This is a genomic window from Luteibacter sp. P4_D7_3 (assembly GCF_056401735.1).
The window spans coordinates 1-57,261 of record NZ_JBFUIT010000004.1 but is presented as its reverse complement, the minus strand read 5'-3'; the positions used below and the strand labels follow the sequence as shown (position 1 = coordinate 57,261).

Sequence of the window (57,261 nt, the reverse complement as noted above, 5' to 3'; positions counted from 1 at the left end):
GACCCAGACACCGTGGCCTTGCGCGGCCACCAGTGCGAAGTCCGTCGCTCCCGGCGACAGCGGCGCGGGAAGAAGACGGCTGACGCGAAAACGGTCGAGCCCTCGACTGCCGCCGACCCAGATGTTGCCCTCACGATCCTGGATGACCGCCGTGAGGTAGTCGGAGCTGAGCCCGTCGCGCTCGACGAACCGCTGTGCCGCCGTGCCGCTTGCCTCGATCTGTTCGCGCGGCAGGTCGACCACACGCGGCACGCGACGAATGCCGTCGCCGAGCGTGGGCATCCACAGGGCGCCATCGCGATCGAACAACAGGCCCGCCGATGAGAGATTAAGGCTCGGGCCATGGTCTTCCGGCAAGGACGCGCTGACCCAGGCCGGTCGCACGCCGCCATCGGCCTCCGCGACCCAGATCGAGCCGTCCGGCGCTTCAGCGATGCGATTGATCCGACCGACCGAACGCGTCGCCAGCTCGAAACGCGTGCCGCCCCGGGGCAGCCAGGCGAGCGCCTGGTCGGTGGCGACCCAGAGGCGTCCTTCGCGGTCGACCGACAGGTTGCGCGCACGATTACCGGGTAAACCCATCGACGCGCCGACGAGGGACCAGTGTTGCCCGTCGAGACGCGCAAGGCCATTGAATGTCGCTGCCCAGATGCGCCCGTCCGGCGTGCCGCCGATAGCGTAGATGGTGGCCGTGGGCAATCCTGAGGACGCGGCGTAGTGGGTCGCGCGGTCGCCTTCGATGWAACTGGCCACGCCATAGCGAAACCCGACCCACAGCCCACCGGAGGGTGGCGCGTAAAGGGACGCGACGGTGGAGGCAAGGAAGTCGCCGCCTTCGCGCGGCCGGTAACGCTCGAAGGTCACACCGTCGAAGCGGTAGAGACCCGTCTGGGTGCCCAGCCAGAGATAGCCATCGCTGGTCTGCGCCAGCGCCGTGACCTGGCCAGGCGCGCCTTCGCGGACGGTCCAGGCCGTGTGATAGAACTGGTCGATCGCGCGATCGCGACTGTCGGCTGCGCGAACACCGGGCACGGCGAGGCTCCAGCCGACGACCAGCCATAACCACACAGCCACCCCGCGAGCCAAGCGCACCCGTTCACCCCCACGCCCTTCAAGGGCCAACGATAACGCGTGGCAGCTTCACTGCGTTAGACCGACGTCGCGCAGGAAGGCCAGCGAATCGGCGAGGACACGCGCCGCCGCCGGCGAGCGTTCGGGTGACGCAAGCACATGCGCTGCATGATCGTAAGCCACCGTCCGACGTTGTGACGCCGGCGTACCCAGCCAGCCAAACGCAAGCCGCATGGCGCTCACCGAGTTAAGCGTGTCGCGATCCCCCTCGCCGCCATCCCACATGCCGAAGAAGACGGGGCAGACGACGTCCTGCAGGACTTCCGGTCGCATGCGCTCGATAAACAGACGGGCGATGGCCCGGTAGCCGTCGGTATGCACCATCGACGACCAGTAGCGCCGCTGAAAAGGGGTGCGCTCCCCGGGGGGTGCCACGGATCCCTGAAGCGTCACTGCGGCACGCAGTTGCGCGGGATCGTGGACACGAATGCCGGGCGACCAGGCAACAACACCCGCCACGACATCTGGCCGGCTCGCTGCCAGGTCTAGTGCCAGCGAGCCGCCCATGGACGTACCGACGAGAAGTACGCGCTCGCCCAGCTGGAGACCGATGTCCAGCGCATGCCGGACGTCGGCACGCCAGCGCTCCGGCGACGCACCGGCCATGGCGTCCGGCGCATCGCTGCCGTGATCGCGCAGGCGGGCGAGGTAGAGGTGAGCGCCCACGGCTTGGGCGATCTCACGGTGGGCCGGCGCCCCTTCGCCCTGGCTCGCCGTGAATCCGTGTAGGTAGACGACGGCGAGTGGACGCCGACCATGCGGCGCTTCGCCATGAAAAACGATGCGTGCCTCGTTATCGGGTTTGATCGCCATCGCCGCCAACTCGCCCTGCCCGACCTCGCGAGCCAGGCCGTCGAGTTCGGTCACGCGCCGGCGTCCGCGGCGGTGCGTGCACCCTGGCGTTGGGCATCGATAAAACGATGCACCGAACGACCGAGGGCATCCAGCTCGACCACGGCGGCGCGCATGTCGCCACCGGCATCGATCAGCACGGAGAGATCGTCGCAGACCCTCGATGCGCCGGGTACGCCGAGGTTGCCCAACACGTTGCGCAGGGCATGGATGCACTCCGCGGCCGTGGCGATATCACGCGAGAGCACCGCGTTGCGCAAGGTGTCGAGATGGGTCTCCGCCGCTTGCGAACACAGGTCGATGAAGCCGATGTATTCCTCGACGCTGGTAAGCGCGCGCATCTCATTCAGCGGCGTAGCCACCGCACCACGCTCCGTCGGCTCGTCCAGCAGCGGCTGTTGCCAACCGCGCGCGGTTTCTTCCATGCGCCGCTCGGCCGCGATGGACTCGATCACGTCGAGGAGGCGCTGCGCGGCAATCGGCTTGGTCAAGTAAGCCCGTGCGCCAGCCTTGAAGGCGATGCGCACCGCGTCGTGGCTGGAATCGGCGCTGAGCATGACGATGGGCGGCACGCTTGCGGTGCGCCGGATCACGTCGATGCGGCCGAGCACGTCCCAGCCGGAACTCCCGGGCATGTGCAGGTCCATGAAGATCAGGTCGAAACCGTCAGCACGCAGGCACGCCAACGCCTCGTCGCCGTTCGCACTGAAGACCGCCCGGTGCCCCGCGCGCTCGAGGATGCGCCCGACGATCTCACGATTGGCCGCGTTGTCATCCACCACCAGGCAGCGTTGCGATTCCACGCGCGCACGGTGCTCGTCGAGCAGCTCGACCAGCGGGGTGTCCGCCACGCTGCGCGCGCCCGCGGCGGCACGCGGCAGCGGGAAGCGCCAGGTAAAGACTGCCCCTCCCATCGGGTTGTCGGTGACGTCGAGGCCACCCTGCATCTGCTCGGAGACATTGCGCACGATATACAGCCCCAGGCCAACGCCCTCCTGCCGCCTGCTCTCGCCGGCGCTGAGCTGATGAAACGGGTCGAAGATGCGTTGCTTGTCGGCATCGGCGATGCCGATGCCCGTGTCCGAAACACTGCAGGTGATCGTAGGGTCGCGGCCACCGACGCCCTCATGGAGATCCACGTGCACGTTCACCGAACCACCCGGCGGCGTGAACTTCAGGGCGTTGGACGCCAGGTTGGAGAGCACCTGCTCGATGCGCCCCGGATCGCCATTGAAGACACCCTCCACCGACGCGTCGCGGGCGAGGCTGAAAGCAATGCGCTTCTCCGCGGCAAGGGGGCGGCAAACCGCGCCCACCGTCGCCAGTACTTCGTCGAAGGCGAACGCCTGGTGGCGTAGCGTGAAACTGCCACCGGCGAACGAGGCCACGTCGAGCACCGCATTGACGCGATGCAAGAGGGCATTGGCGTTGGTCGACAACAAGGCGACAAGGCGGCGCTGGTCGTCGCTCATCACCGCGGTGTCGATCAGGGAGGCCGAGTGGATCACCGTGCTCAAGGGCGTCCGCATCTCATGACTCATCATGGAGATGAAGCGATGCTGGGCCTCCCGTGACGCAATGGCCTCGGCCGATACCTCGCGCAGCGCGTCCATCATCCGGTAGAGCGTCATGGGCAGGACGATGACCAGGGCCAACGCGTAGAGCGCATAGGCGGGCCGGCCGAACCAGTACCCGTCCGGCGCGCTGACAAGAAGAATCGCTACCGAGGCGACGACGCCGCTGGCGAAAGCCCGTCGGCTATACCGCACGCCGACCGCGACCGAGAGGAACGGCAGGACGGCGGTCACCGTGATCACCAGCATGAAGGCCGCCTTGAGCAACAACGCGACCATGGCGAAGTTGGCCACACTGCCTATCACGTCGACGGTGCCGCTCTGCCCTTCCTGACGCGCACGGATGAAAAGCATCCACAGCGCGCTCACCGCGAACAGGGCAAGCGCGACGGGGAAGGCACGATGGGCTTCGAGCGCCATCGTCGTGGGGCCGTGCAGCCAAGCGGCGGTCCAGATGACCACGAAGCCGAGGATGACCGTGCGCATGAGCGATACGCGGTACTCGCGGAAGCTCGCCACGATCCGGTCGATGCGGGGATTACGCAGCCGTTCGGCAACCTCGCTCAGCATTACCGGCTCGGGGCGATTCACGCTGCCGCCATCGATCTTCATTACCGCCCGGTCCGCCCCCTCCCCTGATAGCTGCCTAGTCTAGGACTTGGGCGGGTGGTGGCAAGTGCGGGTTGCAGGGTGCGGGCATGCGTAAACGCTTACATTGGCGTTTGGACGCGAATTAACCGATTTCAGCCAGCGCGGGGGCCGGGTTTCGCCCGTTTCGTTGCCGCCAACTCGACCCACGTAGGGGCATGGTCGCTGGCCTTGGGCAGGTCACGCACCCAGCGGTCCACATTGGCATCCTTCAACCGGGCGGCTAGATCCTTCGACAGGAGCAGGTGGTCGATGCGCAGGCCCCGGTCACGGGGCCAGTGCTGGCGAAAATAGTCCCAGAAGGTGTAGATGCGCTCGTCGGGGTGCCTCTGGCGCAGGGCGTCGGTCCAGCCCTGGGCCAGGAGGCGGGCATAGGCCTCCCTGCTCTCCGGCTGGAGCAGGGCATCGCGGCGCCAGCCCTTGGGGTCGTAGATATCCTCGTCCGTGGGCACGACGTTGTAGTCACCCGCCAATACCACGGGGTGACCGCTTTTCATCAAGGCCGAAGCGTGGCGCAGGAAGCGTTCGAACCACGCCAGCTTGTAATCGAACTTCGGGCCTGGCTGCGGGTTTCCGTTGGGCAGATAGAGGCAGCCCACCAGCACCCCATGCGCCGCCGCCTCGAGGTATCGGCTCTGCGTGTCCTTCGGGTCGCCGGGCAAGCCGCGCCGGCTCTCGACCGGGTCCACCCCCTTCGCCAGGATAGCCACCCCGTTCCAGGAGGTCTGGCCCGCCCAGAGGGCGCCGTAGCCGGCGTTGTTGATCGCGTCGACCGGAAAGGCCGCGTCCGTCGACTTCAGCTCCTGCAGGCAGGCAATGTCCGGCGCCTCCCGCTCCAGCCAGGCAAGCAGATGGTCGAGGCGCGAGCGGATCCCGTTGACGTTGAAGGTGGCGATCTTCATGGGGCGCAATGTCGGGCACCCCCGGTCGACGCCCGGTGATGGCGGCGCTCGACTTTTCTGGCACGGGATTTGCCACGATCCAAGACCGAGGACATTTTGTAAAGGTGAATTACCAAACCACCCGTTTTTTTCGGTTTTCTTTACGGGCCTCGAAGAGCCGCCCCGCCTTGGTTCCATGCCATGTCCTATAAGTACAAAAAACCACCCAAATACCCATAGTTACACCGTTTTCTGCTGCGCCGCGCCATTCCGTTTAGACGGCTGGACGGCCATCCAAACGCCCGTTCGAAGCTCTGGACATCTCGAGGCGCCTGCTGTAAACCGTCAGACCAGTTCATTTGGATCGAGACAAATGAACGTTTCAGCGATGGAGTGCGGGGAGGGGTCTTCGGGGCTCCGTTCACGGCGATAGGCGGGGGCCCGTCGCCGCAGTCCCGTGCTGCCGTCATTTCGGGGCATACATTTCGGGGAAGGCATGAAAAACCAGTTTCTTTTTCGCAGGAGCGCACTCGCACTGGCGGTATGTACGTGCCTGGGCGGCGTTTCGAGCGTCTATGCGCAGTCCACTACCGGCAGCCTCAACGGCAGCGTTCCGACCGGCGGCAATGAGACCGTCGTGGTCGAAAGCGGGACAGGCTTCCGCCGCGAGTTCGCGGTGGACGCACGCGGCCGCTACGCCGCCAACCAGCTCCCGCTGGGCACCTATACGGTGACCCTCATGCGCGACGGTGCCGTTGCCGATTCACGCAAGGACGTCACGCTTCGCGTCGGCGCCAGCACTGATGTCTCCTTCAACGCGCCGGCGGCACAAGGTTCCGCGACGCAAACCGACGCGACCAGCCTCGCTGGCGTGACCGTAAGCGGTACCGTCCTGCCGAGCATCGACGTCACCTCGGTCGACTCGCGCACCGTCATCACCTCCGAGCAGCTCGCCAAGCTGCCCTTGGGTCGCAGCGCGGAAGCCATCGCGCAGCTCGCTCCCGGCGTCGTCAACAACGGCGGCGGCTTCAAGAGCGACAACGGTAATTCGGTCGTCAGCTTCGGCGGTGCCGCCGCCAACGAGAACGCGTATTACATCAACGGTTTCAACACCACCGATCCGCTCAATGCTATGGGTGGCCTGCAGCTGCCCTATGGCGCGATCGACCAGCAGGAGGCTTACACGGGTGGCTACAGCGCCCAGTACGGCCGTTCCGACGGTGGCGTGATCAGCCAGGTCGGCAAGCGCGGTACGAACGAATGGCACTTCGGCGCTCAGGTGCTCTGGGAGCCGGAGTGGGCGCGCGCCTCGGGCCCGAACCTGCATTACAGCAACACGCCGGCCTCGGCCCCGGCAGGTGACCTGTACCAGCCGAAGAGCCAGGACACACAGTGGACCACGACCACCAGCATTTACGCCGGTGGCCCGCTGATCAAGGACAAGCTGTTCTTCTTCGTCGCCGGCGAATTCGAGAAGGAGAGCCAGCGCAACGTCAACGAAGTCGGCAACACCACGCCCGCATCTGACAACACTTACAAGAACCCGCGCTGGTACAGCAAGCTCGACTGGAACATCACCGACAGCAACATCCTCGAACTCACCAGCGTGGGCGACAAGCACGAGGGCTCGGGTACGCGTTACAAATACGATTACGCGAACCTTGCGCGCACCACGACCATCGGTCCGGTAGACGACACGAAGACCGGCGGCGACCTGTGGGTGGCCAAGTACACCGGCTACATCACCGACAATCTCACCGTGAGCGCCACCTACGGCAAGATGTCCAGCAAGAACTACGACCAGGCCGGCGATTACGACCCGACCCTCGCACGCGTGGATAGCTCGACCCAGCAGAATCCCGCGCTGAACGGTGGCAAGCCTATCCAGAACAGCCAGGTCGCTGACATCAGCTTGCCGGGCCGTGGCAACAAGACCAACAACCTGCGCTTCGATGTCGCCTACACGGCCGGCGATCACACGATCTCCGTCGGTATCGACAACGTGAAGTCGCAGATCCTGGACTTCGGCACCAACAGCCCCGGTCCGGGCTATACCTGGACGTATGGCGTGCAGAAGGACCCGACCGTCGCCATCGACAACACACCGGGCCAGAACTTCGTGCCGGCGCCGGCCCTGTTCCCGAATGGCCAGAGCGGTTACTGGGTCAACAAGGCCGTCGTCGCGAACGCGGTGAACGTGCGCTCCGACCAGAAGGCGCAGTACATCGAAGACAAATGGCAGGTCAGCGATCGCTGGCTGGTCTCCATTGGCCTGCGCAACGACCAGTTCACCGACTACAACCAGAATGGCGAGGCCTTCATCAAGCAGACCTCACCACAGTGGGCTCCGCGCCTGGGTGCCGCGTGGGACGTCAACGGTGACGGCAGCTTCAAGGTCTACGCCAACGCGGGCCGCTATTACCTCGGCCTGCCCCTCAACCCCGCTACCGGCGCTGCCGCTGGCTACACGGCAACCCAGCAGTACTTCACGTACTCCGGCATCGACCCGGTGACCGGTGCGCCGACGGGTCTCACGCAGTTCAGCAATGTCGTATCGGGCAACAACTCGTACGGTATTGCTCCTGACCCGCGCACGGTTGCCGGCAAGGGCCTGAAGGCCGAGAACCAGGACGAGTACATCGTAGGCTTCGACAAGACGCTCACCGAGAACTGGACGTACGGCGCCAAGCTGACGGTCCGCAAGCTGAACTCGGTCATCGATGACTTCTGCGATATTGGCCTGGTAACCGACAAGGCTGCCGCGCTCGGCTATACCGTGGGTTCGACCAACAGCTGCTACCTGGTGAACGGTGGTCAGGCCAACACCTTTACCGTTCTCGATACGAGCGGGAATGCGCAGGAAGTGCCGCTCAGCCGCGAAGAGATGGGCATGCCGAAGCCGAAGCGTCGCTACTACGCCGCGGAGCTTTACATGACGCATGAGTTCGACGGCGTCTGGTACGGCAAGTTCGACTATGTGTTCTCGCGCTCGTACGGCGATACCGAGGGCCAGTCCCGCACCGATACGCGTCAGAACGGTGCCGCCGGCAGCGTCGACTGGGACAACCAGTACGTCATGGCCAATTCCAATGGCGAGCTCGGCAACGACCATCCCCATGTGTTCAAGGCCTACGGCTACTGGCAGATCGCTCCTGAGTGGCAGGCGTCAGGCAACTTCACGGCCGCCAGCGGCGGCCCGCAGAATTGCCTCGGCTACTACGGCGACGGCGTCACCAACCCGGATCCGGCGCACTACGGCAGCTCGTACCACTCGTGCGATGGCAAGCCGTCGCCTCCGGGTTCCGCGGGTCGTCTGCCCTGGACCTTCCAGCTGGATCTCGGCGTCACGTACCGTCCGGAGTGGGCGGCGTCGAAGCTGGCGTTCTCTGCGAATGTGTTCAACGTGCTGAACGAGCAGCGTGCGACGTTCCGTTACCCGACCGAGTACAGCTCGCCTGGTACGCCGCATCCGTACTACGGCGTTGCACTGATCACCCAGGACCCGCGTTACGCGCGCCTGGCTGTGTCGTACGACTTCTAAGAACGCTGAAACCCTTTTACATCCCTGTGTAACTCTTGCGCCCCCTTCGGACTCCGGCTCCTCCCCAGCCGGTTTCCGAAGCCGGGCGCTCTTTTTTTAGAAGGAGCAGCTAGCGAACCTCACCCGAAGCAGCCACCACCATTTCGATGTAACCAAGGATCTCCGCCACGCTGAGCTCGAAGACCCCCGCATCGCCATTGTCATAGGCCTGGCGCCAGACGGCGTAGCCGCTCTCCCAGGCCGTGTCCTCGTCGGATGCCGTGGTCAGCTCGCGCAGGCTCTTGTCCAGCGTGGTGCGCAGCACCGCAGCATGGTGCATCGCAGGCTGGGCGCCCCCCGGCACCCGGTGGTTGCGCAGCTTCACGCCAAGGATGGAGATGTGGAACACCTCCCCGTCGTCCGGCTCGATGCCCACCTTTCGGATGACAACGCGCGAGCCTTCCTCACCGGGGCGGTGGTCGTAGGTCCAGACCTGGCCCTCAGCGTAGTCGGGCTTCGTCATCGGTAGCACCTTGTTCCAGCGGGGATTTGCATCTTAAAGGTTGGGTCCCCCCGAGGATATGGATTATCCTTGACAGAACGACGCGCGAGGCAGCGCGGCCTCGAGGGCCGCTTCCCCAGCTGATCCCCGGCTTCCGCGCCTGTGCGGCGGTTCCGTCACTACGACTTCGAGGTTCGAACAGACCATGGTGGCATTGGCGACCGAGCACGTGATCGACGTGCACCACTGGAACGACACGCTTTTCAGCTTCCGCACCACGCGCGATCCCGGTTTTCGCTTCGAAAGCGGGCATTTCGTGATGATCGGCCTGGAAGTGGAAGGCCGCCCGCTGATGCGGGCGTACTCGATCGCCAGTGCGCATTACGAAGAGCACCTGGAGTTTTTCAGCATCAAGGTGCAGGACGGCCCGTTGACCTCCCGGCTGCAGCACCTGAAGCCCGGCGACCCGATCATCGTCAGCCGCAAGCCCACCGGCACGCTGGTCCTTAACGACCTCAAGCCGGGCAAGCGGCTGTACCTGTTGGGCACGGGCACGGGCCTGGCGCCCTTCCTCTCGATCATCCGCGACCCGGAAACCTACGAACGCTTCGACACCATCGTGCTCGCGCACGGCGTTCGCCACGTGAACGACCTGGCTTACTCGGAATACATCGAGAAGGTGCTGCCCGAGCACGAGTATCTGGGCCCACTGGTGCGCGAGAAGCTCCTCTACTACCCCACGGTCACGCGTGAAGAGTTCCGCAACCGTGGTCGCATCACGGATGCGATTGCCGATGGCGAGATGGCACGGAGCCTTGGCCTGCCGCAGATCAATCCTGCCGAAGACCGCGTGATGCTCTGCGGCAGTCCTTCGATGCTGGACGATATCTGCGTGCTGCTGGACGGCGAGGGTTTTCAGGCGTCGCCGCGTACGCGGGAGCCGGGGGACTATGTGATCGAGCGGGCGTTTGTGGAGAAGTAAGCTGGCCCGCTGCCGCGGGATCGCCGCTGAAGCGGCTCCCACATGGCCTGATCTACATGACCTGATCTACATGGCCTGATCTGCATGGCCCGATCTACATGGCCCGATCTACATGGCCCGATCAGCGGCGGATGCGGCCCTGGCCCTCGTTGTCCCAGTAGCCGAAGATGCGCCGTGCGATGAGCTTGTAGAGGCGTTTCCCGGTGGCGCGCCAGAGCCGTGAGTGGGGCGCTGGCGCCGAGAGGATCGCCCGCTGCCGGGCGGAAAGACGGTCTGGCGCATAGGTTCGTTTGTGCTTGAGCAGGTGGCGCAGGTCTTCTCGCGCCAGCAGGCGGAACAGGCGGCCACGGCGGCCGCGGGTCCACGCTATCTGGAAGTCCACCAGGCCAGGCGAGCCGTCTTCGCGAACCAGCCAGTTCGGTTCCTTGGCCAGGTCGTTATGAACGATGCCGCGCCGGTGCAGCCTCGCGAGCAGGCGCAGGGCGTCACGGTAATACGCCGGATCCAGCGGTTTTCCCACCTGCATCGGTTCGCCAGCCATGTAGCTGCGCTCGAGCACGCGCCCGTTCCACGCCAGCAGTCGCGGAACACCATCCATGCCGTCGAGACGGCCCAGAGCGCGCGCTTCACGCGCAGCGGCCCGGCGGGCAAACCCGCGCGYCCACCAGCGCGCCGCGGCAATGTCGCGACGAATCAACAGCACGCCATGGCGCTCGACACGCTCGATGCGGCCGAGCTCGTCGGCTTTGAGGAGGGTGACGGTTTCTGTCGTCGCGTCGTGCACGCTTTTCCTTCGGTTCGTTGACGCTTCCTGCGCTGCGGGAGGGCTACGCTAAGATGCGAGCCTTGCAGGGAGGAATTGCCGACATGCTGGTGCGACACATCCTGTCGCTGGTCTTTGCCACGGTCGGCCTTGCAGCCTGCCGCGGCGGAACGGACCGGACGAACGGCGGGGACTCGCCGCCGCCCGCACGGGCGAGCGTCGACAAGGATACCGAATCCGGCCAGGAGGGCCTGTATACGATGGAATTGTCCCTTCCCGACCTGCCTCCGAAGGCCGAGCCGCTGCGCGCGACCATCGAGCGCTACGTGGGTCGGCAGAAACGCGCCTTCATGGACAGCCTTGAGGCCCCCGGCGCGCGTGAACGCGCGCGGGAGCTTCCCTGGGACCTGAACCTGGATATCGCGATCGCCTCGCGTACGGACCGCTTCATCAACGTGCAGGTCGACGGCTCCGCCTTCACCGGAGCGGCGCATCCGGCAGCCATCGTGGACAGTTTCACCTACGACGTCGAAGCCCGTCGTGTCGTCGGCCTTCGCGAACTGTTCGCCGACCCGCATGCCGCCGAGAAGGCTTTTGCCGCCGAGGCGCGCCGGCAGCTGCTTACCGCCCTGGACGACCAGGACGAGCCGCTTGCGTCGGACAGTCAGCAGATCGATGCCGGTACGGAACCGGGCAAGGACCACTTTCGCGTGTTCAGCCTGCTGACGGGGCCGGACAACAAGGTGCACGGCCTGACCTTCATCTTCCCGCCCTACCAGGTGGCCTCGTACGCCGCCGGCCCGCAGGCCGTGGACGTCCCCAGCGACGCCTTTTCGGCCTACCTGAAACCGGAATATCGCGGGGCATTTCGTTGATGGACCTCTTCCTCTACGTGCTCGCCACCGTCCTGATCATCGGAGGCCTGGCGGGCGCCATCCTGCCCGTCCTGCCCGGTGTCCCGATGATCTTCGGCGGTATCTGGCTGGCCGCCGCGGTCGACGAGTACAACCACCTCGGCTGGGGATGGCTGGTGGCGATCGGCGCGGTCGCAGTGCTGGGTATCGCGGTCGATTTCATTTCCGGTTCCCTCGGTGCAAAGAAAATCGGCGCCAGTCCGCGTGCGCTCTGGGGCGCGGGTATCGGAACCACCATCGGCATGTTTTTCGGTCTTCCCGGGCTTCTCATCGGCCCCTTCGCGGGCGCCGTGATCGGCGAGCTATGGTCGGGCAAGAGCATCCTTCGCTCGGCCCATGTCGGCGTCAGCACCTGGTTCGGCATGCTGCTTGGCGTCGTTGCCAAGGTCGTGCTTTCGTTTCTGATGATCGGCATGGCCGGCCTCGCCCTCCTCTTCAGCTGACCGGCCATTCGGCACATTGGCCGGACCCGGGCACAGCGGCTAGTCTCGGCGGATCATCACGGGGAGACACCCATGTTCCGACGACTGACCCTCGCCGCCACCATCACGCTCACCATCGGCGCCGCCCAAGCGCAGGACACCAAGCCGGCCGACTGGATCGCGCGCAGCAACGCGGACGCCCAGACCCTGCTCGACATCACGGCCCGCTTCAGTCCGGAAACGGCAACCGATATCGGGGTGAAGGGCTACGATGAAAAAACGGCAGACCTGGGCCCCGACGCCGACAAGCGACAGCGCGAGGCGCTCGTCGCCGCGCGCGCGAAGTACGCGCAACGCCTTGCGGACGAAAAGGATCCCAACGTCCATCAGGACCTACAGATCCTGCTCAAGCAGATCGACGGCAGCATCAAGGGCATCGACCTCAACGACAAATACCTGCTGCCCTGGTACGACGCGGGCCAGATCGTCTTCAGTGGCGAGTTCTCGTTGCTCAACCAACAGAGCACGCCGGAACAGAACAAGGCTGCCCTCGGCCGCCTGAAGTGCTATGTCGGCATGGCCCCCGGTTGCACGCCGCTGGTCGACGAGGCGCGTGCGCGCACCAACGAGAAGATAGGCGATAAAGCGTTGCTCGGGCCCGTGAAGGCCGACGTGGAACAGAAGCTCGGCAACACGCAGCGCTATGTCGATGGCATCCGCAAACTCTTCGCCGAGAAGAAAGTCGCGGGCAGCGAGGAGGCCATGGCGAAGCTGGACAAGCAACTGAAGGATTACAACGCCTGGGTAACCAAGACCGTGCTACCGCACGCGCGCACGGACTTCCACCTGCCCGAGCCGCTGTATACCTACAACCTCGAACAGGTCGGCCTCGACATCGCGCCGCGTGACCTGATCGGTCGTGCACAGCTGGAGTTCATGGAAACGACCTATGCGTTGCAGGCGCTCGCGCCCGTCGTCGCAAAGGCCGAGGGGCTACCCAATGGTGACTATCGCGAGGTGCTCAAGGGGCTGAAGAAAAAGCAGCTCGCCAAGGACAAGGTGGAGCCCACCTATCACGAGGTCCTGCTGAAGATTGAAGACACGATCCGCAAGCAACGTATCGTCGAGCTGCCGCAGCGGCAGATGGCCATGCGTGTTGCCTCCGAAGCGGAGAACGCGCGCACGCCCGCACCGCACATGGATCCCCCACCCTTTGTCGGCAACACCGGTCAACGTGGCACCTTTGTCCTCACCACGGGTAACCCGCCCACCAGTGGCGAGAAGACGCAGATGTACGACGACTTCACCTTCGAAGCCGCGGCGTGGACGTTGACGGCACACGAGGGTCGGCCCGGTCACGAGCTGCAATTTGCCGCCATGGTCGAGCAGGGCGTGTCGCTCACGCGCAGCCTGTTCGCCTTCAATAGTGTGAACGTGGAAGGCTGGGCGCTCTATTCCGAAATGGAAATGATGCCGTACGAGCCGCCGGCAGGTCAGTTCGTCGCGCTGCAGTTCCGCTTGCTGCGTGCGGCGCGCGCCTTCCTCGATCCGATGCTCAACCTGGGGTTGATCGATCGCGATCGCGCGCACGACATCCTCGTCAACGACGTGGGCCTGTCCGAGCCCCTGGCACGCCAGGAACTCGATCGCTACACGCTGAACAGCCCCGGTCAGGCTACGGCCTACTTCTACGGCTACACACGCATTCTGCAACTACGCGCGGAAACGCAGGTCCGGCTGGGCAAGAAGTTCGATCGCAAGGCCTTCAACGATTTCCTGATCGCCCAGGGCCTGCTCCCGCCGGACCTGCTGGCCGAAGCGGTGCGTACGCGCTTCGTTCCGGAGCAGGAAAAGAAAGGCGGCTAGCCGGCCAGGCGCCGGCCCGTGGTCAACGGGCCGGCGCGTCGGGAATGACGTAAAGCAACACCGCCAGGAAATGCAGGACGCTGCCGGCCAGGACGAAAACATGCCAGATGGCGTGATGGAAAGGCAGCTTCCGCGCCAGGTAGAACGGCACGCCCAGCATGTAAGCCAGGCCGCCGCCGAAGAGCAGAAGCAGGCCGCCCGTTTCCACGTGCTCGCGCAGCGGCTCGATCGCGATCACCGCGACCCAGCCCATCAACACGTACATCAACACCGCGGCCTTGCGGTACCGCTTGAGAATGCCGAGTTCGGCCAGGCTGCCGATGATCGCCAGGCCCCAGATCGTGCCGAACAGACCCCAGCCCCACGCGCCCGGCAGGGCAAGCAGCGTGAACGGTGTGTAGGTTCCTGCAATGAGCAGGAAGATCGCGATGTGATCGAACGTGCGTAGCACGCGCTTGGCCGCGACGCCGGGGATCGAGTGGTACAGCGTCGATGCGGTGTAGAGCAGGACCAGCGTGCTGCCGAAGACCGAACTGGCCACCACGGCGCGCTGGCTGCCATACATCGCCGAGAACGAAACGAGGACGGCCAGCCCGGCGATGCTCAGCACGATGCCAATGGCGTGGATCACGCTGCTGGCAACTTCCTCGGCGAAGGGATAGCTCGGTTGGACGCTTTCGGTGGCCATGGCAATTCCGGACGGCACAAAGAACGAAGCGTAACCGATGCCGCGTGTTGTTGCGAAACACTCTCAATTGGACCCACGGCGCGGACACGGACATTGACCTGCATGCATCCCGCGTTGTTCCATGGGCCATGACACTCGAACTGCTCGTGCACATCGGTCGTCTTCCTCCGCAAGGCGCGGGGCTGCGTGCCGCGCTGGCCATCGCCACGCGCATCGACGCAAGACTCGACGGCATGCACGTGGTGGACCTGCCTGCGGCCGCCTTCACGGTTCCCGAAGCGGTACCGATGCAGCTGGATGCGGTCCGGCAGCGCTCCACCGACGCCAAGGCGGTCGGTGCGGACTGGACGGCACTGCTCGAGTCGCGGGGCCTCAAGGGCAACTGGCGAGTGGGCAATGGCGACACCGTCACCCTCCTGTGCCATGCCTCCGCCGGTTACGACATGCTCGTCATGGAGCGCTCGTCGACCATGCGCGGCGATGCACCGGTCGGCTTCGGTGTCGTCTCACGCACCGTCTTCGGCGCCAGCCGCGGGGTGCTCGTGGTACCCGAGGCGGCACCCGTCGAGACCCTGGGCGAACACGTGCTGGTGGCCTGGAGCGGAAGCCGCGAATCCGCGCTGGCCGTGCGCTCGTCGCTTCCGCTACTGCGCAAGGCCGCCCGGGTCACCGTCATCGACGGTAGCCGCGATGAAGATCTCGATACCTGCGCCCTGCCCGACACCGACATCTGTGGCTGGCTCGACACCCATGGCGTGAAGGCCGAGGTGCGCCGGCTGGATGCTGCCGCCCAGCCAGCGCCGGGACCGGCGCTTCTCGACCTCGCGCATCAGGAGGGGGCCGATCTCATCGTCATGGGCGCCTGGGGGCGGTCGCGGTTATCGGAGATGGTCTTGGGCGGGACCACCCGATTCCTGTTCATGCAGTCCGATGTGCCGATGCTGGTTGCGCACTGAGGCGACCCCGGAGGAGCATCGCCGCTGAAGCGGCTCCCACATTTACCTACTGGGCCGTCTAGACGGCCCTCTTGCAAGTTCCTGCGAAGCCTGCCTACTCTGCAACCGGACCTGAACACGATCCCCGCCGGTCCCCACCGGCCGTGTTCCCGACCATGCCTTACCTTCCCCCACGTTGCAGGAGGTGGCTCATGTCGTTCGCTCGTCCGCAATCCCTGGCCGGGGTTCACCCGGATACCGTCCGCATCGTCGCCATGAGTGCAGCCATTGCACTGAATGCCGCTGCGCTCATTGCCGTCATGCGACCCATGGTCGCGCACATGGTCGACGCGCCGGCGTTGCCCAAGGCATTCGTTCTCCAGTTCGTCGAACCGCCTCCGCCGGTGAAACCGCCCCCGCCGATCGAGCTCGAGCRCCTGCCGACCAAGGCACCTGTCATTACCCACGTGCAGAAGCAGGTCGAAGCACCGCCGGTCGTCGCACCGCCCGTCGCCAGCGACGAAGGCTCGGCACCGATGGTGCCGCCCGCACCGGCGGTCGATACGATCGCCCCGCCCTCCGTCCAGGCCGGACCGGTCGAGGCCACCCTGGCCTACGTCGCCGCACCCGCGCCGAAGTACCCCGCCCAGGCCATTCGCGGCCACATGCAGGGCACGGTGACGCTACGCGTGCTTGTGGACGAGACCGGTAAGCCGCTGGATGTCGTCATCGAGTCCAGCAGCGGGCACGATCTGCTCGACCGCGCCGCTCGCGATCAGGTCCTGGCCAGGTGGCGCTTCCAGCCGGCGCAGGCGTATGGACACACGGTCCAGGCCTGGGCGCGCATCCCGGTCACCTTCGACTTGAGAAGTATCTAAGGTACGGTAACGAAACGCCCCGGCTAGGCCGGGGCGTTTCACTCAGCGGTGGGTGGCGGGCATCACGACCACATCCGGGCGGCGCGACGACCGCGCGATGGCCCAGACGATGAAGGCCAGGAAGGCCACCGGCAGAAGCACGGGCAACAGGGCCAGGGCGACGACAGGCGCTACCAGCAGCATCGCCACGCCGCCGATCACGGCGCCCAGGATGCCGCCGACGATGCTGAAAACGCCGCCAATGATGCCGAACACCAGCTTCAGCACGGCGCCGAGCAGCGCGAAGACCAGCCAGAAACCAACGGCAAGGACGACGAGCGAGGTGAGGACGATCATGGCTTTACTCTCCGTGGGTCGATAGCCGCCAGGGGGCGGTTCCGACAGTTCGATGCGGCCTGCCTGGAAAGAGTTTAAACCGACTCTCGAAAGTCCCGGGTTACGAGTGTTTAACGGGGCCCATGCTCCACTTCCCGCCAGTTGATTTCATGTGGACGGCCTCGGGCCATGGGTAAGCGCTCCTCCATCATCAAGACCTTGCGGGACATCGCGCTCGATCATTCGGACGTGGAGCACCCCGACCTCGCCTCCATGGGGCGGGAGATCGGCCGCGTGCTGCATGGCCGCAGCGCCGATGTCATCGAAGCGCTGGGGCCGTTGCGCGAACGTCGCCGCGGCTTCGAACGCTGGATGGTCGCCGAGCGCGCGCGCCCGGGTGTCAGCATCCTGGTCCTCGCCTGGCCGCCGGGCTATGCCACGCCGGTGCACGATCACGGCGGACTCTGGGGTCTCGAAGCCATGATCGCGGGTGCTCTGGAAGTGGAATCGTTCGACAAGGACGACACCGACCATTCACTGCGCAGCACTGGCCGGACCTGGCTCGGCCCGGGCGATGCGACCTGGTTCGAAGCCGCCGAAGCCCACGCACACCGCTGCCGCAATTTGTCGCGGCATGACACGGCGCTCACGCTTCACGTGTACGGTGGCGATCTGGCACAGTACCTCGCGTATGAGCAGCCCGGTCCTTCGGGACACTGGATCGCACGACCGAGGCAATCGATTATTGCGGGACGCCTGACGGCCTGACGGTCTAACGGCCCTCCACCCCAACCCAAGGGCGAAGGACCAAAGCATGTTTCATAAAGTCGCCATCATCGGCGGTGGCGCAGCAGCGGCGACGCTGGTGAGCGAATTGCTGGAGCGTCGTACGCCCCGGCCGTTACACCTGAACTGGTATGCCGGCGCCCCGGGCGCCGGGCGCGGTGTCGCCTACGGCACGCCGTCCGAACGCCACCTGCTCAATGTCCGCGCCGCTTCCATGGGCATGTTCGTCGGCAAGCCGGGCGGTTTCCTCGAGTACGCACAGGCGCTGGATCCGACGGTGAAAGGCTCGGATTTCCTGCCTCGCCGCCTGTATGGCGATTTCCTGCAGTCTCGCGTCGAACAGGCGGTCAAGAACGCCGGTTCGTTCGGACACGACGTGAACGTCATTCCTTTCATGGCCGAGTCGTTGGTGCCTTCCAGTGAAGGCGTGACGATCGGTTATGGCGATGAAGTCGCGCACGCGGAAGCGGCGGTGCTGGCCATCGGCTCACTGCCTCCCCGCCCGTTGCCCGGCGTGGAAGATGCCGCCATCGCCAGTGGCCGATACGTCACCGATCCCTGGCCGTACCTCGTTTCCGCGCCTGCGGATGAGCGGCCGCTGCGCGTGCTGGTGATCGGCCTCGGTCTCACCGCCGTCGATGTCGTGCTCGAACTCTCCGCGCGCTGGCCGAAGGCGAACTTCACCGCCCTCTCCCGTCACGGCAAGTTGCCCGAGCCGCATCTGGCTTCCGCCTCCGCGCCGGGCGAGAAAGACGCCGAACTGATCGAATCGTTACGCGACGACGCCAACGTGCGCGCCTGGATACGCGCCCTGCGCGACGCCGCGGCGGAAGCCGACGACTGGCGTACGCTGGTCGACGGCCTGCGACCGTATACGCAATCGTTGTGGGCCGACTTGCCCGAAGGCGAGCGTGCACGATTCCTCCGTCACGCCCGTTGGGCCTGGGAGCGGGCGCGCCATCGTATGCCGCCGCAGGTCGCGGCCTCCATCGCCGACCTGGAGCGCGCCGGCCGCCTCACGCGTGGGCGTGGGCGCATGCGTGGCGTCTCGCTTTCCCTCGAGGGTGCGCTGGACGTCAAGCGCTTGGTTCCGGGTGGCGGTGAAGCGGTCGAGTCCTACGATATCGTCATTCAGACCGTCGGCCTCAATACCGACACGCTGCGCACCGAGCATCGTCTGGTGCGCCAGCTGGTGATCGACGGCCTGGTCAAACCCGATCCGCTCGGTCTGGGCTTCGCCGCGCTGCCGGACGGCCATCTGCTCGATGGCAACGGCCGGCCGCGCTCGAATCTTTTTGCGATCGGTAGTCTGCTTCGTGGCGCGTTGTGGGAATCGACGGCGATCCCGGAAATCCGCAAGCAGGCCCAGAGCGTGGCGAACATGCTCATGGCCGAGAGTGCCGAGCGCGTCCACTCGCGCTAGGTCAGGAAAAGCCCGCGAGAACGACCTTGCCGATGGTCTTGCCGCTCTCGAGCATGGCGTGCGCCTTGCGCAGGTTGGCCGCGTTGATCGCACCCACGTTCTCGCGCATCGTCGTCCTGATCACGCCCGCATCGACGAGGTTCGCCACCTCGTCGAGGATCCGACCCTGCTCGGCCATGTCCTCGGTGTGGAACAGCGAGCGCGTGTACATGAGCTCCCAGTGCAACGACAGGCTCTTGCGCTTCATCAGGCGGATGTCGATCGGCTCGGCGGGGTCGTCGATCAGGCCGAACTTGCCGTGCGGCTTGAGCAGCTCGACCAGTGCCGGGAAATGGTCTTCGGTGCGCGTCAGGCCGAGTACGTAGTCGACACCCTCCGGCGCCACCGCTCTTACTTCATCGACCAGTGACTTCGAGTGGTCCACCACGTGGTGTGCGCCCATCGCCTCGACCCATTCACGCGTTTCCGGGCGCGAGGCCGTACCGATGATGGTGAGGCCCGTGAGCCGGCGCGCGAGCTGCACGGCGATGGAACCGACACCACCCGCGGCGCCGACCACCAGCAACGTGGCAGGCCGACCCGGCGTACCGTGTGCAATGCCCATGCGCTCGAACATCAGCTCCCACGCGGTCACGGCGGTGAGCGGCAGGGCCGCGGCTTCGGCCATGCTCAGTGTGGACGGCTTACGGCCGACGAGACGTTCGTCGATCACGTGGAACTCGCTGTTGGCACCCGGCCGGTCGAGCGCGCCGGCGTACCACACGGCGTCGCCGACCTTGAAGCGCCGCACTTCCGGGCCAACCGCGACCACGGTGCCTGCGGCGTCCCAGCCGAGCACCTTGTCGGCACCTTCCGGATCGGTGTTCTTGCGGATCTTGGTGTCCACCGGGTTGACCGAGATGGCCTCGACCTTGACCAGCAGGTCGCGCCCCCTCGCCTCGGGCGTGGTCAGCTCGACATCGAGCAGGCTCTGCGGATCGGTCACGGGAAGCGGGGTGCGATAGACGACGGCTTTCATGGAGCTCTCCTGGAGGTCAGGCGCCTTCGGCCACCACGGTCACGGGACGGCGGCGTTCGAGCGCAACGCTGGCCATCGTAGCAAGCAGGCCGGCCACGGTGACGCCGGCGCCGGTCAGGCTCACCATCGGCATCGAATAACCGGCCGCGAGCACCGCGCCACCCAGCCACGCGCCGCCAGCGTTGCCCAGATTGAAAGCGGCGATGTTCAACGTGGAGGCCAGGTTCGGCGCATCACCCGCGACATGCACCACACGGGACTGCAACGGTGCGATCGTGGCAAACGCAGCAATGCCCCAGAGGAACACGGTGACGATGGACGCGACGGTCGAATGCATCGTCCAGGCGAACGCGACCAGAAGCGCGGTAAGCACCACCAGGATCCCCATCAGCGAGGGCATCAGCTTCCAGTCGGCCAGGCGGCCGCCGAGCATGTTGCCGATGGTGGTGCCGAGGCCGAACAGAACGAGCACGGCACCGGTCCAGTGGGGGCTGACATGCGACTGCTCCTGCAGGATCGGCGCGATGTAAGTGAACACGGTGAACACGCCGCCGAAGCCCAGCACTGTCATGCCCAGGGCGATCAGGGCCTGCGGCTCGCGCAGCACGCGCAACTCGCGACGCATGTCCGGCGCCTTGAGGTTGGGCAGCGAGGGAACGAAGCGGGCCACACCCAGCGCGGCGATCACGCCCAGCGCCGTCACCGCCCAGAACGTGGAGCGCCAGCCGGCCCACTGACCAAGGAAGGTACCGAAGGGCACGCCAAGCACGTTAGCCAGCGTAAGCCCGGCAAACATCAGGGCGATGGCACGAGCGCGCTGGTTGGCCGGGACCAGGTGTGCGGCGACGACGGCACCGATGCCGAAGAACGAGCCGTGACAGAAGGCGGCCACCACGCGCGCCACCATCAGCACGTCGTAGTTCGGCGCGATGGCGCACAGGGCATTGCCGAGGATGAACAGGCCCATCAGCAGCAAGAGGGCGTGTTTGCGCTCCATCTTCGCGGTGAACGCGGCAAGCAGCGGCGCGCCAACGGCCACGCCCAGGGCGTAACCGGAGACAAGCATGCCAGCGGAGGGAATACTCACCTTCAGGTCGGTAGCGACTTCCGGCAGCAGCCCCATGATCACGAACTCGGTGGTACCGATCGCGAAGGCGGCTACGGCCAGTGCCAGCAGGGGCAGGCGGGACGGAGAGGGGTTCATGCGTTAGGCTCGTTGGAAAGCGATAACGTGGATTGTCCGCCCCAGGCCCTTATGCACATACACCCGCACGCGACAAAGACTCTTGCCGCAGGATTGAAGATCAGGGTCGGAAGCCCATGATCACGTCAATGATCGCGATCGCCGCGCTGGCCCTGCATGTCGCGGGGATCTTCGCCGGCATGCATGCCGTGATGCATACACGCACGGCGCAGGGGGCCTTCGCATGGGTGCTTGGGCTGGTCTTCCTGCCCTACGTGACCCTCGTCCCCTACGTCTTCCTGGGCGCCAGCCACTTTGGCGGCTACGTCGACCTGCACCGCCAGCGCCAGGCACGCTTCTTCATGCTCCACGAGGAAGCCGAACTCTCGGCGCGGCCCGGCCTGCTTCCGGTGACCACCCCCGTGGGCGATGAGCGATATGACGCCATCGGCCGCATGCTGAAGACGGCGATGCACGGCGGCAACGGGCTGGCGCTGCACATCGATGGCGAGGCCGCCTTCAAGGCCATGTTCGCCGCCATCGCACGCGCGGAACACTACGTCCTGGTGCAGTTCTTCATCATCCACGACGACGTGCTGGGTCGACGCCTGCGCGATGCCCTGCTCGAGCGGGCAGCCGCCGGTGTAGAAGTGTGCCTGCTCTACGACGGCATCGGCAGCCACGATCTCCCCTCCAGCTATATCGAGGCCTTGCGCAGCGGAGGCGTGAACGCACACCGCTWCGCGACGCGACGCTGGCGCAATCGCTTTCAGCTGAATTTCCGCAATCACCGCAAGGTGCTCGTCGTCGATGGCGTGCGCGGGTTTGTCGGTGGCCTGAATGCGGGCGACGAATACCTGGGCTCGAAGCCGCCGCTGTCGCCGTGGCGCGACACGCACATGGAAATCGAAGGCCCCGCCGTCGCCGACCTGCAACGCGTCTTCGCCGAAGACTGGTACTGGGTCACCGGTGAACGGCCGCCGTCGTCACCGCCGCCGGAGCGCTGCGGCCGCGCCAATACGATGATCGTCGCGACCGGCCCGGCCGACCGCCAGGAAAGCTGCTCGCTGTTTTTCACCCAGGCCATCCATGCGGCGAAGCACCGCGTATGGATTACCACGCCCTACTTCGTGCCCGACCAGGCCGTGTTCGGCGCGCTGCGGCTGGCCGTGTTTCGCGGCGTGGACGTGCGCATCCTCATTCCCTGCCGTCCCGACCATCGCACCGTGTTCATGGCCTCCACGCTCTATGCCCACGAAGCCACCCTGGCTGGCATCCGCATGTTCCGATACCAGCCCGGCTTCATCCACCAGAAAGTGATGCTGGTGGACGACGACACCGCCGTCGTCGGCAGCATGAACATGGACAACCGCAGCTTCCGCCTGAACTTCGAGATCACGGCGTTGAACGTGGACGAGACGTTTGCCGGCGAGGTGGAAGCGATGCTGACCCACGACTTCGCCCAGTCCGAAGAGGTCAACCAGAACGACTACGATCGACTGACCTACCTGCAACGCGTGGCGCTTCATGTAGCACGCCTCTTCGACCCTGTCCTTTGATATGGGCGCCTTTGTAGGAGCCGATTTATCGGCGATAGGGTGCTCGCGAGAACGTTGCCCGCTGCCGCGGGATCGCCGATGAATCGGCTCCTACAAAAAAACCAGCTTAGGGAACCGACATGCTCCGCAGCCTCGCCTTTCTCACCGCCTTTCTCACCGCYATGATCGCCACCGGCGCTTCCGCCGCCCCCGCGACCTTCGTCGAACGCAGCGTGGACGTCCATGGCAAGACCTACCGCTACCAGGTGTTCGTTCCCGTCGATGTGGATGGCAAGCATCCTGCCGTGGTCCTGTTCCTGCATGGCAGCGGCGAGCGCGGCAACGACAACCAGGCGCAGCTGTCGCAGGGCCTGCCGCCGTGGTTGAAGCAGCACACCGATTTCCCGGCCGTCGTGGTGATTCCGCAGGCGCCGAACGATACCGAGTGGACCGACAAGGTCGATGCCGACATGGCCCTGGCCGCGCTCGAGAAGACCGTGAAGGAATTCCACGGCGACCGTAAACGCCTGTACCTTACCGGCTTGTCCATGGGCGGTTTCGGCTCGTGGCAGATCGCTGCCGATCACCCGGGCATGTTCGCTGCCGCGGCCATCATCTGCGGTGGTGTCGAACCGCTCCCGGGCGACGGTCGCAACCTTTACGTGCACGGCGTACCCAAGGGCGACGATGCGTATGCCTGGGTGGCGAAGAAGATCGGCAAGCTGCCGGTGTGGATCTTCCACGGTGGCGACGACAACGTGGTGCCGACCGAACAGTCACGCCGCATGAACGCGGCGCTGATCGAGCGCCACGCCGTCGTGAAATACACCGAATTCCCCGGCGTGAATCACGGCTCGTGGGAAAAGGCCTATGCGACGCCCGACCTGTGGGACTGGATGTTCAGCCACAGGACCTAGGGCAATTCCTGTAGGAGCCGATTCATCGGCGATCGGGTGCTCGCGATAACCCTGCCCCGCTGCCGCGGGATCGCCGATGAATCGGTTCCCACAGGGAACAGCGCGTTACGAAGAGCGCATGCCGGCGAGGAGGCGCTTGAAGCCGCCGGAGAACATCGCCCAACCGATGCACGCGCCGATCAAGGCGCCGACGATGTCGAAGAACACGCGCAGGCCGATGGCATCCGGATCGTGTACGGCGGCGAGCTTCAGCTGCAAGAGTGTCAACGACTGCAGCGGCGCCATGGTGAAGTAGAGCAGGTCCCACATGTCCTGACCGCCGCCGATCGCCACCGCGAGAACGAAGGCGATGGAAATCTCCTTGCCATCGCTCCAGCCGTTGGGTTTACCGGCGAATGCGTGGAGCAGCGCGTAGACGATGATGCCGACGAGCAAGGCGATCCCACCCGATTCCAGGGCGCCGAGAACGCCAAAGTCCATCCAGCTGCGGTCGTACGGCATGTAGGAAACTCGTAAGGGATCAGGCGGCCATTATGCCCGCGCATTGGCCCGTTGATCGCGCGGCGGTGCATCGCGGCCGAATCGCAGGTAGAGCGACGTCGAGAGGATCGCCGCCGCCAGCGACGTGAAGCCGGCCACGAGGAAGATCGCCGGATAGTCGTACAAGCCGGCGATCCAGCCGCCCACCGGGCCGGTCAGGCCCAGAGCGACGTCCAGAAACACCGAATAAGCGCCGAGCGCAGCGCCGCGGTTGTGCGTGCTGACGCGCCCCACGGCTTCCACACCCAGGGCCGGGAAGACGAGGGCGAAGCCCGAGCCGGTCAGCGCAGCGCCAGCCAGCGCGGCATGCGGCGTCGTGCCCAGCCAGAGCAGGATCAGCCCCAGGCACTCCACCACCAACGAGACGATGGCGACGCGATACCCGCCGAAACGATCGATCGCATTGCCGAAAATCAGTCGGATGCCGATGAAGCACCCACCAAACACCGAGAGCGACAGCGCCGCATCCGACCAGTCGCGACTGGCGTAGTAGAGCGCGACGAACGTGGACAGCGAGCCGAAGCCGATCGAGCCCAGGGCGAGACCCACGCCGTAAGGCATCACGCGCTTCAGCACGCTTTTGAACGGCAGCCGCTCGCCATGACTCGGGGCGACACGCGCCTTCATCAGGGCAAAAGGCAGCGCGACGAGACCGAGCGCGAAGGTGAGGATACCCAGCGCAATGAAGCCATGGTCCCGCGCCAGCATCACGCCCAGCGGCGCGCCGACGGCAATACCGCCGTAGGTGGCGATGCCATTCCAGGAGATGACCCGTGCGGTGTGCTCACCGCCGATGCCGCCGATGCCCCAGGTGATCGAGCCGGTGCTGACCCAGCTCTCGGCGAAACCCAGACCGAGCCGGCTGAGCAGGATCAAGGTAAGCGACAGCCCCGGATTTTTTGGCACGATGGCGCCGAGTGCCAGGAACAGGCCGGATATCGCCAGCACGACGAGACCGGCGACCACCGTGCGTTTCGGGCCCATCGCATCCGCCATGCGCCCGGCGTGAGGACGACTGAGCAGGGTCGCAAGATACTGCGCACTCACGGCCAGGCCGGCGATGATCGTCGAATAACCGAGGTCAAGATGCGCGAACCCCGGCAGCACGGCAAGCGGAATGCCGATGCACAGGTAGCAGACGAAGGAAAAGACGACCGAGGAAAGGATGCGCGCGGTCACGGCGAAGCGCCGGCCGCGGGTGGGAACTAGGGAGGGGAGAGACATGGCCGGCCCATTATACCGTGGCGTTGCTGCGGTGCGTCATGGTGGGTTTATGAAGGGTTTTTCATGGGGGGTTTTGCGAGCACCCGTCGCTTCGGCGAGCACCGATCGCCGATGAATCGGCTCCCACAGAGAGAGGGCGAAGGCCGAGGGAAGCCGTGACCCTGTGGGCGCCGATTCATCGGCGATGTTCTTCAACCCGCCTCAGTCCAACAAAACCGGCTGCCCGCTCTGCAACGACTCCCGCAACGCAATCGCAATCCGCGTCGCCTCGACCGCATCATCCATGGTCAGGTCGAACGGCGTGTCATCCAGCACCGCATCCACGAAATGCTTCGCCTGGGTCACGAACGCCGGTGCAAACCGCTCATAGAACGACGGCACGACCGTATTACGCACACCATTCGCATCGGCAATCTCGACACGGTCCGCACGGGGATTACGACCCACGCTCAAGCGGCCCGCCGTGCCCGTGATGTCGGTATGCGTGTCGTGCCCATGCGCCTGCGTCCGCGAGGCGTAGAACATCGCCATGCGGCCACCTTCGAACTCCACGATGGCGATGCCGTTGTCCACGTCACCCATCGCTTCCAGTGGCGGGTACATCGCCACCGTGCCCGCCGAATACACTTTCTTCGCCTTCGGACGGCCGAGCAACCAGCGCGCCAGATCCACGTCGTGCACGCTGCAATCGAGAAAAATGCCGCCGCTGGTCGGCGCGAACTTCAGGAACGCTCCGCTCGGATCGGCCAGATCGGTGGTCTGCGAATAGACCAGGAAGGGACGGCCGATACCACCCGCCTCGATGTGCTGGAATGCGTGCTGGTAGCTTTCGTCGAAACGACGGACGAATCCCACCATGGCGCGCTTACCCGCCTTCGCCGCGTGCGCGGCAGCACGCCGGCAATCCTCCAGCTCGAGCGACAAGGGCTTCTCGCAGAACACATGCTTGCCCGCGTCCAGTGCTTGCTCGATCTGTGAGGCATGCAACGAGGTTGGCGTGACCAGGAAGATCGCGTCGAGCGAGGGATCGGCGAGCATCTCCTCGTAGCCGTTATAGATGGTGGACACGCCAAGCGTGTCGCGTGCCCAGGCACGCTCACTCTCGACGGGACTGCATACCGCCGCCAGCTCCGCCCGCGGCACGGCGCGGGCGAGGTTTTCGGCGTAACGCTGGCCAAGCCGACCGAGGCCGGCCAGACCGATGCGAAGGGAAGTCATCTCGGATGCTCCCCTCAGATGTTCACGGCCACGGCCTGGCCTTCACGCCAGGAACGTGCGGCGGCTTCGGCCAGTTCCAGCGCCTTGATGCCGTCGGCGATCGTGGTCCGCACCGGCGTGCCTGCGGCAAGCGCGTCGAAGAAATGGGCGATTTCCGCGGCATATGCCTCGCGATAGCGCTCGAGGAAGAAATGCTCGGGGAGGTCATGGGCGATGTTCTTCACCGTGTGCGACACCACCTGGGTCGGCGACACATTGCCGGCCTGCAGCATGCCCTTGCTGCCGAGTACTTCGAAGCGCTGGTCGTAACCGTAAGCGGCGCGACGCGAGGTATTGATCTGGCAGAGCCGGCCCTTCTTCGTGCGGATGGTGACGGCAGTGGTATCGATGTCGCCCGCGGCTTCGATCGCCGGGTCGGTGAGGCAGCTGCCGGTGGCATGCACGCTGACGGCCTCGTCGTCGAGGATCCAGCGAAAGATGTCGAAATCGTGGATCAGCATGTCCTTGAAGATGCCGCCCGAGCTCTTGATGTAGCTGACCGGCGGTGCACCCGGATCGCGACTGGTCACGACGAGCAGCTCCGGCGTGCCGATCTCACCCTCTTCCAGGCGCTTCTTCAACGCGGAGAAGGTCGGATCGAAACGACGCTGGAACGCGATCATGCAGACCACGCCGGCTTTCTCGACGGCGGCCTGGCAGGAGCGCGCGCGCTCGACGTCCAGGTCGACCGGCTTCTCGCAGAAAATCGCCTTGCCCGCGGCGGCGGCGCGATGGATCAGGTCCGCATGCGTATCCGTGCTGGAGCCGATCACGACCGCGCCGACGGCGGGATCATTGAGGGCCTCGTCCACCGTGGCGACCTTTGCGCCATGCTTGTCCGCAAGTTCCTGCGCCGACGGCGCGTGCACGTCCACCACGTAGCGCAGGTGCGCTTCCGGGTGGCGGGCGACATTGCCCGCGTGAATCTTGCCGATGCGACCGGCACCGAAAACGGCAACTTCAATCATCGTATTCTCCTCGGGGAAGTGTTTCTTCAACTGTGAGTTCGAGCCGATAGGCCAGCGCAACGAACAGCGCCTGGCACAGGCACATGGTGCTGGTGAGGCCACGGAACGCGAACGCGCTCCCCTCCTTCACCTTGAGCAGAACGTCCGAGTGGCGCGCGAGTGGACCGAGATCGCTCTCGGTAATGGCGAGCACACTAGCCTTGTGTTGTTGCGCGACGCGCATCGCGTAAAGGGTTTCCTTGCCGAACGGCGGGAAACTGATCGCGATGAGCGCGTCGCCCTTGCCCATGCTGCGCAACTGCTCGCGGAACATGCCACCCAGGCCGCTGACCAGGTGCACGCGTTTCTGCGTGTGCTGCAGCGCATAGGCGATATAGGCGGCGATGGCGAATGAGCGGCGCACGCCCATCACGTAGATATTCTCCGCCGTGGCAAGCATGTCCACAGCCTTTTGGAACCGCGTTTCATCGAGTTCGTCGGCCAGTTCATCCAGGCCGGCACGGCTTGCATCGATGAAGCGCGAGGCGATTTCCACCGCCGGCATGGTCGAGGCGCGGTTCTTGATGACGCTGCGGATGCGCTGCTGGTAGCTGCGCGAGGGCGAGGCCTGCGCCGTGAATGCCTCGCGGAACACCGCCTGCATCTCGGTGAAGCCGGAATAGCCGAAGCGCTGGGCGAAGCGGACCACCGCCGACGCATGCACCCCGCAGCCTTCGGCAATCTCACCGACGCGCAAGACCATGATCGAACTGCGATGTTCCTCAAGGTACCGGGCCACCCCCTGCAACTGGCGCGGCAGGGCCTCGAACTCCTCGGCGATGCGCTGCATGAGGGCATCGGCTTCGCTGCGTTTGGCCATCGGGGCACTCCATGGGGACCGGCCGCATTGAAGCACGCGATAGAACATATTTTCCATTTATTTTTTTGCTGCAATGCAAATTGCAACACTGGAACAGCCGGTCCATGCTCGGTCCGCTCTCGGCAAAGAAGCGGCCTACACGGCCGCATCGCGTTCGACACCCGTCCGGCCGGTAGAACCGGTCTCCTGTGGAGGCACTATGCGATCCAAACTGATTCAAGCCACCCTGGCTGCAGCCCTTGCCCTCGGTCTCGGCCTCGCCGCCCCCGCCTCCCAGGCGGCCCCGGGCGACCGTTATGTCCTCGTGACCCACGCCGCCGACTCGGACTCCTGGTGGAACACCATCAAGAACTCCATCAAGCAGGCCGGCGAAGATTTCGGTGTCGACGTGGACTACCGCGGTTCCGGCAACGGCGACCTCAGCGAAATGGCCCGCCAGCTGGAATCGGCCGCCGCCCGTAACTACCAGGGTGTCGCCTTCGATATCGCCAGCTTCGCCGTGCTCAAGGCGCCCGCCGCCAAGGTCTCGGCCAAGGGCATTCCCATCGTCACGATCAACTCCGGCACGCCGGACGAGAGCAAGAAACTCGGCGCGATCCTGCACGTCGGCCAGGGTGAGTACGACGCCGGTAAAGCCGCCGGTGACCGCGCCAAGGCGGCCGGTGTCACCAGCTTCGTCTGCGTGAACCATTACGCGACCAACAACGCGTCATTCGAACGCTGCCAGGGTTTTGCCGATGCGATCGGCGTGAAGGACTGGCGCAAGACCTCGATGATCGACACCGGCATGGACCCGACCGTGGTCGCCAGCAAGGTCAGCGCCTACCTGCGCAGCAACCCGAAGACCCAGGCCATCCTGGCCCTTGGCCCGAATGCCGCCGAGCCGACCATCAAGGTGGTCAACGACATGCATCTGGTCGGCAAGATCAACTTCGGCACGTTCGACCTGTCGCCCGCGATCATCGCTGGCATCAAGTCCGGAACCATCCAGTACGCGATCGACCAACAGCCGTACCTGCAGGGCTACATGGGCATCGCCGCCCTGGTGATCGCGCATGACCAGAAAACCAACGATCCGGCAAAGATCATCGCCACCCTGAAGGCCAACCCGAAGTTCCAGGCCCGCCTGAAACAGTACGACCTGCACCCGGTCTATACCGCCACCGGCGTGAGCTCGGGTCCCGCGTTCGTCACCAAGGACAACGTGGCGACGGTTGAGAAGTACGCCGGCACGTACCGCTAAGCGATCGGAAGGACCAAGAACCATGAGTGCCATCAACGAGAGCGTTACGAACATGATTGAACCGAAATCCACGGACGAACGCGTACGCAAGCTGTCACCGTGGCGCATCCTGCTGGACCGCCCCGAACTGGGGTCCATTGCCGGCACGGTGCTGGTCTTCGCCTTCTTCGGCGTTTTCGCCGGCGGCTCGGGCATGTTCGCGCTCGATGGCATCATCAACTGGGCCCAGGTGGCCGGCTACCTCGGCATCATCGCCGTGGGCGCCTGCCTCCTCATGATTGCCGGTGAATTCGATCTGTCGATGGGTTCGATGATCGGATTCGCCGGTGTCATGGTGGCCATTCCACCCATGTATCTCGGCTGGCCGCTGTGGGCCGCGGTGATCTTCGCCTTCGTCGGCTCCATGGCGTTGGGCGCGCTCAACGGCTACCTCGTCGTACGCACGAAGCTGCCGTCGTTCATCGTCACGCTCGCTTTCATGTTCATCCTGCGTGGCCTCACGCTGGTGCTTTCCACCAGCTTCGCCAACAGCACCATCGTCAGCGGTATCGGTGACAAGTTCACCGACGACCCGGTCATCTCGGCGCTCTTCCAGGGCACCACGTTCCACTGGCTGTTCAATGGACTGGCCAGCATGAACCTGATCACCAAGCTGCCCAGCGGCGACCCAGTGGTCGGCGGCCTGCCCAAGGTGCTCGTGTGGTGGATCGTCATGGCCCTGGCTGCAGGTTTCGTGCTTGCCCGCACCCGTTTCGGCAACTGGATCTACACCGTCGGCGGCGATTCCAACGCCGCGAAGAATGTCGGTGTGCCGGTACGTCGCGTAAAGATTTCCCTGTTCGTGCTCACCGCCTTCTGTGCCTGCCTGTTCGGCGTGCTGCAGGTGGCCGACGTGGGCTCCGCCGCGGCCGATCGCGGCTTGCAGAAGGAATTCGAAGCAATCATCGCCGTGGTCATCGGCGGCACCCTGCTGACGGGTGGCTTCGGTTCGGTCATCGGCGCCTGCTTTGGCGCGCTGATCTTCGGCGTCGTGCAGATCGGCATCTCGTACACCAATATCGATTCCGACTGGTACCGCGTCTTCCTCGGCGGCATGTTGCTGCTGGCGGTGCTGTTCAATCATTACATCCGCAGCCGCGCTGCGGCGACGAAGTGAGGAGTGCCACCATGRCCGACGATTACATCCTCGAGCTCGACGACGTAAGCAAGTTCTTCGGTACCGTCATTGCCCTGCAGGGCGTCACGCTACGCCTCAAGCGCGGCGAGGTGCACTGCCTGCTCGGCGACAACGGTGCCGGCAAGTCCACCCTGATCAAGACCCTGGCCGGCGTGCATCAGCCGAGCTCGGGCTCGTATCGTGTCGATGGCGAGGAAGTGCGTTTCAACTCGCCGCGCGAAGCCCTCGACCGCGGTATCGCCACGGTCTACCAGGATCTGGCGCTCGTGCCCCTGATGAGCGTGGCGCGCAACTTCTTCGCCGGTCGCGAACCGCGGAAGAAGCTGTTCGGCGTCATCCCCGTCATCGACATGAACTACGCCAACGAAACCGCGCGCGACAAGCTGGCCGAGATGGGTATCCGCGTGCGCGACGCCAGCCAGCCCGTTGGCACGATGTCCGGTGGCGAGCGCCAGTGCCTGGCCATCGCGCGCGCCATTCATTTCGGCGCCAAGGTGCTCATTCTCGACGAGCCCACCGCCGCCCTCGGCGTGAAGCAGTCCTGCAACGTGCTCAAGCTCATCCATCAGGCACGCGCGCGTGGCATCTCGGTGATCTTCATCACGCATAACGTGCACCACGCTTATCCGATCGCCGACAGCTTCACGCTGCTCAACCGCGGCCAGTCCATGGGTACCTTCGCCAAGAAGGACATCACCAAGGAAGCCGTGCTCGACATGATGGCCGGCGGCACCGAGATCCAGAGCCTGGTCGACGAACTGGAAGGCCGCGCGGCCTGATTACGGAACCCTTATGCGAAGCCCCCTGCCCCGTTCCCCCTCCCGCCCCATCGACGTCGCCTGCCTCGGCCGGCTCGCCGTGGACCTCTACGCCCAACAGATCGGCGCCCGCCTCGAAGACGTCACCAGCTTCGCCAAGTACCTTGGCGGCTCCTCGGCCAACGTCGCCTTCGGAACGGCCCGACTGGGCATGCATTCGGCGATGCTCGCCCGCGTCGGCGACGACCACATGGGCCGCTTCCTCACCGAGACACTGGCCGCCGAAGGCAGTGATGTCAGCCAGATCCGGATCGACCATGAGCGCCTGACCGCGCTGGCCATCCTCGGCATCAAGGATCGTGAAACCTTCCCGTTGCTGTTCTATCGCGAGAACTGCGCGGACATGGCGCTGACCGCGGACGATATCGACGAAGCGTTCATCGCGACATGCCGGGCGCTCGCCATCACCGGTACGCACTTTTCCGAGCCGGGCGTCCATGCGGCCAGCTCGCGTGCGATCGAGCTGGCCCGCAAGCACGACGTGCGCACCGTGCTGGATATCGACTACCGCCCCGTGCTCTGGGGCCTGACCGGCCGCGGTGAAGGCGAACAGCGTTTCGTCGCCGCCGACCACGTCACCCGTCACCTGCAGGCTATTCTTCCCGGTTTCGATCTCATCGTCGGTACGGAGGAAGAGTTCCATATCGCCGGCGGTAGCGAAGACCTCATGGCCGCCCTGCGTGCCGTTCGCGGCATCACTGCGGCCACTCTGGTGGTCAAGCGTGGTGCCATCGGTTGCAGCGTCATTGAAGGCGTCATTCCCGCGAGCATCGACGATGCGCCAACGTATCGCGGCAGCCGTGTCGAGGTGCTCAACGTGCTCGGCGCCGGCGATGCCTTCCTGTCCGGCTTCCTCACCGGCTGGCTGAGTGGCGAGAGCATCGAGCGTGCCTGTGCCTTCGCCAATGCCTGCGGCGCCATCGTCGTATCTCGCCACGGTTGCGCGCCGGCCATGCCGAGCCGCGCCGAACTGGATGCCTTCCTCGCCCGTGAAGGCGGTATCCCGCGACCGGACCTGGATAAGGAGCTTTCCCATCTGCACCGCACCTCGGTGCCGCGCAAAACCTGGGACGATCTCTACGTCTTCGCCTTCGACCACCGCACGCCGTTCTTCGAACTGAGTCGTGATGTGGGCGGTCACGAGGCGAACATTCCGCGGCTGAAGGAACTGCTGGTCGAGGCCGTCGCCGCGACGGAGCGCGCCGGTCAGCTGCACGGGCACATCGGCCTGCTTGCCGACGACCGTTACGGCCAGGACGCGCTGAACTCCGCCAGTGGCCGTGGCTGGTGGATCGGTCGTCCGGTGGAAGTCCCCGGCTCCAACCCGCTCGAATTCGAACGCGGCCGCTCCATCGGCACGCAGCTGGTGAGCTGGCCGAAGGAACACGTCATCAAGTGCCTGGTCGCCTTCGATCCGGACGCCGACCCCATGCACCGCGTGGAGCAGGAGACCCAGCTGCTGGCCCTGTATGACGCAGCAAAGGTGAGCGGCCACGAACTGCTCCTCGAGGTCATTCCGCCGGGCTGCAAGGACGCCGCGCACCGCGACGACCAGGTGCTGCGCGCGATGAAGCGTATCTACAACCTCGGCATCCGGCCGGACTGGTGGAAACTCTGTCCGCCGCGTCGCGAGGCCTGGGGTGCGATCGATGCGCTCATCCACGAACGGGATCCCTACTGCCGTGGCGTGCTCCTGCTCGGCCTCAATGCGCCGGTGGAAGCGCTGGCAGCCGGCTTTACCGACGCCCTCGACAGCTCGACGGTGCGCGGCTTCGCCGTGGGCCGTACGCTCTTCATCGAGCCCGCTTCGGCCTGGCTGGCCGGCAAGATCGACGACGCGACCCTGGTCGCGCAGGCCCGCGCCGCGTTCGAACGCATGATTGCGCTGTGGCGCGACGGACGGCGCACGCCGGACCAGCGAATGAAGGAAGGCGCGGCCGCATGAGCGCAACCATCCGTCTTACTACCGCCCAGGCGCTGATCCGTTACCTGGCCGCCCTGCGCGGCCGCGACGCGGACTCCGATGAATCGGCGCCGTTGTTCGGCGGCGTCTTCGCCATCTTCGGCCAYGGCAACGTGGCTGGCATCGGCGAAGCGCTGTACGAAGCCCGCGACAAGCTGCCGACCTACCGCGCCCATAACGAGCAGGCCATGGCGCATGCCGCCATCGCTTATGCGAAGACGAACATGCGTCGCCGCATGATGGCCGTGACCACCTCCATCGGTCCCGGTGCCACCAACCTCGTCACCGCGGCCGCGCTCGCCCACGTGAACCGTTTGCCGGTACTCCTGCTTCCAGGCGACATCTTCGTCTCCCGCGCGCCGGATCCGGTACTCCAGCAGCTCGAGGATTTCTCGGACGGCACGGTGTCGGTCAACGACACGCTGCGCCCGGTCTCGCGTTACTTCGATCGCATCGTCCGCCCGGAACAACTCCTCGTCGCCCTGCCCCGCGCGATCCGAGCACTGACCGATCCCGCCCTCTGCGGGCCGGTGACACTGGCCCTTCCGCAGGACGTGCAGGCCGAGGCCTGGGATTTTCCGATCTCGTTCTTCGAGCCACGCGAAATCGTCTTCCGCGCACCGCAACCGACCGACGACGAGTTGATGTACGCACTGGACGCGATCGAAGCCTCGGAGCGCCCGGTGATCATCGCCGGCGGTGGTGTCCTTTATGCGAAGGCCTCGCACGCGCTGCTCGACTTCGCCGACAAGCACGGCGTACCGGTGTGTGAGACCCAGGCCGGCAAGGGCGCCTTACCCTGGAACCATCCCCTGCACCTCGGGCCCGCCGGCGTGTCCGGGTCATCCTCAGCCAATGCCCTGCTTCGCGATGCCGACCTGATCATCGCGGTGGGCACGCGTCTCCAGGACTTCACCACGGGCTCGAACGCCCTGTTCTCGCACGTACCCATTCTCTCGGTGAACGTGAATGCGTTCGACGCACTGAAGGGCGAAGGCCTCGAAGTGATCGGCGATGCACGCCAGGTCCTCGACGACCTGAGCTTCGGTCTCGAAGACTGGGCCGCACCCGGTCCCTGGACCACGCGTTCGCGCGATGCCGCCAGCGAGTGGGTGCACGTGGTGTCGCGCATCACCGAACAACGCAGCGCACCGCCGGGCCGCCTGCCTTACGACGGCGAAGTGATCGGCGCGGTGCAGCGCTCGTCGTCGCAGTCGACGGTCAACGACATCGTGCTCTGCGCCGCCGGCACCCTGCCCGCCGAACTCGAGAAGCTGTGGCGCACGGAAACCCCGGGCGGCTATCACATGGAATACGGCTACTCGTGCATGGGTTACGAGATCGCCGGCGGCCTGGGCGCGAAGATGGCCGCGCCGGAGCGCGAAGTCATCGTCATGGTCGGTGACGGCAGCTATCTGATGATGAACTCGGAGATCGCCACCTCGGTGATGCTCGACGCCAAGCTCATCATCGTGCTGCTGGACAACCGCGGCTACGGCTGCATCAACCGTCTGCAACAGGCGACCGGAAGCGCGCCCTTCAACAACATGTTCGACGACTGCCTGCAAGGCGGCCACGGCATGCCGATGATCGACTTCGCGGCGCATGCCCGTTCGCTTGGCGCCATCGCCGAGCACGTGGCCGACATCGCCGGGCTCGAAGCGGCCATGGAGCGGGCACGCGACGCCGACCGTACCTATCTCATCAGCATCGATACCGACCACACGCGCACGACCGAAGAAGGCGGCGTATGGTGGGAAGTGGCGGTGCCGGAAGTTTCCACGCGGGAAGCCGTGCGCGACGCGCGCGCGGGCTATGAATCCGCCACCGTGGGCCGCAAGGCCAGGAACACGCCAGCATGAAGAATGATCCCATCCGCATCGGCATCAACCCGATCTCCTGGAGCAACGACGACCTCCCGTCGCTCGGTGGCGAGACACCGCTTTCCACGGCGCTCAGTGAAGGCAAGGCCATCGGTTACGAAGGCTTCGAACTCGGCAACAAGTTCCCGAAGGATCCCGCCGCGTTGCGCGACCTGATGGCCGGCTACGGGCTCGACGTCGTCTCCGGCTGGTATAGCGGCCGCGTCGCGGCGCGCCCGGCGAAGGACGAGATCGTCGCCGTGGAGACCCACCTTCGCCTGCTCGCCGAGAACGGCTGCAAGGTCATGGTCTACGGTGAGGTGGCCGATGCCATCCAGGGCGAACCGCATCCGCTCTACAAGCGTCCGCGTTTCCGTACGGCGGACGACTGGAAGCGTTACGGCGACAACCTCACCGAGTTCGCGGCGTTCACGCTCTCCCGTGGCGTGCGCCTGGCGTACCACCACCACATGGGTGCCTATGTGGAATCGCCCGACGATGTCGACCAGCTCATGGCCAACACCGGCGACGACGTGGGCCTTCTCTTCGACAGCGGCCACACGTACTTCGGCGGCGGCGATCCACTCACTGTCCTGAACAGGCATATCGACCGCATCTGCCATGTCCACTGCAAGGACGTACGCCCCGGCATCGTGCGCATGGCGCGCAACCGCCACTGGACCTTCCTCGAATCCGTGCTCAACGGTGCCTTTACCGTGCCGGGTGACGGCTGTATCGATTTCGCCGGCATCATCGACCGGCTGAAGACCCACGGCTACAAGGGTTGGCTGGTCGTCGAGGCCGAACAGGATCCTTCCGTCGCTCCCAGCTTCGAATTTGCCGAAAAAGGCTACAACACGCTGCGTTCGCTGCTCGATGGCGTGCCGGTGCGGGAGGTCGCATGAGCCTGCTGGTCAAGGCCGCCGCCAAGGGCGAGGCCATCGTTCGCGTCACACCGGAATCCGCCCACTGGAAGCACGTCGGGTTCGAGGCACGTCGTCTCGTTGCCGGCGAGACGACCGAGATCACCTTGCCCGCCGACCGTGAAGGCTGCCTGGTGATCCTTACCGGCACGGTCGACGTCATCGTCGGCGACCATGACTGGAAGGGCCTGGGTGGGCGCGAGAGCGTGTTCGAAGCCCGCTCAACCCACGCCATCTACGCGCCGCCGTCGTCGGTCTACAAGGTGACCGCGCAGTCCGATGCGGAGCTCGCCATCGCCTCGGCACCCGCCAGTGGACGCCTGGACGTCCGCCTGATCGAACCCGGCTCGATGAAACGCTCCGTGCGCGGCACCGGCGCCAACACGCGCTACGTGTGCGACGTGCTGCCGGAGACCGAGCAAGCCGAATCGCTGCTCGTGGTCGAAGTGCTGACGCCCGCCGGCCACTCCTCCAGCTATCCGCCACACAAACACGACACCGACGCCCTCCCCGACGAAAGCGTGCTCGAAGAGACCTACTACCACCGCATCGATCCGCCGCAGGGCTTCGCCTTCCAGCGTGTCTACACGGACGATCGCGACATCGACGAATCGATGGCCGTTGGCGACCACGACGTCGTGATGGTGCCGCGCGGCTACCACCCCGTGGTGATGCCGCACGGCTACCGCGGCTACTACCTCAATGTCATGGCTGGTCCCCGCCGCGAATGGCATTTCCGCAACGATCCCGCCCACGAATGGATGATCGCGCGCTGAGGCGCCGCGATCGGAGAAACCACCTCATGTCCGCCCAGCCCTCCCGCGACACCCTCCCCCGCATCGGTCACTTCATCGCCGGCAAGCCGTATGCCGGTACGCCCTCAGGCACCGCGCCGGTCTACGACCCGGCGCGCGGCGTCGTCGCTTCCGAGGTCGATCTCGCCTCCRTCGCCGATGTCGACCATGCCGTGCGCGCCGCGCATGCCGCGTTCCCCGCCTGGTCGCAGCTTCCTCCGCTCAAGCGTGCGCGCGTCATGTTCCGCCTCAAGGAACTGATCGAGCGCGACATGGACCGCCTCTCGCGCGTCATCGTCGCCGAGCACGGCAAGGTGCTGTCCGACGCGAAAGGTGAAATCGTGCGCGGCCTCGAAGTGGTCGAATACGCCTGCGGCATCCCCGAACTGCTCAAGGGCGAGTACACCGAGCAGATCGCCAATGGCATCGATGCCTGGACCATGCGCCAGGCCATCGGCGTCTGTGTCGGCATCACGCCGTTCAACTTCCCGGCGATGGTGCCCATGTGGATGTTCCCGATGGCGATCGCCTGCGGCAACACCTTCGTGCTCAAGCCCTCCGAGCGCGATCCCTCGCTCGCGGTGGAACTGGCCAAGCTGCTCAAGGAAGCCGGCCTTCCCGATGGCGTGTTCAACGTGGTCAACGGCGACAAGACCGCCGTGGATGCGCTGCTCGACCACGAACTGGTGCGCGCGGTGAGCTTCGTCGGCTCGACGCCGATCGCGGAATACATCTATGCCCGCGGCACCTCCCAGGGCAAGCGCGTGCAGGCACTCGGTGGCGCGAAGAACCACATGGTCATCATGCCGGATGCCGATCTGGACAAGACCGCCGATGCCCTGATCGGCGCGGGCTACGGCGCCGCCGGCGAGCGTTGCATGGCGATCTCGGTCGCGGTCGCCGTCGGTGAAGCGACCGCGGACGCATTGGTGGCCCGGCTCGCACCGCGCGTGAAAGCGTTGCGCATCGGCAACGGCATGGACGAAACCGTGGAGATGGGTCCGGTGGTCACCGGTATCCACAAGGACCGCATCACCGGCTACATCGACGACGGTGTCGCCTCGGGTGCCGAGCTCGTCGTGGATGGCCGTGGCTATCAGGTCGCCGGGTGCGAGCAGGGCTTCTTCGTCGGTGGCACGCTGTTCGACCGCGTCACACCGGCCATGCGTATTTACAAAGAAGAGATTTTCGGCCCGGTGCTTTGCGTGGTTCGTGTGCCTGATTTTGCCAGTGCATTGAAGCTGGTCGATGAACATGAATATGGTAATGGCACGGCGATCTTCACGCGCGACGGACAAATAGCGCGAGAATTTGCGCATCGTGTTCAGGTAGGCATGATTGGCGTGAACGTGCCCATCCCGGTTCCCATGGCATTCCATAGCTTTGGTGGATGGAAGAAGAGTCTCATGGGAGATCACCACGCGCACGGCCCTGAATCCGTGCGCTTTTACACAAAACAGAAGGCCGTTACACAGCGTTGGCTGAACCACGATGAAAGCGCTGGCGCGGAATTCGCGATGCCCACACATTAGTACGACAAAAACACTAGAATGCGGCGGTTGAATGCACGGGGAGTATTGTGCGTTGCAACTTAAATAATCAAAAGCCACAAACTAAAAAGCTTAAATTTTTTCAGGGAGAAGGGTAAATGCTCAATCATTTTTCTAAGCGTCCCCTCGCCGGTCTGATGCTCGCTTGCCTCGGTCTCGGCGCTACCGCCGCTCACGCAGACGACACGATGAAGTCCGACTTCAGCGACATGTCGACCAGCAAGTACCTCTTCGGTGATTGGGGCGGCACCCGCTCGCGTCTCGCCGATGAAGGCGTCACCTTCGATCTGGGCTACGGCTCGGAACTCGCGCACAACTACTCCGGTGGTGACCGCGAGATCACCCGCTACACTGACCAGTGGAAGCTCGGCACCTCATTCGATCTCCAGAAGCTCTGGGGTTGGAATGGTGCGAAGTTCACCATCGTCGTGACCGACCGTAACGGCCGCAACMTCGGCGCCGACGCAAACATCGGCAACAACCAGCTCATTCAGGAAGTCTACGGTCGTGGCCAGACCTGGCATCTGACGATCTTCGCTCTCGAGCAGAAGTTCCTGGACGATCGCCTGACCGTGAAGCTGGGTCGTCTGCCAGTGGGCGAAGACGTCAACCAGTTCTCGTGCGACTTCCAGAACCTGACGTTCTGCGGTGCCCAGCCGGGTAATATCGTGGGCGACTACTGGGTCAACTGGCCGACCAGCCAGTGGGCCGCGGTCGTGAAGTATGCGACGTCCGAAAACACCTGGGTGCAGATCGCCGGCTACCAGGTGAACCCGAAGTACGTCGACGACACGTACGCCGAAGAGAAGGGCCTCCTGCCGGCCTTCCCGAGCGGCACCACCGGCGCGCTGATTCCGCTGGAGTTCGGCTGGAAGCCGACCGTCAACGGTCTGCCGGGTTCGTACCGCGTCGGCGTCTGGTACAACACCTCGCACGGCAACGATCTCTACCTCGACGCCAACCACGAGCCGATCGCGCTCACCGGTGCACAGCCGCTGCAGCACGACGGTCGCAAGGGTGCGTGGATCACGTTCTCGCAGCAGGTCACGGGTACGGCTGGCGGTGAAGGCGCGACGGTGTTCCTGAACATCACGTCCGCCGACCACGCTACCTCGGCCACGAACAACCAGGTCGCGCTCGGCATGGAGTACAAGGGCCCGTTCGGTCGCCCGAACGACTTCATCGGCGCCGCCTTCGGTGGTTCGTACGCCAGTGGTTACGCCGCGAAGAACCAGCGCCTGATCAACGAGATCACGGGTTCGAACACGATCGTCAACCGTGGCTACGAGCGTGTGTCTGAAGTGTTCTACAGCTGGTCGCCGATTCCCTCGATCGCGATCCGCCCGAACCTCCAGTACATCCAGGATCCGGGTGGCAGCAGCCAGCGTAACAACGCTTTCGTTCTTGGTCTGAAGACCAGCGTCGCGTTCTAAAAAGAAGAAAAGCTCAGGCTTGTTTTGTCAGAGGCTCGGGGAAACCCGGGCCTCTTTTTTTTGGTTCATCGCGGAATCCCGGGGACGCCGAAGGCGGTGAGGCGCAGAGCCTTCGGCGTGTAGACGTGGCGGCGCAGAGCCTTCGGTGCGCAGGCGTAGCGGCGCAGAGCCTTCGGTGCCCACCCTCGCTGCTCAGACACGTCCTCCGCGTTTCGTACCGGAAAGGCCGCTGCGCGGCCGTGTACTTATTTGGCCTGCGGCCGCTCCACTTGTGCGGAACTCGCCTCGAGGGTGGGCACCGAAGACTCTTCCCATCCCTGAGGTTCGTGTGGGTCGAGCCGACGAACCAACGCCGCTTCGGCTGCTGGCTCCTTGCCATCGCCATCGCCATCGCCAAACGGTCGACCCCAGCGTGCCGAGATCATCCGTGCGAGTCAGCGCAGCGGCGAGGAAAACGCTCGCCGCGCCGTAAATGACGTATCAGCACGACCGCCGTACCGGCCAGCTTCGGCGGCAGCACCCACGCCCAACGGCTCTCCCTCCAGCTGACCGTATCGTCGTGAGAGACCTTGGTGTCCACCCTCGAGGCGAGTTCCGCACGATCACCCATCATTCTCGGCCGACGCGGTCAGGTCGAAACTCTCGTCCCCCTCATCCACCACCAGCCGCATCACGATCGGCCGGCAGCACACCTGGCAATCCTCGATATAGGTCTGGCTGCCGCCCGATGTATCGACAGCGACCTCGATGGTTTCGCCGCAGTACGGGCAAGCGATGTCGGTGAATTCATAGCCGGGCATGGTGTTTCTCGTAGCGCGCTTCGTAGGAGCCGATTCATCGGCGAATGGATGCTCGCGCTATCCTACCCCACCGCCAAACTCCGGATCTTGCACCCATGATCGACCTGGTCGGCTTCGACGGCGACGATACGCTCTGGCACAGCCAGGAGTTCTACGACCGTGCGCAGGACGAGTTCGAGGCCATCCTCGGACGTTATATCGACCTCGGCCGTGAGGGCCTTCGCGAGGCCCTGCTCGACACCGAACGCGGCAATATCAAGCTGTTCGGCTACGGTGCCAAGGGCATGACGCTGTCGATGATCGAATCGGCCATCGAGCTCACCGAAGGCCGTGTGGAGGCCCAGGACATCCATCGCATCGTGCGCCTGGGCAAGGACGTACTCGCTCACCCGGTCGAGCTGCTGCCGGGTATTCGTGAGGCGGTCGAAACCGTGGCCCGCGACCATCGCGTGGTCCTCATCACGAAGGGCGACCTCTTCCACCAGGAATACAAGGTAGCCCGCTGCGGCCTCGCCGACGTCTTCCACCGCATTGAGATCGTCTCGGAAAAAGACCCTGCCGCCTACGCACGGCTGTTCCGCGAGTTCGATGTCACTCCGGACCGTTTCGCCATGGTCGGCAACTCGCTGCGTTCGGACATCGCGCCGGTCGTCGAACTCGGCGGCTGGGGCGTTTACATGCCTTACCACAGCACCTGGTCGTATGAGACCGACACCGACTTCGCCATGAACGAGCGCGTGATCGAGGTGAAGGGCGCCGAGGGCATCCCGGGCGCCATCGCCCGAATGCACACCGCCCCCGACCCGCGCTCCTTGTAGGAGCCGATTCATCGGCGAACGGGTGCTCGCCACGACCGGGCCCGCTGCCGCGGGATCGCCGATGAATCGGCTCCCACACGAGCTCAGGTGCCACTCCACGCGATTTTCGCGTTGCCACCGCGAAGCTGGGCTTGCCAGCGAGAAAACGGAGACCGACGCGTGCATTCAAGGCTAAAACTCGGCTTGACCGTGGTCCGCACCACGGCGAAGGGCTTCAGCGACGACGAGCTCATGACCCGGGCGGCAGCCCTGGCCTTCTATTCCGCGCTGTCGTTCGCGCCCCTGCTGGTACTCCTGCTTTGGGTGGTGGCCTCACTCCGCCCGGAATGGCAGGCGCAGCTGATCGACAGCCTCAACGGGCTGGTCGGGGCGCGGGCCTCCGAGGCCGTGCGTCTGGTGATCGAGAATGCCAAGCAGAAGCCCAGTGTTGGCAGCATGGCCGGCGTGATCGGCCTGGGCGTGACCCTGGTCGGTGCCTCAGCCGTCTTCGCCCAGCTCCAGGGCGCCMTCAACCGCGTGTGGAGCCTGCAGCCGCGTCCGGGCAAGGCCAGCCACGCGATTCTCGGCTGGCTGCGCGCACGCCTTCATGCGCTGGGCCTCCTCCTCTCCCTGGCCTTCCTGCTGGTGATCTCATTTTCGGCCAGCGCCATGATCGCCGTCTTCGTGCGCGGCGGGACGACAGGCTGGAACGTGTTGGAGATGGTCATCTCCTTTGGCGTGTTCGTGCTGATCTTCGGCGCCATCTACAAGGTGCTGCCGGATGCGGTGATCGAATGGCGCGATGCCATGATCGGCGCCAGCCTGACCGCCGTGCTCTTCGCCATCGGCAAGTTCGCCATCGGCATCTATCTGGAACGCAGCAATGTGGGCGGCCCCTACGGTCCGGCCGGCGGCGTCGTGGTGCTGCTGGTCTGGGTCTATTACTCGGCGTTGATCCTGCTGCTCGGCGCGGAGCTGACCGAGGCCGTGGCGGAGGCCCGTGGCACGCCGATTAAACCGCGGCCATACGCGATGTCGACCAAATCGCCCGACCAGGCGCCTATTGACCCACCCGTCACGGTAGCGGCGGTATCCCTGAAGGCCACCGAGAAGGAGGACCTGCCATGAAGACCCATCTGCTCGCCGCTGCGGCATTCGCACTCGCCACCGGCGTTGCCGTGTCTGCCCCGCCGGCCCAGGCCCAGCACCGCAGTCAGCACCAGGAGTGCCGCGACGTCGAAACCAAGCAGATCAACTCCAGTGACGACCACCGGGTGGCCGGCACGGCCATCGGCGCCGTCGCGGGCGGCCTTCTGGGCAACCAGGTCGGCCACGGCAAGGGCAAGACCGTGGCCACCGTGGGTGGCGCCGTTGCGGGCGGCGTCGTAGGCAACCAGGTTCAGAAAGCCCACCAGAACAACAACGCGACCTATGAGACCCACCGCGAGTGCCACTGGGTGAACGATTGAGGCCGCTGTAAGCCTTAGGCAGAAACCCCGGTCTTAGTGGGAAGGGCGCGATCTCGCGCCCTTCCCTGCTTACGGAGGCTCCATGCGCAGCACCGACCCCGACCGCCGCCGCTTCCTGGGTGTCTTCGCCGCGACCGCGGTCGCGTCGATCTCCCTGCCCTTCATCCTGCGCGGCATGCGCCCCGCCATGGCTGCTGACGCGCCACGGCCCAAGGGCGGTAACGTGACGCTGGACGAGTTCGGCGCGAACAAGAAGCTGATCGACACCCGTTCCCTGCCCCGCGTCGTGATGACCGAGGAGCAATGGAAGGAGAAGCTCAGCACGCAGTCGTATTACGTCACCCGTGAAGCGGGCACCGAAGCGCCGTATAGCGGCGGCAAGGTCTACGAAAGCCACGCCAACGGGCTGTACCGCTGTATCTGTTGCGATACGGCCTTATACGACTCGGCGACGAAGTTCGAATCCGGCACAGGCTGGCCGAGCTTCTACCAGCCGATTTCGAAGCGGAACATCGCGCAGAACACCGACCGCAGTCTGATCGAGGAGCGCACCGAGGTGAAGTGCGCGCGTTGCGATGCGCATCTCGGGCATGTGTTCGACGACGGCCCGGATCCGACCGGGCTGCGCTACTGCATGAATGCGGTGGCGATGACGTTTGTCGCGTATGCGGCGTAGAGGCGGCTCGTTGTGGGAGCCGGCTATGCCGGCGATGGGTTGAGGCGACCTGGCATTCGCCGCTGAAGCGGCTCCCACATTCTTGACACAAGAAAAAGACCTCGCTTCGCAGCGAGGCCTCCCCGTCGTTCGTCACAAGCTAAGTCATGCACGTGAGCCACACAACTACGCTCATCGGCCGCAAGCAACTTTATAGACAGTGGGCTTCGCCACAACGCCATCTGCGTCTCTCGCTTCGACCGAAATCTCCGCAAGCGGCTTGCCAATATCATCGCGGGTACACAGGTACTGGACCCTGTGTTTTTCAACATCGGCCTGACTGAACAAGCTCGCCGACCTCGAATGGCAATTGCGTCCCGAGCAGTTCAAGGCCCGCGACGTTACGTGAATAGGAAAGGCTGGATTGCCCGCCAACTCGACCGGAAGGTGCACGTCATACCCAACGCGACCAAAGGCTTGCAGTACGGGCTTGACCGAGAAATCCTCGCAAGGTTTGCCTTCGCGGAACAAGCGGTAGCCCTTCGCAACGCCTCTCATGGCGAGACCCTGGAACTCGCTATTGCGAAGCAGAAGCGCATCCTCGGGATTCGTGTGGAAGCCGACCTCGACGATCACGGACGGCATCTTGGCGTGTTTGTTCTCGCCTTTGCCAACGAGAGGCATCGGCTTCGACGGGATGGGGTACGTGCTGAATTCATCCTTCGAATGAATCAGTTCCCGCATGCTGCAGAGGATATTGACGGCCAGCTTTCGATCCGGAGCGCGTTCCTGGATGACCGCTTGTGCACCGCGCGGTCTTGATGTGTCGTGTGCATTCGTATGAACGTGCAAGAAGGCGTCGGCGCCAAGGAAGTTGGCATAAAGGGGACGGCTTCGAAGATCCTCATCCCGTTCACGAAGCGCGTGGTCCGCTCCCTGGAAGGCATGCCATATTTCCGGATGATCCGGGAGCTTTTCTTCGAGCTGATATCTAGCCCCGAGTCGCCACCACGGCTGACCGCTTGGCCTGTGACTCAACACGTTGCCCTCCGGCCGAATGTTGTGCACTGTCACGCCGTCGCGCTGTAGTGCCGAGGCGAGCTGACCGGCCATGACGGGCGTTATGTCGTCTTCGAGAACTCCGTTGACTGTTTCACGGTGAGGGCGCCAGTCTTTGAAGCCGTGGTGATAGTAAAGACCGTGACCCGGCGAAATGGCGACAACGGGCGCTGTGGCACGCTGCGTCGGTCGGACGAGCGGGTCGTCATCAGGTTCGTCTTGCGCCGGCTCGGGAAACCAGTGAGTTGAAGGCTTTCCGCCGAAGAGAAATCTTATTCCCATCATCCCCTCGATCCGATCGTAGTGCTCCAGAATCGAGAAACGAATCGTATCGAGGAAGTCTTCCGTCTCGGATCGCTGAGCTCGTGGCCCGATCCTCTCATCCAGATCAATCACGACAACGTTGTTGTCGATGTCGAGGCTTACCAAAGCAGTAACCGGTAATGGGTCTTCGTAGTAGAAGAAGCCCTTATCGCCGACCGCTTTCACCGAGGCGTTCATCTGACTAACCAGGAGCGTCCGCTCTTCTGGCGACATCTCAGCCAGGGTAGCCGCACCCACGTCCATCGATACGCACGCCGTCACCAAGGCAAAGATCATCGTGCTGAGCCTGCGCCGCCTAAGCGCTCCTATGGCTTGCAAGAGGTTCATTCACGTCACCCGTAAGGCCGCGGATTGCGGCCCACTCATCGTCGCGGGAGGGTCCTTCGACGATCAGTCGCCGCGGCCCGCGCCGTGGTCGAGGATGTGTCCGTTCATTGCATGAGTGTCTGCTGACAGCAGTGTCAGAGTGGGCATGGTCGATGCGGGGGACGCGGTCGCGGGAGGGCGTCGCGTATGCGGCTTGGAAGCATTACGGCGAGCACCCATCGCCGATGAATCGGCTCCTACCAGGCAGAGCGCGCCCCGCTCGGTAGGAGCCGATTCATCGGCGATGCTTTGCTCAAACGCCATATCAGTCCGATCCGGACCAGTAGCTACGAAGCTGCCCCGACGATGCGTCGCGCCGCCACACGCAATGCAGCCCGCTGCGACGAAGACCATCGCTGCGGGAAGGCACATGCACGGAATAGGCTTTCGCTGCGACGCCGCCGAAAGCGCCCCGCAGGGCGAACAGGGAAACAAGAATCTTGAACATGGCACACCTCCAGCCCACGGCCGGAGGTGAGCGAGTTACCCGTGACGGATCTCGCCCACGCCTTGCGCGCGGACATGCACGTTGGGGGCGATCACAAACGCGAGATTCGCGATCGCCTGTCGACTCGGATAACTATCCATGGGTTCCACTTGAGTGAAAGACCGACCACACGGTCGGCGCGGGGATCGTACGCCTTCCGTAAAGACCGGGTCAATATGAGAAATGTCTAAAAAAAAGGCCCCGCTTCGCAGCGGGGCCTTCGTCGTTCACCAACCTGTGCTGGCCATCAGCCGCCGGGCGGCGTCATCGGCGTGAGCTGGTATTCCTTCGGCGGCGTGCCGCCGGCGAGATTGCGCACGAAGTAGTCCCAGCGGCGACGCGTCATGTACGTGGTAGCGGCGCCGTAACCATGGTGCGCATTCGGGATCATCACCAGGTCGAAGTCCTTGTTCGCCTTGATCAGCGCATCGACCACGAGCAGGGACTCGTACGGCGGCACGTTGTCGTCGAACGTACCGTGGGCGATCATCAGGTGGCCCTTGAGGCCCGCGGCCCACTTCTGGTTGGCCTGGTCGTCGTAGTTGGACTTGCCGTCCTTGTCGGTGACCAGCAGGCCCTGCCACTTCTCCGCCCAGTCATCTTCGTAGTTGCGGTTGTCGTGGTTGCCCGACTCCGAGATACCGACCTTGAACACGTCCGCATAGCGGAACATGGCGGTCGCCGTGGCGTTGCCGCCGCCGGAATGACCCCAGATGCCGACCTTGTCGGCGTCGAGCCAGCTGTACTTCTTGGTCAGCTCCTTCACCGCCGCGACCTGGTCGGGCAGCGTGTTGTCGCCGATGTTTTCGAAGTACGCGTCGTGGAACGCCTTCGAACGGAGCGGCGTACCCATGCCGTCGACCGCGATGACCACGAAGCCGAGCTCGGCCAGTGACTGGTTGTCGCCGTGCGATGCCACGAAGCTGCGCGAGCGCACCGAGCCGACCTGCGGGCCCGGATAGATGTAAACGACGAGCGGGTACTTCTTCGACGGGTCGAACTTCGTCGGCTTGAACATCTGGCCGTAGAGGTCCGTCTTGCCGTCACGCGCCTTCACCGTGAAAGCGGTGGGCGGAATCCAGCCGGTGGCCTTCAGGCGCGAGATATCGCCATGGGCGATTTCCTTCACCGTCGCACCGGTATCGGCGCGGCGGACCACGGCGACCGGCGGTGTCTCGATGGTCGAATACGCGTCGAAGAAGTACGTGCCGTCCTTCGACATCGAGACCGAATGGTCCATCTTTTCCGGGGTGAGCAGAGTCAGGCCCTTGCCGTCGAAACCCACCTTGTAGAACGACTGGTAGTACGGATCGACACCCTTCTCACGACCCACGCCGCGGAACCAGATCGTTTTCGTCTTCGCATCGATGTGCAGCACCTGGGTGACGTTCCAGTCGCCGGTGGTGATCTGGTGTTCGAGCTTGCCGGTCTTCAGGCTGTACATGTAGAGGTGGCCCCAGTTGCTCCGCTCGGAGAACCAGATCACTTCGTCGGTCTCGGGCACGTACTGCCAGTTGACCATGTCGTTGCCGCTTTCGAAGTAGGTCTTCGCTTTCTCGCCGAAGACCTCGCGCACGTCACCCGTTTCCGGGTTCGCCACGCGGAACCATTCCTGCTTGTGGTCACGCGAGGTGGAGACGAAGGCGATGCTCTTGCCGTCGGCGGCCCAACGCACGTCGTCCCACAGGCCCGGGCTGCACGACACGTCGTCGCAGATCGTCGAGCGATGCTGGTCGGCCGGCATCTTGAAGCGCACGGTCTTCTTCGTCGGCACGTCGATGACGACGCGCTCGATCATCGTGACGTCCTTGTCGCCCGGCAGCGGGTACTTCCAGGTATCGACCTTGGGGTGGCCGACGTTGGTGCTGACGAGGGTCATTTCGCCGGTCTTGCGCTGGTCCTGCTGGAACGTGGCGAACTTCGTCGAGTCCGGCGACCACACGCCGATGGCCTCGTCGGTGTGCTTCCAGCCAGCGTTGTCGGTGGCGTAACCGTAATCCTTGACGCCGTTGGTGGTCAGCTGCGTTTCCGCACCGCTGGCCACGTCGCGCACCCAGAGATTCCAGTCGCGCACGAAGGCTTCGGACTTGCCATCCGGCGAGACCAGACCCGGCTCTTCGCCGTACGCCTTGCCGTTGGCATCTTTCTTCACCGCCGCCAGGTCGCACTTGTCGGCGGCCTTGTCGCAGAGGTAGTGCTTGCCATGCGAGGTGATATCGAGGGTGCCGTCCGGGCGCACCGTGAATGCGGTCACCGGCAGCTTGGTTGCATCGACCTTTTTGCCCGTGGACGTCGACAGCGCCGCGGCCACCTTGTCGCGGTCGAATGCGCGCGTCGCCTGACCGGTCGAGGCGTCGACCGTGATGAACTGGTCACCGTCCTTGTCGTGGTCGCGATACCAGAAATGGGTGTCGTCGACCCACGTGACGCGGGAGACCGAATGGTCCACCAGTGGCGCCGTATTGGTGCCGAGGAACGAGTCCGCGCGGCGGTAATCGTCGGTGGTGACGGTCTGCGCGGAGGCGGTGGCCCCGATCAGGCCAAGGAGGACGGCGCCGGACAGCGCCGCGTTACGTTTGATCGACATCGATGGTCCCCGTGACGGCAACGCGGCGCGGAAAGCGCCGCAAACCGGACGAGGCTAGCCCCAGGCGGCCCCGGCGGCCTATGCCAGAGGTCACGGGTCGACCGGGCAGCACCCCTGTAGGAGCCGATTCATCGGCGATCGGGTGCTTGTCGTAACCGGGCCCGCTGCCGCGGGATCGCCGATGAATCGGCTCCCACAACCGTTGGCGGCGGCGAGTTACCCGGAATGAGGCCCCGATCGGTACCGCTTGCCTTGCCTTTCGATCATTTTCAGGGCCAGGGCGTCCGGCATCAGCTTGAACAGGGCCTTGATCGCCCGGTTCACCCCGCCGTTCACGTAGACCGCCTTGCCGGCCTCCACCGCGTCCATGCCCTGCCGGGCCACGGTCGGGGCGTCCATCCACATGAAACCTGGCATCTTCGAGACGAGATTGCGCGAGCCCGTCACGTCGTGAAACTCCGAATACGTGAAGCCGGGACACACCGCCGTGGTGTGCACGCCGCTGGCCTTGCCTTCGAGCGCCAGCGACTGCGAGAACTTGATCAGGTAGGCCTTCGACGCCGCATAAAGCGTGTGCCCTGCGGAACCCGGAACATGGCCGGCCAGCGACGCGACGTTAACGATGCGACCGTAACCGCGCGACTTCATGCCGGGAATCAAACGGTAGGCCAGCTCGGTCGGCGCCGTCATCAATACCTGGATGAAGGCAGCATGCGTCGCCCAGGGCTGCTCTTCGAGATAGCCGGTGACGCCGTAGCCCGCGTTGTTGATCAGCACATCGATGGTCAGGCCCTGGGCATCGAGGGCCGCCACGAGTGCTTCGGGACCATCGGTACGCGACAGATCGAGCGGCGCGACGATGGCGTCGATGCCATAGCTGTCGCGTAGTTCGGTCGCGAGCGCTTCGAGACGGTCCGCACGACGGGCCGTGAGGACGAGGTCGTGGCCGCGACGAGCCAGTTCCCGGGCGAAGGCTTCGCCGATGCCGGCTGAGGCGCCGGTGACGAGCGCGCGACGACGATTCGATGCCATGAACGGTATTCCGTGTGTGTCGTGAACGTTGAGTATGCACCGCATGAGCATGAACAGCGTCTGGGTGTGTTGGTCTGCGCGACGCTTATTTCACGAATCCGTGCACCCCTTCGCGGCGAAGCTTGATGTCCCCGAACGACTCACCGTGAGTCACCCAAGGAGCCACCACCATGACCAGCACCGACCACGACATCAAGGTTCTCAACGGCCTTATCGAGACCACGATCGACAGCGCCGAAGGCTATGGCGAGGCGGCAAAAGATGCCGACAACACCCGTTATGCCGCATCGTTCCAGAGCCGCGCTGCCGAGCGTCGCCAGGTGGCACAGCGCCTGCAGCAGCAGGTCAGCTCGCTCGGCGGCACGCCGGAAGATGACGGCACCGTTCTGGCCAAGGCCCATCGCATGTTCGTTGAGCTGCGCGCCAAGATGAGCTCGAAGGACGACACTGCCATTGTCGACGAAGTCGAGCGCGGCGAAGACCACATCAAGGCGAAGTACGAAGACGCCCTGAAGGATACCGACGTCACCGCCGGCACGCGTTCGCTGATCAACGAGGCCTATGTCTCGGTGAAGAGTGGCCACGATCAGATGCGCGACCTGAAGCACGCGCTGCACGGTACGCACTAAGATCTCAAGTGATTAAAAAAAGGGCGAGACCGTGAGGTCTCGCCCTTTTTTTGTGCGAGCGGCGGATCAGTTACCGGTCGCGTCTTCGTTCATCAGGGCGTTGATCTGCGCCTTGTGCGACTCGTAGAAGGCCACGTTCTTCTGGTTCACCTTCGACTGGTCGACATACGCCGCCATCTGCGGATTGTTTTTCGCTTCCGACGCGATGGCCGCATTGGTCACGGCCAGGTTGGCGAGCAGGAACTCACGCGGGGTGAAGCCGTACTTCTTGATCAAGGGCTCAATGCGCGGATCGGCGGCGGTCACCTGCGCGGCGAGATCGTCGAGCGAATGGATCTTCGAGAAATCGGTCTTGGCATCCTTCGGCTTGATGCCTTCCTTCTTTGCTTCCTGCGAGACCTTGACGATGCGGGTGAACACGTCGTCGTTGAGGTTGTAGTTCTGGATGGCCTGCTTGTCCGCTGCGGGAATCTGCGAGGCAGGATTGGCGGCAGGCGCGGGCTGCTCGGCCGGAGCGGCCTGCTGGGCGAAAACAGCCGCCGGGGCGACAGCAGCGGTAGCGAGCAGTGCGGCAAGGATGTAACGAGACTTCACGGGCATCTCCTGAGGTTCGCTGTCCGTGGCGGACGGTGTGGCAGCATAAAGCGGCAATTGTTACGTATGTGTCTGCGCGGTCACGCTTTCTTCAGGAATCTTCGGCACGTTCCAGCCCATGGCGTTATAGAAGTGGTATCGAGCAATGCCGACGTACTCGTGAATGGCGAAGTCCGCGTAGGAGAGGTTGTCCGAGCCCGGCAGCCAGTCGTAGCGCGCCGTGACATAGTCGCCGCGCACAGGTTCGCCATGAATGGCGAAGTGCGCGAAGTACAACACGGCCCGTTTCAGGTGCACCGCGGAAGAGACCAGCACCACCTTGTCGGCACCGTAGCTCATCAACAAGGGCTTGGTGAACTGCGCATTCTGGAAGGTGTTCATGCTCTGCGCTTCGAGAATCATGTCCGCACGCGGCACACCGAGCCGGTCCAGCGAGATCGCGTAGACATCCGCTTCGGCCTGCTTGAGCTTCATGGCATCGCCGCCGCTCACTTCCACCTTGCAATCGCCGCCGGTGGCCTTGCACGAGCGATAGAGTTCGGCGGCCCGCAGGATACGGCCGTTCGCGTAGAGGCTGGGCTCGATCGCCCCTGCGCCGCTACGCACGGTACCCGCACCGAGCAGGATGATGACGTTGCGCTGGCCCCAATGGGCGATGTCCGGCGCGAAACCGGACTGCAGGTTGCCCAGCAGCATGCCGGTCAGCGGACCGCAGCCAGCGAAAAACAGCCAGGCGATACCGATGACCAGCCACGCCGATCCAGCGCGTGGACGACGGCGCCAGAGCAGAACGAGGGCGATGAGCAGCAGGAGCAGGAAGAGGATAAGTGTCATGCCGCCGAGCGTAACCGGATGCGCATGACCGCTCCACCCCGTAGGAGCCGATTCATCGGCGATCCCGCGGCAGCGGGCCAGACTGAGGCAAGCACCCATTCGCCGATGAATCGGCTCCTACAGGGGGCGCGATACGTTACGCGACCGGGACAACGCCTGTTCCAGGCAGGTCACCAGCGTGTCGCCGTGGAAGGGCTTGCCGAGGTAACAGAACGCACCCGCCGCCATGACGCTCTCGCGCACGGCCTCGTCGAGGAAGCCCGAGACGAAGACGATCGGATAGGTGCGGCCACGTTCAATCAGGCGGCGCTGCAAGGCGGTGCCATCGATCCCCGGCATATGGACATCGCTAACAAGGCAGTCGATGCCTTCGTCGCCACCGGGGCGGAGGAAATCTTCAGCGGAAGCAAAGCCTCGCACTTCGTGTCCCAGCGACCGCACGAGGCTGGCGGTCGCCAGTCGGACCGCTTCGTCGTCGTCTACGATCGCCACAATCCTGTTCGCGGCCAAGCTGTCGTCCTCATCCAGCACCATCGTGCCGGCCTACAGTGCGCGCCCGGCCCCAGGTTGGGAATCATACGGAGGTGTGCGGTCTGTCACCCCTTGGCTTCAAGGGTGCGTAGCGAGGGCCTCAGCCTGGCGCACCAGCTCAGCCAGTGAGCGGGCGGCCATTTTGCGCATCACGTTGCCGCGGTGGATCTTCACGGTGATCTCGGACAGGCCAAGCAAGCCGCCGACCTGCTTGTTCATCAGGCCCGCCGTGACATGGTGCATCACCTCGCGCTCCCGGGGGGTGAGTGAGGCATAGGCCCGGCGCAGGGCCCCGATGGCGTCGGCCTCACGACGCCCGGCGGCATCACGCTCGATCGCCATGCTCACCGCATCGAGCATGTCCTGGTCGCGAAAGGGCTTGGAGAGAAAGTCGAGCGCTCCGGCCTTCATCGCCCGCACCGACATGGGAATGTCGCCGTGCCCGGTCATGAAAACGATGGGAAGGCGGTTGTCCATGGCCGCCAGCTGGGCCTGGAAATCCAGACCGTTAACGCCGGGCAGGCGGACATCCAGCACGAGGCAGCCCGGTGCGTTGGCATTCTCGCGGGCGAGGAAGTCAGCGGCGCTGCCGAAGGCGGCCACGTTGAGGCCGACCGAACGGAACAGGGAATCCAGGGCTTCGCGCACAGCGGCATCGTCGTCGACGATGCAGACGACAGGCGCCTGCGCCGTTGTCAGGGGGAGCGGCATTCGGGTCACGCGCCAGCCTCCTCGGCTACCGTGACCGGCAGCGTGAAATGGAAGGTCGCCCCGCCTTCCGGTCGGTTCGTCGCCCAGAGGCGCCCCCCGTGAGATTCGACCGTCGACCGGCAAATGGCAAGGCCCATGCCCATACCGCCACCGCGCGTCGTCACGAACGCGTCGAAAAGATGGGCGGCGATATCCTCGGGAATGCCGGTGCCGCTGTCTTCCACCTCGACCAGGATGCCTTCCTCGCCATCGGCCCGGGCACGCAGGACCAGCGAGCGCGTTCCCTCGACGGCGGACATCGCGCGGATTGCGTTACCCATCAGGTTCAGCACCACCTGCTGCAATTGCACGCGGTCGCCGCGGGGCAAGGGAGCTTCGGGAGCTATGTCGACACTCAGCATGACGTGATGCTGAGCCATCTCCCCCTCCAGTAGCAGCGCGCATTCGGCAACCAGGGCGCCGAGATCGACGAGCACGTGCTGGCGTGGTTCCTTGCTGGCCAGGCTGCGTACGCGGTGCACGACCTCACTCGCCCGGCGTGCATCACGAACCACCCGCTCGATCGCGTCGCAGGCTTCCTGAAAGTTTGGCTCCTGGCGGCGAAGCCAGCGCAGGCTGGCTTCGCCATGGGTGACGATGGCGGCCAGCGGCTGGTTCACTTCGTGCGCAATCGAGGCGCTCATCTCGCCGAGCGCCGTCACTCGCGCGGCCTGGGCAAGCTCCGACTGCACGGCCATCAGCGCGCGCTCAGCCCGTTTGCGGTCGGTGATGTCGACCACGCTGACCAGGACACGATCGAAGCGCGTCGGACCCAGCGGCATGTTCAGGGCGAACAGCACGGTAAGCCGCTCACCCTTGAGATTGGCGATATGCGTTTCACCTTCCGCCACGCCGCCGCCTTGCGCAATGGTCAGTATCACCCGGCCGAATGTCGTATCCGTGGCGGGCAGAAACCGGTCCAGCGGCCCGAGCAGGTCTTCGCGGCAAGGTGCGCCAAGCATGCGAACGGTGGCGTCGTTGACGTCGGTCACCTGGGTGAGTTCGCAGCATTCGCGGACGAACGCCGGATGGGCCTGAAGGTAAGCCGCGAGGTCGACCATACCCTCCTCGCGCAGCTGGGCGATACGGGCCATGACCTGGGTCCAGTCCTCTTCCCAGAAAGAAAACCGGGCCTTTTCGAACATGCTGCGATAGCGGCCCTCGCTTTCGCTCAAGGCCGCATCCGCCGCACGGCGGGCAGTGACGTCGGTTCCCGCCTCGAGGATCACCCGCGCCTTGCCGCGATCGTCGCGTAACAGCGCGCAACGGGCGGCTACGATGACAAGGCGGCCATCCCGATGACGCTGCGTCACCTCGCCCTCCCAGCGCCCGGCACTGAACAGCGCGGCGTCCACGACGGTGTGATGGCCCGGCAACGTGGTGCCGAGCAGGTCGCTGGCGCGATGCCCCATGGCTTCGCTCGCCGTCCAGCCGTAGAGCTGCTCGGCGCCGGAATTCCACAGCACGATGACATCGTCCATGTCGCGCACGTAGATCGAATCGTGGGTCAGTTCGATGAGCCGGGCCTGCCCGGCGATCGTCGCCATGCGGTCGCGTGCCCGTAGCGACAGCACCGCCGTGATGGCGATCGCCGAGAGGCTGACCAGGCAACGCAACATGGCCGCGTCCAGGCCGGGCCAGCCGTGACCACGGACGAAGGACACGAGGGTCAGCCCCATGCAACCGAAGGCGGCCCCACCAATGGCACGACGGCTGCCACTGGCCGCCACCAGCAACACCACGACCAGGTACACCACGGCCACGGCGCCTTGCAGCGGAGTAAAGGTGTCGACCAGGAAGACGGCCAGCGACAGCAGGGCGCCCGCCGTCATCAATAAACCGGCCACGGCCCGGCGTGGCCCGATGAGGGAACCGCCGGCGCTGGCTTGGAGGGGTCGGTAAGGTGGCATCGAAGGTGGCTCGGCCCGATCGTCTTGTGCAGATTCGGCCTGAAGCGTGGCCGAATGACGTCAGATCGTCTTGCACGCCGGTGATGGTTTTTGACCATTACGGCACGACAGCTACAAGATATTCCGACAAGGGAGGGTTTAACCCTTTGGTATGAGCTTTACAGTCCCTTTGTAGAATTCAGTACACCCCCGCATCGCGACTAGGCTGCAAGTGTGGGCAGACCGCCCACGCCCGTTGCCGTGGAGCTCACGCTGATGCGATACGAAACCAACACGTTCGCCGGGACCGGTGGTGCGCGCACCACCGAGGCCATGCATGCCCTTGCGCCCTTCGCCATCGATGCCCCCGCTGCCGAGCAGGAACCGACGGTCACCCGCCTGCTCGAGCAGGCCCTCACCGCCGTCGAGACCGATCTGGCCACGACCCGCGCGTGTGTCGCACGTGTCGCCGCCCTCCTCGATCGCGAGGAAATCCACGCGGAAACCGCCAGCTCGGCACGCCGCCGCGTCGGTGCCGGCCTCGCCCCATGGCAGGCACGTCGTGTCGCGAGCCACGTCGAGGAAAACCTCGGTTTCGCGATCACCATCGACCATCTGGCCACGATCGCCGGTCTGTCGAGCAGTTATTTCTGTCGGGCGTTCAAGGACACCTTCGGCGATCCGCCGCACGCCTACATCATGCGTCGCCGCGTCGAGCGGGCGCAGACCCTGATGCTGCAAACCCGCGAACCGCTCAGCCAGATCGCCCTTGCCTGCGGCCTTTCGGACCAGGCCCACCTGTGCAACCTGTTCCGCCGCCTCGTCGGGCAGAGCCCGAGTCATTGGCGGCGTTCGCAGTGGCAGGAAGCGTAATCGTCAACCGAACAGCTTCGTCGCGACCTCGGCAATGTGTTTGCCCTGGAAACGTGCACCAGCCAGTTCGTTGTCGGAGACCTGACGGGAACCGTCGCTGCCTGCAATGGTCGTAGCTCCGTAAGGCGTACCACCCGTGATCTCGTCCAGCTTCATCTGTCCCTGGAAACTGTAGGGCAGGCCCACCGGAATCAGACCCAGATGAAACAGGTTGGTGATGATCGAGAACAGGGTCGTTTCCTGGCCACCGTGCTGCGTCGCCGTCGAAGCGAACGCGCCACCGATCTTGCCGTTGAGCGCACCACGCGCCCACAACGGACCGGTCTGGTCGAGGAAGCTGGCCATCTGCGAGGTCATGCGGCCGTAACGGGTACCGGTGCCGATGATGATCGCATCGTAGGCTTCCAGTTCGTCGACGCGCGCGATGGGTGCAGGTTGGTCGAGTTTGAAGTGCGCGCTTTTGGCAACATCGTCGGGGACGGTTTCGGGCACGCGTTTAATATCGACGTGCGCGCCGGCGTCCCGAGCGCCTTCAGCCACGGCGTTGGCCATTTTTTCGATATGGCCGTACGCCGAGTAGTAGAGAACGAGGACTTTTGCCATCGGGGTAACTCCTCTGCGAAAGAATCGGGAAGGGAAAGATAGGCACGCTGGCTGTCGAGGTGAGGTTATGGGTATGTCGTACGCACAGATTGTCGATATTCGCTCCGCCGCCGATGGGCCGGCGCGGAAGTCACACGCCTGGAAGGTGCTGCGAGAAGCCGCGCGCGTCGAGCCGGACGAAGCCCGTCGGATCGCCTGGTACCGCAACGACCCCATCGAGCACCTGGACCTGCAAACGGCCGAGGTCCTGGTGGCGTCCGGACGCTACGAGGAAGTGCTCGCCTTTTTGCGTGGCGTAAAGATAGATCTGGGTCTGGAGGTTTCCGTGGGGTTCGGCGCGTTCTGACGACCGCCCTCAGGCGCGGTAGACGCGCGCCTCCCCCGGGCGAAGCAAGGCCGGGGACGAGCCTGCCACGGTCGAGATGACCACGGCCCCCGGCACGGGCAAGGGCAACAGCCTCTCGCCGTCGGTGAAATTGAGCGCCACGACATAGCGCTCGTCGCCATCGCAACGTTCGTACACCATCACGGCGTCATCGACGGCGAGCAGCCGAAAGCTACCGACGCTCAGCGCGCGACTGTCACGGCGCAGGCAAAGCAGCGCTTTGTAGAGCGACAGCAGGGACGCATGATCC

The 57,261-nt window shown here is 64.7% G+C and carries 53 protein-coding genes and 1 pseudogene; 27 read left to right on the top strand and 27 right to left on the bottom strand.

Annotation, left to right across the window (positions count from 1 at the left end):
• The 4 genes and pseudogenes from AC1DSN_RS01205 to xth form a co-directional block, all read right to left on the bottom strand.
• A partial coding sequence (locus tag AC1DSN_RS01205; protein ID WP_477329296.1) for a ligand-binding sensor domain-containing protein occupies positions 1 to 1,074 on the bottom strand: 1,074 nt, incomplete at its 3' end.
• 66 nt (positions 1,075 to 1,140) lie between these two features.
• A complete protein-coding gene (locus AC1DSN_RS01200; protein WP_213949570.1) occupies positions 1,141 to 1,998 on the bottom strand; it encodes an alpha/beta hydrolase in 858 nt (285 codons plus the stop codon).
• Positions 1,995 to 4,169 carry an ATP-binding protein gene (locus AC1DSN_RS01195; RefSeq protein ID WP_477329294.1) on the bottom strand — a complete coding sequence of 725 codons (2,175 nt, stop codon included), beginning with the start codon at positions 4,167 to 4,169 and terminating at the stop codon, positions 1,995 to 1,997. The genes AC1DSN_RS01200 and AC1DSN_RS01195 overlap by 4 nt, the downstream gene beginning before the upstream one ends.
• A 173-nt stretch (positions 4,170 to 4,342) precedes the next feature.
• Positions 4,343 to 5,107 (bottom strand): annotated as a pseudogene (xth, locus tag AC1DSN_RS01190) (exodeoxyribonuclease III); the annotation flags it as partial.
• Positions 5,108 to 5,582: 475 nt separating this feature from the next.
• Here xth and AC1DSN_RS01185 point away from each other — a divergent pair.
• On the top strand, positions 5,583 to 8,627 hold the full coding sequence (locus tag AC1DSN_RS01185) for a TonB-dependent receptor (protein WP_477297489.1): 3,045 nt from the start codon (positions 5,583 to 5,585) through the stop codon (positions 8,625 to 8,627).
• 109 nt (positions 8,628 to 8,736) lie between these two features.
• Here the strand turns inward: AC1DSN_RS01185 and AC1DSN_RS01180 are convergent, their stop codons facing one another.
• Entirely contained in the window at positions 8,737 to 9,129 is a 393-nt protein-coding gene (locus AC1DSN_RS01180; protein ID WP_477329292.1) for a hypothetical protein, read from the bottom strand.
• Between the two features lie 184 nt (positions 9,130 to 9,313).
• On the opposite strand from AC1DSN_RS01180, the gene AC1DSN_RS01175 reads away from it, so the two are divergent.
• Positions 9,314 to 10,090, top strand: coding sequence for a ferredoxin--NADP reductase (locus AC1DSN_RS01175; RefSeq protein ID WP_213949566.1), 777 nt, complete (start codon positions 9,314 to 9,316; stop codon positions 10,088 to 10,090).
• 121 nt (positions 10,091 to 10,211) lie between these two features.
• On the opposite strand, the gene AC1DSN_RS01170 is transcribed toward AC1DSN_RS01175, so the two are convergent.
• The gene (locus AC1DSN_RS01170) at positions 10,212 to 10,874 is read right to left on the bottom strand and encodes a protein kinase family protein (protein ID WP_477329290.1); all 663 of its coding nucleotides are present in this window, start codon (positions 10,872 to 10,874) and stop codon (positions 10,212 to 10,214) included.
• An 83-nt stretch (positions 10,875 to 10,957) separates the two neighbouring features.
• Between AC1DSN_RS01170 and AC1DSN_RS01165 the strand changes: the two genes are divergently transcribed.
• From AC1DSN_RS01165 to AC1DSN_RS01155, 3 genes are all read left to right on the top strand, one after another.
• Positions 10,958 to 11,728: a DUF3298 and DUF4163 domain-containing protein gene (locus tag AC1DSN_RS01165; RefSeq protein WP_213949564.1), complete on the top strand. Its 771-nt coding sequence runs from the start codon at positions 10,958 to 10,960 to the stop codon at positions 11,726 to 11,728.
• A complete protein-coding gene (locus AC1DSN_RS01160; protein WP_213949563.1) occupies positions 11,728 to 12,210 on the top strand; it encodes a DUF456 domain-containing protein in 483 nt (160 codons plus the stop codon). Before AC1DSN_RS01165 ends, AC1DSN_RS01160 begins: the two co-directional genes overlap by 1 nt.
• Before the next feature lie 72 nt (positions 12,211 to 12,282).
• Positions 12,283 to 14,055 carry a DUF885 domain-containing protein gene (locus AC1DSN_RS01155; RefSeq protein ID WP_477296024.1) on the top strand — a complete coding sequence of 591 codons (1,773 nt, stop codon included), beginning with the start codon at positions 12,283 to 12,285 and terminating at the stop codon, positions 14,053 to 14,055.
• Between the two features lie 22 nt (positions 14,056 to 14,077).
• Here the strand turns inward: AC1DSN_RS01155 and trhA are convergent, their stop codons facing one another.
• Positions 14,078 to 14,743 carry a PAQR family membrane homeostasis protein TrhA gene (trhA, locus tag AC1DSN_RS01150; RefSeq protein WP_477296025.1) on the bottom strand — a complete coding sequence of 222 codons (666 nt, stop codon included), beginning with the start codon at positions 14,741 to 14,743 and terminating at the stop codon, positions 14,078 to 14,080.
• Positions 14,744 to 14,871: 128 nt separating this feature from the next.
• On the opposite strand from trhA, the gene AC1DSN_RS01145 reads away from it, so the two are divergent.
• Together AC1DSN_RS01145 and AC1DSN_RS01140 are read left to right on the top strand one after the other, a co-directional pair.
• Positions 14,872 to 15,699 carry a universal stress protein gene (locus tag AC1DSN_RS01145; RefSeq protein ID WP_063572042.1) on the top strand — a complete coding sequence of 276 codons (828 nt, stop codon included), beginning with the start codon at positions 14,872 to 14,874 and terminating at the stop codon, positions 15,697 to 15,699.
• Positions 15,700 to 15,890: 191 nt separating this feature from the next.
• Positions 15,891 to 16,556: an energy transducer TonB gene (locus AC1DSN_RS01140; protein ID WP_477329287.1), complete on the top strand. Its 666-nt coding sequence runs from the start codon at positions 15,891 to 15,893 to the stop codon at positions 16,554 to 16,556.
• Between the two features lie 42 nt (positions 16,557 to 16,598).
• Here the strand turns inward: AC1DSN_RS01140 and AC1DSN_RS01135 are convergent, their stop codons facing one another.
• Positions 16,599 to 16,892, bottom strand: coding sequence for a hypothetical protein (locus AC1DSN_RS01135; protein WP_063572040.1), 294 nt, complete (start codon positions 16,890 to 16,892; stop codon positions 16,599 to 16,601).
• Between the two features lie 168 nt (positions 16,893 to 17,060).
• Here AC1DSN_RS01135 and AC1DSN_RS01130 point away from each other — a divergent pair, with 168 nt between their 5' ends.
• Entirely contained in the window at positions 17,061 to 17,639 is a 579-nt protein-coding gene (locus tag AC1DSN_RS01130; RefSeq protein ID WP_063572039.1) for a cysteine dioxygenase, read from the top strand.
• Between the two features lie 46 nt (positions 17,640 to 17,685).
• Positions 17,686 to 19,080, top strand: a complete 1,395-nt coding sequence (locus tag AC1DSN_RS01125) for an FAD/NAD(P)-binding protein (protein WP_477329285.1) — start codon at positions 17,686 to 17,688, stop codon at positions 19,078 to 19,080.
• Position 19,081: 1 nt separating this feature from the next.
• On the opposite strand, the gene AC1DSN_RS01120 is transcribed toward AC1DSN_RS01125, so the two are convergent.
• Positions 19,082 to 20,098 carry a zinc-binding alcohol dehydrogenase family protein gene (locus AC1DSN_RS01120; RefSeq protein ID WP_477293994.1) on the bottom strand — a complete coding sequence of 339 codons (1,017 nt, stop codon included), beginning with the start codon at positions 20,096 to 20,098 and terminating at the stop codon, positions 19,082 to 19,084.
• Between the two features lie 16 nt (positions 20,099 to 20,114).
• Positions 20,115 to 21,302 carry an MFS transporter gene (locus AC1DSN_RS01115; protein ID WP_477293992.1) on the bottom strand — a complete coding sequence of 396 codons (1,188 nt, stop codon included), beginning with the start codon at positions 21,300 to 21,302 and terminating at the stop codon, positions 20,115 to 20,117.
• A 116-nt stretch (positions 21,303 to 21,418) separates the two neighbouring features.
• On the opposite strand from AC1DSN_RS01115, the gene cls reads away from it, so the two are divergent.
• Positions 21,419 to 22,840 carry a cardiolipin synthase gene (gene cls, locus AC1DSN_RS01110; protein WP_477329283.1) on the top strand — a complete coding sequence of 474 codons (1,422 nt, stop codon included), beginning with the start codon at positions 21,419 to 21,421 and terminating at the stop codon, positions 22,838 to 22,840.
• A gap of 119 nt (positions 22,841 to 22,959) precedes the next feature.
• On the top strand, positions 22,960 to 23,736 hold the full coding sequence (locus AC1DSN_RS01105; protein ID WP_477293988.1) for a carboxylesterase family protein: 777 nt from the start codon (positions 22,960 to 22,962) through the stop codon (positions 23,734 to 23,736).
• 105 nt (positions 23,737 to 23,841) lie between these two features.
• Here AC1DSN_RS01105 and AC1DSN_RS01100 read toward each other — a convergent pair whose 3' ends face one another.
• The 5 genes from AC1DSN_RS01100 to AC1DSN_RS01080 form a co-directional block, all read right to left on the bottom strand.
• Positions 23,842 to 24,237, bottom strand: a complete 396-nt coding sequence (locus tag AC1DSN_RS01100; protein WP_063572848.1) for a hypothetical protein — start codon at positions 24,235 to 24,237, stop codon at positions 23,842 to 23,844.
• 30 nt (positions 24,238 to 24,267) lie between these two features.
• The gene (locus tag AC1DSN_RS01095) at positions 24,268 to 25,455 is read right to left on the bottom strand and encodes an MFS transporter (RefSeq protein WP_477293986.1); all 1,188 of its coding nucleotides are present in this window, start codon (positions 25,453 to 25,455) and stop codon (positions 24,268 to 24,270) included.
• Positions 25,456 to 25,701: 246 nt separating this feature from the next.
• Positions 25,702 to 26,718, bottom strand: coding sequence for a Gfo/Idh/MocA family oxidoreductase (locus AC1DSN_RS01090; RefSeq protein WP_197478372.1), 1,017 nt, complete (start codon positions 26,716 to 26,718; stop codon positions 25,702 to 25,704).
• A gap of 14 nt (positions 26,719 to 26,732) precedes the next feature.
• The gene (gene iolG, locus AC1DSN_RS01085) at positions 26,733 to 27,725 is read right to left on the bottom strand and encodes an inositol 2-dehydrogenase (RefSeq protein ID WP_477293983.1); all 993 of its coding nucleotides are present in this window, start codon (positions 27,723 to 27,725) and stop codon (positions 26,733 to 26,735) included.
• Entirely contained in the window at positions 27,718 to 28,584 is an 867-nt protein-coding gene (locus AC1DSN_RS01080) for a MurR/RpiR family transcriptional regulator (RefSeq protein ID WP_213949558.1), read from the bottom strand. Before AC1DSN_RS01080 ends, iolG begins: the two co-directional genes overlap by 8 nt.
• A gap of 199 nt (positions 28,585 to 28,783) precedes the next feature.
• On the opposite strand from AC1DSN_RS01080, the gene AC1DSN_RS01075 reads away from it, so the two are divergent.
• The 9 genes from AC1DSN_RS01075 (at position 28,784) to AC1DSN_RS01035 (ending at position 40,347) form a co-directional block, all read left to right on the top strand.
• Positions 28,784 to 29,827 (top strand): sugar ABC transporter substrate-binding protein, encoded by a 1,044-nt coding sequence (locus AC1DSN_RS01075; protein WP_063573761.1) that lies wholly within the window; start codon positions 28,784 to 28,786, stop codon positions 29,825 to 29,827.
• 22 nt (positions 29,828 to 29,849) lie between these two features.
• Positions 29,850 to 30,983 carry an ABC transporter permease gene (locus tag AC1DSN_RS01070; RefSeq protein ID WP_063573762.1) on the top strand — a complete coding sequence of 378 codons (1,134 nt, stop codon included), beginning with the start codon at positions 29,850 to 29,852 and terminating at the stop codon, positions 30,981 to 30,983.
• A gap of 11 nt (positions 30,984 to 30,994) precedes the next feature.
• Positions 30,995 to 31,783, top strand: a complete 789-nt coding sequence (locus tag AC1DSN_RS01065) for an ATP-binding cassette domain-containing protein (protein WP_477329281.1) — start codon at positions 30,995 to 30,997, stop codon at positions 31,781 to 31,783.
• A 13-nt stretch (positions 31,784 to 31,796) separates the two neighbouring features.
• A complete protein-coding gene (locus AC1DSN_RS01060; RefSeq protein WP_213949556.1) occupies positions 31,797 to 33,767 on the top strand; it encodes a bifunctional 5-dehydro-2-deoxygluconokinase/5-dehydro-2-deoxyphosphogluconate aldolase in 1,971 nt (656 codons plus the stop codon).
• A complete protein-coding gene (iolD, locus tag AC1DSN_RS01055; protein WP_477293978.1) occupies positions 33,764 to 35,647 on the top strand; it encodes a 3D-(3,5/4)-trihydroxycyclohexane-1,2-dione acylhydrolase (decyclizing) in 1,884 nt (627 codons plus the stop codon). The genes AC1DSN_RS01060 and iolD overlap by 4 nt, the downstream gene beginning before the upstream one ends.
• On the top strand, positions 35,644 to 36,552 hold the full coding sequence (iolE, locus tag AC1DSN_RS01050; RefSeq protein WP_477293976.1) for a myo-inosose-2 dehydratase: 909 nt from the start codon (positions 35,644 to 35,646) through the stop codon (positions 36,550 to 36,552). The genes iolD and iolE overlap by 4 nt, the downstream gene beginning before the upstream one ends.
• Positions 36,549 to 37,346: a 5-deoxy-glucuronate isomerase gene (gene iolB / locus AC1DSN_RS01045; RefSeq protein ID WP_477293975.1), complete on the top strand. Its 798-nt coding sequence runs from the start codon at positions 36,549 to 36,551 to the stop codon at positions 37,344 to 37,346. Before iolE ends, iolB begins: the two co-directional genes overlap by 4 nt.
• 26 nt (positions 37,347 to 37,372) lie before the next feature.
• A complete protein-coding gene (locus AC1DSN_RS01040) occupies positions 37,373 to 38,896 on the top strand; it encodes a CoA-acylating methylmalonate-semialdehyde dehydrogenase (RefSeq protein ID WP_477329279.1) in 1,524 nt (507 codons plus the stop codon).
• A gap of 116 nt (positions 38,897 to 39,012) precedes the next feature.
• Positions 39,013 to 40,347: a carbohydrate porin gene (locus AC1DSN_RS01035; RefSeq protein WP_477329277.1), complete on the top strand. Its 1,335-nt coding sequence runs from the start codon at positions 39,013 to 39,015 to the stop codon at positions 40,345 to 40,347.
• Between the two features lie 602 nt (positions 40,348 to 40,949).
• Here AC1DSN_RS01035 and AC1DSN_RS01030 read toward each other — a convergent pair.
• Entirely contained in the window at positions 40,950 to 41,147 is a 198-nt protein-coding gene (locus tag AC1DSN_RS01030; protein ID WP_063572002.1) for a CPXCG motif-containing cysteine-rich protein, read from the bottom strand.
• Positions 41,148 to 41,242: 95 nt separating this feature from the next.
• Between AC1DSN_RS01030 and AC1DSN_RS01025 the strand changes: the two genes are divergently transcribed.
• From AC1DSN_RS01025 to msrB, 4 genes are all read left to right on the top strand, one after another.
• Positions 41,243 to 41,965: an HAD family hydrolase gene (locus AC1DSN_RS01025; protein WP_477329276.1), complete on the top strand. Its 723-nt coding sequence runs from the start codon at positions 41,243 to 41,245 to the stop codon at positions 41,963 to 41,965.
• A 159-nt stretch (positions 41,966 to 42,124) separates the two neighbouring features.
• Positions 42,125 to 43,072 carry a YihY/virulence factor BrkB family protein gene (locus AC1DSN_RS01020; protein ID WP_477329274.1) on the top strand — a complete coding sequence of 316 codons (948 nt, stop codon included), beginning with the start codon at positions 42,125 to 42,127 and terminating at the stop codon, positions 43,070 to 43,072.
• Entirely contained in the window at positions 43,069 to 43,413 is a 345-nt protein-coding gene (locus AC1DSN_RS01015) for a glycine zipper 2TM domain-containing protein (RefSeq protein ID WP_477293966.1), read from the top strand. Before AC1DSN_RS01020 ends, AC1DSN_RS01015 begins: the two co-directional genes overlap by 4 nt.
• A gap of 82 nt (positions 43,414 to 43,495) precedes the next feature.
• Positions 43,496 to 44,089 (top strand): peptide-methionine (R)-S-oxide reductase MsrB, encoded by a 594-nt coding sequence (gene msrB / locus AC1DSN_RS01010; protein WP_063572005.1) that lies wholly within the window; start codon positions 43,496 to 43,498, stop codon positions 44,087 to 44,089.
• Between the two features lie 171 nt (positions 44,090 to 44,260).
• Here msrB and AC1DSN_RS01005 read toward each other — a convergent pair whose 3' ends face one another.
• The 4 genes from AC1DSN_RS01005 to AC1DSN_RS00990 form a co-directional block, all read right to left on the bottom strand.
• Positions 44,261 to 45,778 carry an N-acetylmuramoyl-L-alanine amidase gene (locus AC1DSN_RS01005; protein ID WP_477293963.1) on the bottom strand — a complete coding sequence of 506 codons (1,518 nt, stop codon included), beginning with the start codon at positions 45,776 to 45,778 and terminating at the stop codon, positions 44,261 to 44,263.
• Between the two features lie 304 nt (positions 45,779 to 46,082).
• Positions 46,083 to 46,265 (bottom strand): hypothetical protein, encoded by a 183-nt coding sequence (locus tag AC1DSN_RS01000; protein ID WP_213949550.1) that lies wholly within the window; start codon positions 46,263 to 46,265, stop codon positions 46,083 to 46,085.
• A 286-nt stretch (positions 46,266 to 46,551) separates the two neighbouring features.
• Entirely contained in the window at positions 46,552 to 48,891 is a 2,340-nt protein-coding gene (locus tag AC1DSN_RS00995) for a S9 family peptidase (protein ID WP_477297852.1), read from the bottom strand.
• Positions 48,892 to 49,107: 216 nt separating this feature from the next.
• On the bottom strand, positions 49,108 to 49,923 hold the full coding sequence (locus tag AC1DSN_RS00990) for an SDR family NAD(P)-dependent oxidoreductase (protein WP_477329272.1): 816 nt from the start codon (positions 49,921 to 49,923) through the stop codon (positions 49,108 to 49,110).
• 170 nt (positions 49,924 to 50,093) lie between these two features.
• Between AC1DSN_RS00990 and AC1DSN_RS00985 the strand changes: the two genes are divergently transcribed.
• Positions 50,094 to 50,552: a PA2169 family four-helix-bundle protein gene (locus AC1DSN_RS00985; protein WP_046980384.1), complete on the top strand. Its 459-nt coding sequence runs from the start codon at positions 50,094 to 50,096 to the stop codon at positions 50,550 to 50,552.
• Between the two features lie 66 nt (positions 50,553 to 50,618).
• Here AC1DSN_RS00985 and AC1DSN_RS00980 read toward each other — a convergent pair whose 3' ends face one another.
• The 5 genes from AC1DSN_RS00980 to AC1DSN_RS00960 form a co-directional block, all read right to left on the bottom strand.
• On the bottom strand, positions 50,619 to 51,146 hold the full coding sequence (locus AC1DSN_RS00980; protein WP_213949547.1) for a hypothetical protein: 528 nt from the start codon (positions 51,144 to 51,146) through the stop codon (positions 50,619 to 50,621).
• Positions 51,147 to 51,206: 60 nt separating this feature from the next.
• Positions 51,207 to 51,980 carry a YdcF family protein gene (locus tag AC1DSN_RS00975; protein WP_063574166.1) on the bottom strand — a complete coding sequence of 258 codons (774 nt, stop codon included), beginning with the start codon at positions 51,978 to 51,980 and terminating at the stop codon, positions 51,207 to 51,209.
• 117 nt (positions 51,981 to 52,097) lie between these two features.
• Positions 52,098 to 52,472 carry a response regulator transcription factor gene (locus AC1DSN_RS00970; protein ID WP_197478547.1) on the bottom strand — a complete coding sequence of 125 codons (375 nt, stop codon included), beginning with the start codon at positions 52,470 to 52,472 and terminating at the stop codon, positions 52,098 to 52,100.
• Between the two features lie 117 nt (positions 52,473 to 52,589).
• Positions 52,590 to 53,222 carry a response regulator transcription factor gene (locus AC1DSN_RS00965; protein WP_213949651.1) on the bottom strand — a complete coding sequence of 211 codons (633 nt, stop codon included), beginning with the start codon at positions 53,220 to 53,222 and terminating at the stop codon, positions 52,590 to 52,592.
• Between the two features lie 5 nt (positions 53,223 to 53,227).
• Positions 53,228 to 55,093 carry a PAS domain-containing sensor histidine kinase gene (locus AC1DSN_RS00960; protein ID WP_477296577.1) on the bottom strand — a complete coding sequence of 622 codons (1,866 nt, stop codon included), beginning with the start codon at positions 55,091 to 55,093 and terminating at the stop codon, positions 53,228 to 53,230.
• Between the two features lie 333 nt (positions 55,094 to 55,426).
• Between AC1DSN_RS00960 and AC1DSN_RS00955 the strand changes: the two genes are divergently transcribed.
• Complete coding sequence (locus AC1DSN_RS00955; RefSeq protein ID WP_477296579.1) at positions 55,427 to 56,023, top strand: helix-turn-helix domain-containing protein; 597 nt, start codon at positions 55,427 to 55,429, stop codon at positions 56,021 to 56,023.
• A gap of 3 nt (positions 56,024 to 56,026) precedes the next feature.
• Here the strand turns inward: AC1DSN_RS00955 and wrbA are convergent, their stop codons facing one another.
• The gene (gene wrbA, locus AC1DSN_RS00950) at positions 56,027 to 56,626 is read right to left on the bottom strand and encodes an NAD(P)H:quinone oxidoreductase (protein WP_477296581.1); all 600 of its coding nucleotides are present in this window, start codon (positions 56,624 to 56,626) and stop codon (positions 56,027 to 56,029) included.
• Between the two features lie 73 nt (positions 56,627 to 56,699).
• Here wrbA and AC1DSN_RS00945 point away from each other — a divergent pair, with 73 nt between their 5' ends.
• On the top strand, positions 56,700 to 56,972 hold the full coding sequence (locus AC1DSN_RS00945; protein WP_157504006.1) for a hypothetical protein: 273 nt from the start codon (positions 56,700 to 56,702) through the stop codon (positions 56,970 to 56,972).
• 9 nt (positions 56,973 to 56,981) lie between these two features.
• Here AC1DSN_RS00945 and AC1DSN_RS00940 read toward each other — a convergent pair.
• Positions 56,982 to 57,261 (bottom strand): hypothetical protein (locus AC1DSN_RS00940; RefSeq protein ID WP_477329269.1); only part of this gene is annotated, 280 nt, incomplete at its 5' end.

Coding starts and splice junctions, on each gene's coding strand:
- AC1DSN_RS01195 (WP_477329294.1), bottom strand. CDS start 4,169: ATGAAGATCGATGGCGGCAGCGTGAATCGCCCCGAGCCGGTAATGCTG.
- AC1DSN_RS01185 (WP_477297489.1), top strand. CDS start 5,583: ATGAAAAACCAGTTTCTTTTTCGCAGGAGCGCACTCGCACTGGCGGTA.
- AC1DSN_RS01180 (WP_477329292.1), bottom strand. CDS start 9,129: ATGACGAAGCCCGACTACGCTGAGGGCCAGGTCTGGACCTACGACCAC.
- AC1DSN_RS01175 (WP_213949566.1), top strand. CDS start 9,314: ATGGTGGCATTGGCGACCGAGCACGTGATCGACGTGCACCACTGGAAC.
- AC1DSN_RS01165 (WP_213949564.1), top strand. CDS start 10,958: ATGCTGGTGCGACACATCCTGTCGCTGGTCTTTGCCACGGTCGGCCTT.
- AC1DSN_RS01160 (WP_213949563.1), top strand. CDS start 11,728: ATGGACCTCTTCCTCTACGTGCTCGCCACCGTCCTGATCATCGGAGGC.
- AC1DSN_RS01155 (WP_477296024.1), top strand. CDS start 12,283: ATGTTCCGACGACTGACCCTCGCCGCCACCATCACGCTCACCATCGGC.
- trhA (WP_477296025.1), bottom strand. CDS start 14,743: ATGGCCACCGAAAGCGTCCAACCGAGCTATCCCTTCGCCGAGGAAGTT.
- AC1DSN_RS01145 (WP_063572042.1), top strand. CDS start 14,872: ATGACACTCGAACTGCTCGTGCACATCGGTCGTCTTCCTCCGCAAGGC.
- AC1DSN_RS01135 (WP_063572040.1), bottom strand. CDS start 16,892: ATGATCGTCCTCACCTCGCTCGTCGTCCTTGCCGTTGGTTTCTGGCTG.
- AC1DSN_RS01130 (WP_063572039.1), top strand. CDS start 17,061: ATGGGTAAGCGCTCCTCCATCATCAAGACCTTGCGGGACATCGCGCTC.
- AC1DSN_RS01125 (WP_477329285.1), top strand. CDS start 17,686: ATGTTTCATAAAGTCGCCATCATCGGCGGTGGCGCAGCAGCGGCGACG.
- AC1DSN_RS01120 (WP_477293994.1), bottom strand. CDS start 20,098: ATGAAAGCCGTCGTCTATCGCACCCCGCTTCCCGTGACCGATCCGCAG.
- AC1DSN_RS01115 (WP_477293992.1), bottom strand. CDS start 21,302: ATGAACCCCTCTCCGTCCCGCCTGCCCCTGCTGGCACTGGCCGTAGCC.
- AC1DSN_RS01100 (WP_063572848.1), bottom strand. CDS start 24,237: ATGCCGTACGACCGCAGCTGGATGGACTTTGGCGTTCTCGGCGCCCTG.
- AC1DSN_RS01090 (WP_197478372.1), bottom strand. CDS start 26,718: ATGACTTCCCTTCGCATCGGTCTGGCCGGCCTCGGTCGGCTTGGCCAG.
- iolG (WP_477293983.1), bottom strand. CDS start 27,725: ATGATTGAAGTTGCCGTTTTCGGTGCCGGTCGCATCGGCAAGATTCAC.
- AC1DSN_RS01080 (WP_213949558.1), bottom strand. CDS start 28,584: ATGGCCAAACGCAGCGAAGCCGATGCCCTCATGCAGCGCATCGCCGAG.
- AC1DSN_RS01075 (WP_063573761.1), top strand. CDS start 28,784: ATGCGATCCAAACTGATTCAAGCCACCCTGGCTGCAGCCCTTGCCCTC.
- AC1DSN_RS01070 (WP_063573762.1), top strand. CDS start 29,850: ATGAGTGCCATCAACGAGAGCGTTACGAACATGATTGAACCGAAATCC.
- AC1DSN_RS01060 (WP_213949556.1), top strand. CDS start 31,797: ATGCGAAGCCCCCTGCCCCGTTCCCCCTCCCGCCCCATCGACGTCGCC.
- iolE (WP_477293976.1), top strand. CDS start 35,644: ATGAAGAATGATCCCATCCGCATCGGCATCAACCCGATCTCCTGGAGC.
- iolB (WP_477293975.1), top strand. CDS start 36,549: ATGAGCCTGCTGGTCAAGGCCGCCGCCAAGGGCGAGGCCATCGTTCGC.
- AC1DSN_RS01030 (WP_063572002.1), bottom strand. CDS start 41,147: ATGCCCGGCTATGAATTCACCGACATCGCTTGCCCGTACTGCGGCGAA.
- AC1DSN_RS01025 (WP_477329276.1), top strand. CDS start 41,243: ATGATCGACCTGGTCGGCTTCGACGGCGACGATACGCTCTGGCACAGC.
- AC1DSN_RS01015 (WP_477293966.1), top strand. CDS start 43,069: ATGAAGACCCATCTGCTCGCCGCTGCGGCATTCGCACTCGCCACCGGC.
- msrB (WP_063572005.1), top strand. CDS start 43,496: ATGCGCAGCACCGACCCCGACCGCCGCCGCTTCCTGGGTGTCTTCGCC.
- AC1DSN_RS01005 (WP_477293963.1), bottom strand. CDS start 45,778: ATGAACCTCTTGCAAGCCATAGGAGCGCTTAGGCGGCGCAGGCTCAGC.
- AC1DSN_RS01000 (WP_213949550.1), bottom strand. CDS start 46,265: ATGTTCAAGATTCTTGTTTCCCTGTTCGCCCTGCGGGGCGCTTTCGGC.
- AC1DSN_RS00995 (WP_477297852.1), bottom strand. CDS start 48,891: ATGTCGATCAAACGTAACGCGGCGCTGTCCGGCGCCGTCCTCCTTGGC.
- AC1DSN_RS00990 (WP_477329272.1), bottom strand. CDS start 49,923: ATGGCATCGAATCGTCGTCGCGCGCTCGTCACCGGCGCCTCAGCCGGC.
- AC1DSN_RS00985 (WP_046980384.1), top strand. CDS start 50,094: ATGACCAGCACCGACCACGACATCAAGGTTCTCAACGGCCTTATCGAG.
- AC1DSN_RS00975 (WP_063574166.1), bottom strand. CDS start 51,980: ATGACACTTATCCTCTTCCTGCTCCTGCTGCTCATCGCCCTCGTTCTG.
- AC1DSN_RS00965 (WP_213949651.1), bottom strand. CDS start 53,222: ATGCCGCTCCCCCTGACAACGGCGCAGGCGCCTGTCGTCTGCATCGTC.
- AC1DSN_RS00960 (WP_477296577.1), bottom strand. CDS start 55,093: ATGACGGCGGGCGCCCTGCTGTCGCTGGCCGTCTTCCTGGTCGACACC.
- AC1DSN_RS00955 (WP_477296579.1), top strand. CDS start 55,427: ATGCGATACGAAACCAACACGTTCGCCGGGACCGGTGGTGCGCGCACC.
- wrbA (WP_477296581.1), bottom strand. CDS start 56,626: ATGGCAAAAGTCCTCGTTCTCTACTACTCGGCGTACGGCCATATCGAA.
- AC1DSN_RS00945 (WP_157504006.1), top strand. CDS start 56,700: ATGTCGTACGCACAGATTGTCGATATTCGCTCCGCCGCCGATGGGCCG.